We start from the raw sequence: 55,100 nt of genomic DNA on the forward strand, positions 1-55,100 counted from the left end.
GCCATGGTGGGTATGTCGCTGGCCATTGGCGGTGTCGCGCAAATGGTCACCGGCCAGCAGGCCAAGATCGATAGCAGCGAGTCCGTCGACAATCGCCCCAGCTACAACTTCACTGGCATCAAAAACACTGTCACCCAAGGCAATCCGGTGCCGCTGTGCTACGGCGAAATGACGGCCGGCTCTGCGCAGCTCTCCCTCGGCATCCGCGCCGAAGACCAGCAATAGAGGTTCTCATGACTGACCTGTCCATTCAGGGTTCCAAGGGCGGATCCAAACAGCACACGCCCGTCGAAAGCCCCGACAGCCTGATCAACATCAGCTATGCCAACATTCTGGACGGGATCAGCGAAGGCCCCATCGTCGGCCTGGTCAACGGCGCGCAATCCATCTACTTGGACAAGACGCCCCTGGCCAACAGCGACGGCAGCCTGAACTTCACCGGAGTGACCTGGGAGCAGCGCACTGGCGAGCACGATCAGGACCATATTTCCGGTTTCCCGGCGGTCGAATCGCAGGCCTCGGTTGGCGTAGAGCTCAAGGCCAGCCAGCCCTGGGTCCAGTCGTTCAGCAACTTGGAGCTTTCGGCTGTGCGCGTTCAGCTCGGCGTCGGCGCGCTGGTCGTCACAGAGCAAGACGGCGATCGCGTGGGCTACCGTGTTGCGTACGAGATCGACCTGTCGACCGACGACAGCGATTACAAGGTCGTGCACAGCGGTGCATTCGATGGCAAGACAACGACGGGCTATCAGCGCTCGGTCCGCATCGACCTACCCGAGGCGACCCGTGGCTGGCGTCTGCGCGTACGCCGCACCACGCCCGATTCGACCACCTCGAACACGCAGGCCAGCACCTCGGTCGGCACCTACACCGAGATCATCGATGCCAAGCTGCAGTACCCCTATACCGCGCTATGCGGGTTGAAGATCGATGCCAGCCAGTTCTCGGCGATTCCGGAGCGCGCCTACCGCATTCGCGGGCGCATCATCCAAGTGCCGAGCAACTATACCCCGGCCACCCGGGCTTATTCCGGAACCTGGGACGGCACCTTCAAGTTGGCCTGGACCGACTGCCCAGCATGGATCTGGCGTGACATCGTCCTCAACGATCGGTATGGCCTAGGTCGCTTCATTGATAGCAGCCAGATCGACAAGTGGGCGCTCTACCAAATCGCCCAATACTGCGACCAGATGGTTTCGGACGGGAAGGGTGGTCACGAGCCACGTTTCACCTGCAACGTGTACCTGCAATCGCGGGCCGACGCGCTGACCGTGCTGCAAGATTTGGCTTCGGTCTTCCGAGGGATGAGCTTCTACGCCAGCAGCCAAGTGGCCTGTGCTGCCGACATGCCTGGCGACCCGGTTTACACCTACACCAACGCGAACGTCCTCGACGGCAAGTTCAGCCGCGCCGGCTCGAGCGGTTCGACCCGTTTCAGCGTGGCCAAGGTGGCTTGGAGTGACCGCGAGAACTTCGGCAACCAGCGCGTTGAGTATGTGCAGGACCAGAAGTCCCTGGCGCGTTATGGCGTGCGCGAGACTGAGGTGACGGCTTTCGGCTGCGTGTCGCAAGGCCAGGCTCAGCGCGCGGGCCAGTACATCCTGCTGACCAACCGTCTCGAGACCGGCACCATCACGTTCAGCGTGGGCTTAGACGGCACGATCTGCCGCCCTGGCGACGTAATCCGTGTGGCTGACGAGCACTATGCAGGCGCGCCGCTGGCAGGCCGCATCAAGGCCGCCACGGCCAGTACCGTGACGCTGGACACTGACATCAAGGTCGCCGCCGGTGACACCCTGGTGGTGATCTTGCCCAAGGGCGTGGCGGAGACTCGCGTGGTGCAATCGGTCGCAGGCCGCGTGGTCACTGTGACCCAGGCGTTTTCGGCCGTGCCGGTCAAGGAGTCGGTCTACACCATCGAGACCTCCGAACTGGTTGCCGAGACCTACCGCGTGCTGACCGTGAATGAGAATTTCGGCGACGACAAGCTGCAGTACGACGTGGTGGCCATCGCTCGCAACAATAGCAAGTTCGCCGCGATCGACGACGGCGCGCAGATCATCATTCCGCCGACCAGTGTGCTGCCGGCCGCCGTGCAGGCGCCGCCCACCAACGTCAAGTTGAGCACGTTCGATACCCTGAACCAGGGGATCAACATCGCGACCATGCGAATCACCTGGGACGCCTCGCGTGGTGCCCAGAGCTACCGCGTATGGTGGAAGCGCAACAACGGCGACTGGATCTACGCGGGAGTGACCTACACGGCTGCGCTGGAAGTACGCGGGATCTACAGCGGCACCTACACCGCGCGCGTGTCGGCCGAGGGTGTGGCCGGCAACAGCTCCATCTGGGCTTTGTCTGAGCCGACGGCATTGTTCGGCAAGACCGGCGAGCCGCCGGCGATTACCAGCCTGACCACGGAAAGCCTGCTGTTCGGCATCGGCCTCAAGTGGACCTTCCCACCAGGCGCCGAAGACACCCAGCGCACCGAGCTGTGGTACAGCGCGGGCAGTGTGCTGGCCGATGCTACCAAGCTGGCGGACCTGGCCTATCCGCAGGACAAGCACACGCTGCAAGGCCTGCGCGCCGGGCAGCGGTTCTACTTCTGGGCGCGCCTGGTCGATCGGTCTGGCAACGTCGGCCCATGGTTCCCGAGCGGCACTACGCTGGTCACCGGCCAGGCAAGCGCCGACGCTGGCCCGATCCTCGAGCAGATCAAGGACCAGATCACCGAGAGCGAGTTGGGCAAAGAGCTGACGAGCAAAATCGAGAAGATCGCGCTCATCGACGGCAACGGTCCGGGGTCCGTGAACGAACGCCTGGGTACCGCCAAGACCGAGCTGGCCAAGCAGATCAGCGACGTCAACAACGCGCTCGGCGCCACCAAGAGCAACCTGCAGCAGCAGATCACTGCGGTGAGCGCCGACGTATCGGCCGCCAAGACCGACCTGCAGCAGCAGATCGCCAACGTCTCGGCCCTGTCCGGCTCGCTGCCGTACCGCAAGGACAAGACCTACACCACCAGCCAGAGCGCCCTCGGCGCCGACGGCAAGCTGTACCAGGCCACCAAGGCGGTACCGCTGAACACGCCGCCGCCGAACGCGGACTACTGGACCGATGTGGGCCAGGCGGTTGTCACGGCCAATGGCGTGGCTGCGCGGGTGTCGAAGGTTGAAACCGACGTCTCGACGCTGGACGGGAAGGCTACGGCGCAGGCTTCGCAGCTCAGCGGGCTGCAAACGAGCTTGACCACCACCAACGGCAACGTCACCGCCGCGCAGAACGCCGCCGATGCGGCCAACGCGCTGGCGGGCGGGAAGGGCAAGGTGATCATCCAGGCAGCCGCCCCGGCCACCGCCGACCGGCTGGCGCAAAACCTGTGGATCGACACCACGGGCAATGCCAACACGCCCAAGCGCTGGAATGGCTCGGCATGGGTGGCGGTGACCGACAAGGCCGCCACGGACGCAGCAGCTGCCGCACAGTCTGCGCTGGCCCTGGCACAGACCAAGGCCGATGCCTCGGTGGTCAGCAGTATTTCGACACGGGTTACCGACGCCGAGGGCAAGCTTTCGTCCCAAGCCACCAAGCTGGACGGCATGCAGACCAGCATCGACGGCAAGGCCAGCTCCCAGGCGTTGCAACAGGTCACCAGCCGCGTGACGGCCACCGAGCAGAAGGATGCCGCGCAGGACCAGCAGCTGACTTCGCAGAGCCAGGCACTGACCTCGCTCAAAGACAGCGTGGACAAGAAGGCCGACTCGTCGGCTGTGCAGTCCCTGAGCAACGAGGTCAAGCAGCAGGGGCAGACACTCACCTCGCAGGGTCAGTCCCTGGTCTCCATCAACTCCACCATTGGCCAGCTCGGCGGGGAAAACTGGATCTACAACCCGTCGTTCGAGAAGAGCGGTTCCGGCGGCCTGGCCGATGGCTGGGCGCGAGCGGGCGCCAGCGGCGTTACTGCCAACCCGAGCATCGTGCCGTCGGCGCTCGCCACTGGAGAGTTTGCCCAACGCATCGATGTGACAGGGGTGTCGGCTTCGGCCTGGGGTCGGATCGGGAACCTGGCTAATCGCCGGGTCAAAGTCAGCCCCGGTGCTGCTGTTACCCTGTCGGCCTATATGCGCGGCACGGCTGGCTTGAACGTGCGTTGCGAGATTCAGTTCCTCAACGCCGCCGGCAGCAGTATCAGTGGCGTGCCCGTGGCCGCCAATACCCTGGCGACTGCGGACTATGCCCGCCTGTCACACAGCGTGGTGGCGCCGCAGGGGACGGTCGAGTGCAATTTCTTCGTCACCTGTTATGGCACGGCGGCGATCAGCTCGGCGTTCCTTGAGGTGGACCGGTGCCAACTGGAATTCAGCCCATCTGTAAGTGGCTGGCGGGACAATGGCGCGGTCAATGCCGACGCGGCGACGGCCGTTGCCTCTGCGGTGCAAAGCCTCTCTGGAAGGGTTGACCAGACCGAGTCGTCGCTGACCTCGCAGTCGGGCGCCATCACCCAACTGACCAACTCGCTGAACACCACCAATCAGGAGGTGGGCAAGAAAGCCGACGCCTCGACGGTACAGTCGCTGGGCAACACCGTGTCGCAGCAGGGCACGGCGATCAGCGCCAACGGCCGCGCCCTGACGAATATCAGTGCAAGCCTGAGCAATCTGGGCGCCAGCGGCGTCAACCTGGTGCCGGCCGAATACTGCGCGTTCGCAAAGGATCTGCCTGCGAACATGTATTCGAACGGCGGCGTGGCGATGAGCACCGTGGCCGACGCTGCGGCGTTCAAGGGCTATGCGCTGAAGGCTGCCAACAGCAACGTCGATTCCCACACCTTTGGCCTGAACAACGGTTTTACCGCGGCCGGCTGCAACATGGGCTTCAAGTCGGGCAAGTACCTGGTGTCGTTCTACGCCAGGGCGGAAGTGGCCGGGCACGTCGTCGGTGTCTACGCGCGCGTTCTGCTCGCCGACGGCTCGTCGTTCAAGACGTCGAACGCGCCGACGTTCACGCTGACCACCGCGTGGGCCAGGTACGTCGGCGTTATCGACCTGACCGACCCAGCCTACACCGGCACGCAAATGCAGCTTGCGGTCCAAAGCAACCGCTCCGGCGTCGCCAACCGGGTCACCTATTACGACCGCTTCATGTTCGAAGCGGCGGTCAATGACCAGGTCGAGCCTTCCACCTTCAGCATGGGCAACAGCTTCGACCAGTCGGCGGTGCTTGCCGAGGCCACTACGGCGCTGTCCGGCCGAGTCGGTAAAAACGAGGAAGGCCTGACCTCGACCAGTTCGCAGCTGACGCAGTTGAAGAACTCGATTGGTGGCAGCGGCGTGAACCTGCTGCCTGCTGAATATTCGACGTTCCAGAAAACGTTACCTGCCATCGACGGCAGCAGCTACGTGGCGAGCCTGGACAGCGATGCGGCGACCTTCAGCGGCGCCGCTTTGAAGTTCACCTGGTCGAGCGATTCGGTGGCGCTGGCCGCGTTCCTTGCGGCAAGCCGAAACGTCGGCAATATGGGCATGAAGCCGCAGAAATTCATCATCTCGTACCGCGCGCGGGCGAGTGTCGCCGGGCACGTGGTGGCGCTATACCTGCGAAGCATCAACACAGACGGCAGCGCCTCGAACAGCCCAGCGGCCACGCAACAGGCGCTGACCACGGCATGGGCTCGCTACTCCTACGTCGCCGACCTGTCAGGAGGGGGATTCACCGGCGACAAGATGCTACTGGCGCTGCAAATGAACCGGTCCGGGGTGTCGGGTCGATCGGTCTGGTTTGACCAGATCATGGTCGAGCAGATGGTGGGCGATGGGGCGGCACCGAGCACGTTTGTGCCGGGCAACACCGCCGACCAGGCTAGTGCTGCTTCGTCGGCGATTGATTCGCTCAACTCGTCTGTGACTCAGCAGGGCAAAGACCTTACCTCCGTTACTGGCCGCACGACCTTGCTGGAAGGCTCGGTCAACAGCACCAGCAGCGGCCTGGCCACGAAGGCGAGCACCAGCGCGCTACAGACCCTCACGGGCCGCGTGACGGCGACGGAAGGCGGCTTGACCGCCGCCAACTCAAGCATCACCCGCATTGGCAGTCAGGTCGGCGCCATCGGCGGTACCGGGTCCAATCTGGTGCCGGCGGAATACTCGACGTTCACCGACACGCTGCCGGCGTTCCGTGCCCAGGGCGGGCTCAGCATCACCGCCCAGGCGGACAGTTCGGCCTACTCCAGCAGTTTGCTGAAGGTCGACTCAAGCACGGGGTCAGGCTGGATGTGGCTGGCCGGCAGCCCGTCGGACTTCAACCTTCGGCTGGTGGCCGGGCGGCAGTACATCGTTTCGTTCTGGGCCAGGGGCAGCGCTGCGCACGTCGTGGCAGTACGCCTGCGGTACCAGAACACCGCAGGCGGCGAGACGGAGATTGCAGCAGCCAACGTCAACGTTGCCACCGACATGGCGCGGCTGAGCCTGACGTTCACGGCGCCCGCCGCGCTGGCCGGACCTGCGTGCATTGTGCTGTTCACGCAATCGGCGGGAAACGCGGGCATCACCTGGTTCGATGGCTTCATGGTCGAGGAGAAGATCGGCGAAGCCACGGCGCCGTCGGCCTTCACGCCAGGCACTTCCACCCGGCAGGCTGCCGGCCAGGCGCTCGCCGTGTCGGCGCTGGACACGAAGGTCACGCAGCAAGGGGCCAAGATCGAGTCGGAGGCCAAGCGCACGGACGGGCTGTACACGTCTGTGGGGAATGCCAACTCAGCGATTCAAAGCGAGGCCTCGACCCGATCCAGCGCTGACACTGCGCTGGGCCGTCGCATCGACACGGTGCAGAGCAACGTCGGTAACGCGACTGCTTCGATCCAGAGCGAAGCGCAAACCCGCGCCGACGCGGACTCGGCGCTTGGCCGGCGCGTCGACGATACCCAGGCCAGCCTGGGCAATACGAACGCCTTTGTTCAGCAGGTTAGCACCGCCCAAGTCGGGCTCGACAACAAGGTCAACGCTTCCTACTCCGTCCGGCTCCAGGTCGTAAACGGGAACCAGTATGTGGCTGCGGGCTTTGGAGCTGGGATCGAGAACAATGGCGGAGTGCTGCAGTCGACCTTCGCTGTGATGGCAGATCGGTTCGCTGTTCTCAATCCAAGCGGCAATGGCTTCGTGAATCCGTTCGCGATCCAGAACGGCCAGGTGTTCATCAACGATGCGTTTATCTCAAAGCTGGCAGTGCAGAACGCGATGGTTGGTAGTTCGATCCAGTCTTCGAGCATGACCAGCTATGGCGTGCCGATCATGTCTGCGGACTTCGTGAGCGGCCAAATCACTGCACGCGATCCTAGCAGTTCGAGCACCTACAGCTTCATGAATAGGAACGGCCTTGTTGTCGTGATCGACGGAGCTATCCGAGTGCGCATGGGCAAATGGTGATATGGGGGCGCATGCCCCTTTGAGGAGTGAATATGCCAGCCGGTCTTCAAGTATTTGGTTCTGACGGCAGGCTGCTTGTCGATATGTCTTCTTCGATCAGCCAGCACCAAGGAGATATTGTTACCAATGCGGCGGGAGGTGCTATTGCACTTCCTGCTCTGCCGCCTGGTAAGCGGCGTTTTTACATCATCGTACCGCTTGTCGATACACAGTTATGGAAAGGTAAAAAGCCAGGAGTGACCATCTCGGGTGACACTCTTTCGTGGCAATATCAACACTCGACATGGTTCGGCCAGTTCAGTGCCAATTGCCGAATTTACTACGGGTACTATTAGGAGGTCAGATGCCTGCTGGATTTCAGGCTTTCAAAGAAGACGGCTCGTTACTTTTCGACATTGATCGAATTAGCTACGGTCTTTTGAAAAGCGGCTACTTGAATCTGGTTGATCGCTGGGGCAGGCATTACATTCGGTCAATCAACCTCAACCCTAACGATGAAAGCAGCTGGGTATATACCAATTTGCGCGACCCCATCTGCGGGATTACCGTCAGTGGCGCCGTATCACCCATCGTTTTCTTGGTTGGGGACGGCAAGCCATGCGGCGAGTCGGTCAGCGGCAACAATAGAACGCTTTACTTCCAAGGATGCTCACCGAACACGAAAGCCTTTGTATTTGATTTGATGCGTGATGTTGGGGAAAGGGCCGGCATGGAGTGCTATGACGCAACGGGTCGGCTCAGCTTCACAACTGGCATGCCTCCGCTGAACGTAATAGCAACTGTTGATCCGCCAGCTATCAATCCTCCTGTTTCGCCCAATACAACTGCGCGCTGGACTCCTTACTCTGGCGGCGCAAACGAAAGATCTGGCCTTGAATGGTCCAGCGGCGATTATGCCCAGCCGAAAGGTGCAGTCTTTATCCCAGTTGCATCTGGCGAGTTGGCAGCCTGCCTAACATTCTCAAGGATCTGCGTGTTAAGTGAAGGGACGGACTTCGGGACTGGGAGTTATAGGGTTAACGCTAATGAGGGCTGTGGTGGTTATTCTGGCGGGGTGAGATTCTTTTTCACGCCCGCAGTTGCAACCACCTCTGCTGTGTCTGGCGGCTCCACCACAGTTTGGTCTGATATTCCAACAGATCGACAGCCACAAGCACTTGTAATTCGCGCAACTGATTATCCATTCCCGTTTAGATAACCAAAGAGGAAACACCAATGCCATATGTAGCAATCAACCTGGCCAACGATTACGACACGGCCAACAAAATCCGCTATGCCACTCAGGAAGAAGCGGACGCCCGCGCCCGCGAGATCCTGAGCCAGTTCCCCGGCGCCCAGGTGTGCGTAGCGCAAGTGCTTAAGGACTACTCGGCCAAGGTGTCGATCACCGCCAAAGACCCGGCCGAGCCTAAGCCTGTGGACGAGACCGACACCGCCGCCTGACGGCCCGCAGCATCAACCAAGCCCGCCCCGCGCGGGCTTTTTCATGCCTGGAGAAAACCCATGACCGCACGTGGCATCCGCAACAACAACCCCGGCAACATCGACTACAACCCCCGCAACGCCTGGCAGGGCCAACTCGGCCTGGAGGAGGGCGTAGCCAAGCCGCGCTTCGCCCGCTTCGACTCGCCTGAGAACGGCATCCGCGCCCTGGCAAAGCTGCTGATCAACTACCGCGGCAAGGACGGTATGCCCGGCGTCGGCGGCAAGGGCATCGACACCGTGCTCGAAACCATCAACCGCTGGGCGCCGAGCAACGAGAACGACACGTCCGCCTACGCCAAGGCCGTGGCCCAGAAGATCGGCGTGCAGATCGCCGATGTGATCGACGTGCGCGACCCGCAGGTGCTGCGCGGCATGGTCACAGCGATCATCGCACATGAGAACGGCAGCAACCCGTACCCGGCGGCCATCATCAACGAGGGCGTGCGGCGGGCGCTGGCATGAGCGGGGCTCTGGCGGTATTTAGGGCGATACCGCTCTGGCTGGTTCTGGCCCTGGGCGCCGCCGGCGTCATCTGGTGGCAGCATGGGCAAATAAGCAAGGCCCGCGCCGATGCCGCGCAGCTGGCGCAGCAGGCCGGGCAGTGCAAGCTGGCGCGCGACAACCTGGAGGCGCTGGCCGGGGAGCAGGGCAAGGCTCTGGGTGACCTGCAGCTGGCCGCCCGGCAGCGCCAGTCAAGCGCCGAGAAGGCCGTCGACGAGGCTAAGGCCAGCGCCTATGCCGACTACCAGGCCGCCAATCGGTTGCAGCAGGAGCGCACCGGCGGCGATCAGTGCGCGGCCGCGACCTCAATCATCGACAAGGAACTCGGCTTATGAAATCTCAAGTCTCCCGAGAAAGTGCAGATGTGACGGAAAAGTGCAGGAGCAGCAGCAATGTGCAGGTCACGCAGGTGCTGCTGGTGATCCTACTGTTGTCCGGCTGCGCAGCCCACGTGGAGACGGAGGTGCGCACCGTGCGCGTCGAGGTGCCGGTACAAGTGCCATGCCGCGCGCCAGAAGTAGCCGTGCCGCCGTGGGCAGCCGCCAGCCTGCGCAAGACTGACAGTCTGGAGGTCAAGGTGCGCGCGCTGTTGGCCGAGCGTCGGCAGCGCATCGGATTTGAGAAGGAACTGGCCGCAGCCGCCGACGCATGCCGCTGAGGCTGACACCTGCGGTGTCAGCCTCAGCTGTGCCTGTCTGCTTACACCAAACTGATGGGCGCTTGTGGATCAAAGCCGAACTTATTATTTCGAACAAGCCAGAGTGCATTCTCTATATCCGTTGCGGAAAAAGAGAGTGGATTGGACACCTGCCCAGCTAGAACCAGGCCCAGCAGCGCAATTTTGATTTCTAAACGATTTGAGTCTCTGCCACACTTCAAAATCTCACGGCATATTGAGATTTTGAGCCCGTCTGGCAATGGCCCTGGCGTCTGTAACTCGGCTTTGAACCAATATTCTGCCTCTGACACCTGATGGTCTATTTCGCTCTGCGACATAAGTGCTCTCCTTTGGAAATTAACCACTATGCCCGCCATGAGTGCTGGCAGCAACCGTGGCAGAGTCTGATGTAGCCGCAATCAAGGAATGAACTGTGCGGCGATCAAGCGGCAAGCGTTGCGGCAGCTCTTGAGCGAAGCCGAATACCGGTCTGGCGTGCGAGACGTCCTATAATGCGCTGACCAAGCCAGATGGATGAGAGCATGAAGCGGACGATTAGAGGGCTGGCCAGCGCAGGGGAACCGCTGATTTTGGAGGCGACCGCAGCGCTGCGCCGGTATCACCAGGCGGAGGACGCCGGCGAGCCGCCCGAGCAGGTCGAGCGCTTGCGCGTGCTTGCCGAATCGGCCTACCAGGCGGTGACGGACTACCAGCTTTACGCCTACGGCCTCCAGCCGATCACGAAGCACTGACAGCTCGGGCAGCACCGCTGATCGGCGGTTGCCGGGGCGCGCCGCGATCCCTACCATACTGTTTTTTTATACAGTATGGAGCACCATCAATGACCGCCGCCCTCGAAATCGACGAAACGATCCAGATCAGCCTTGACGATCTGATGCAGCTGCGCGCGCCCTACGTCTACCTTGTCAAGATCGAGGGCGACAGCATGCAGGGGGCTGGCATGTACTCGGGCGACCTGCTGATCGTCGACCGGGGTACCGAAGCCAAGCACGGCGAAATTGTCATCGCGGCGGTGAACGGCGAGCCGGTGTGCAAGCGTATGTGTCATGAGCACGGCATGATCGTGCTGCGGTCGGAGAACCGGAAGTACCCATCGCGGTACATCATGGAGGGCGACACGTTCGATGTGTGGGGTGTGGTCCGGTACAGCGTCCGAGATCACGATCGTATAGCGGGGTAGGGTCTTGGCTCGGCAGGACGCCGGAGAAGGGAAACCAAGCTATCCCATACTGCTCTCAGCATCCCGCTTCGACTGGGCAGGAATGGGAATAACTTGGGAACATTCTTAGGCAGAATGGCGGTCCGGACCGTGTCATCGCGCGGTTCTGGACTGCTTAAATCTTGGTGATTTGGAGCACAAAAATTGTGCTTGAAAATAGAGCTAAATCACTTCCAAAACATAAGGGCAAGCCCCTGCTGTATGCGGTTTGTAGCCCCGTTGTTCAGCTGAGGTTTTGGAATCGGTTTAGCCCTCAAATCGGCATAATCTCTCGCTTTATACAACGGTCTTGAAAACCGTCGATGGGCAACTATCCTAGAGTTCGAATCTCTACGCTCGGGTTTTTTTGCGTTTTGGATAGTTCTCAAGTTGCCACCATGGCCAGCGTCTAGCGCGATGCCTCCCCCCCCATAAGCGCTGTAAAGACCATCGGACAAGCCTTGACATCCTGTTCAAAGAGTCTGTCCCTCACTCCTGATTCAGTGCAAAACGCAGCAGCACCTGAACACTCGAAAAATCACTTGTCCAACCACCTCAGCAAAGCCTTATTGAACGCCTCAGGCTCTTCCATCTGCGGCGCATGCCCCAACTTCGCAAACTCGATCAGCTCAGCGTTGGGTATGGCCTTACGCGCAGCCTTGCCCAGCGCCGGGTAGTCGCCAAGCTTGGCTTTCACCTCTGCCGGCGCAAGGTCGCTACCTATCGCTGTCGTATCGGTTTGTCCAATCATCAACAGCGTCGGCACCTGGATCTTGGGAAACTCGTATACCACCGGCTGCGTGAAGATCATGTCGTAGACGAGTGCCGAGTTCCAGGCCACCGCCTTTTTGCCAGGGCCGGCATTCAAACCGGCCAGCATGTCCACCCACTTGTCGTACTCAGGCTTCCAGCGGCTGTCGTAATAGGTCTTCTGTTCGTATGCCTTGATCGATTGAGCGGTGACTTTCAGTTCACGCTCGAACCACTGGTCCACCGTTCGATACGGGACGCCCAAGGCCTTCCAGTCTTCCAAACCGATCGGGTTGACCAGCACCAGCTTCGACGTGTCGGCGGGGTACATCAGGGCGTATCGAACGGCCAGCATGCCGCCGGTCGAATGGCCGACTACGCTCGCCTTCTCCACCCCTAAGTGCTGCAACAGGGCGTGCGTGTTAAGAGCCAATTGCTGAAACGTGTATTGGTACCGTTCGGGTTTGCTCGAAGAACAGAACCCGATTTGATCGGGCGCGATGACCCGGTAACCGGCGTCGCTAAGGTGCTTGATGGTGCCTTCCCAAGTCGCGGCGCAGAAGTTTTTGCCGTGCAGCAAAACGGCTGTGCCCAACGTCGACTTCGGATCTTTGGCCGGTACGTCCAGGTATCCCATCTGCAAATGCTTGCCCTGCGACGTCAACGCCAGATGTTTCAAAGGGTAGGGGTAAGCGAAGCCTTCCAGCTGCGGGCCATAGACATTGGCCGCGTTGGCCTGTTGCACACCTGCACACAACAGCCCGACGAGGGCTGCCGATCGTATTTTGCTTTTCATGTTCGCTTGTCCCTATTTTCGGCCCGTGCGCCCTCTTGATAACCATGGGGCGACGTGCTGTCGGCATGACGACAGTTGTCGACGACGCCTTCTACGAAACCAACGCGCGAGCAATAATTCCCTACCGCGACCGCTAATAGACGCCAGGCCCGCATCCGGCACGCCTGCCTGCCCCTTTGCCATCATCCTTCGCATCCCGCCACCGAACGCCGCGCCTGCTCGGCCACCGATTTCTGCAAGTCCTGATACCAGAGCCCTGCGTCGTAGGCGATGGTCACTATCGTCCTGTGCGCATGCTCGGGTTCGCGGACCAATCGCTGAGCCACTGCCAGACACGCTGCCGCCGTGTTGCCGACGAAGGCGCCGCTCTGCATGTAGAAGGTACGCTGCGCCGCCAGCATTTCTTCCTGCGTGACACTGCAATGCCGATCGACCAGTGCCCAGTCCAGAAACGGCGGGCAGACGCCGACCGCCATGCCTTCGAAGCGGTGGTCGGCGAACACGCCCATTTTCGAATCGCAGCCGGCCGGATCGACCAGCACGGTTTCGACGTCGAAGCCCTGATCCTTGAGGCCCAGGGTAATGCCTGAAAAACTCGCGCCGGTGCCTGCGCAACCCACGAACAGCAACTCCTTGCCGGCCCGCGCTTGGATCAGTTGGCAGGCCAGCTCCGTGGCGGTCTGATAGCGATGGGCATCGACTCCGACGGGGTTATTGAACTGGTCGGTATAGAAGTACGATTTGCCCAGCGCCGCCTGTTGCTCCAGGCGGTGCATCACCACATCCTTGGGCGTTGCACCTGCCAGCAGCATGTCTTTGCCGATCAGCGTGGCGCCGAAGCATTCGAGCAGATCGCGTTTGGTCTGGCTGAAGCTCAATCCCACCGCGAGCTCCACGGCGATGTCGTGGCGGTGGCAGGCGGCGATCAGACCGAAGCCGAAATTGCCGCCGGTTTTCTCGATGACCGTGGTCTCGCCCGGCACGATGTCGCCGTTGCGCACCGCACAGTCGATGATGTGTTTGGCGGCGCGGTATTTGTGGCTGCCGCCCGGATTGTGCATTTCCAGCTTGGTGAGGATGCGCTCGGCAGTGCGGATCAGTTTGCTCATTTGCTGTTGCCCACGGCCGTGTAGCGCGGCTGCGCGTTGCTGTGCAGCACATAGAGGGTCGCCAACAACAAGACCACGCACAGGCCCAGGCACAGGGCGTTGGTGCCCACCCAGCCAATCGAGCCGAGCAGCACGGCCGGCGTGAAGGCGCCCAACGTGGCGCACACGGCGATGGCCAGATCGTTTTTGCCTTGCATCTGCATGGCGCCGGGACTGTTTTGCAGGCTCTGCGCCAGCAACGCGCCGCCGCCGACGTAGGTCAGGTTCCAGCCCAGTCCCAGGACGATCAAAGAAACCGTCATGGCTGTGTAGCCGTGCAAGGTCATGTTGAGCAGGCTGCAGCCGATGAGCATGGCCAGGCCCGTGCACAGCGTGGTGCGCAGGCCCAGCTTTTCGATGATCGTGCCGGTGAAGAAGGAGGGCGCGAACATGGCGATGACATGCCACTGGATCGCCAGACGCACGTCGGAGAACGAGTCGTGCATGTGCTGCATGTGCATCGAGGCCTGGATCATCAGCAGGTTCATGATCCCGTAGCCCACGGCGGCCACCGCCATGGCGGTGAGCAGGGTCGGTGTCAGAGGGGCGGCGTCGTCGCCTTGTACCTTTGGCGTTTGCGCACTGGCTGGGCTGGGCGGTGAAGCGGGCAGGGACAAGGCGATCAGCAGCGACAGCCCGGCCAAGACGACGAACGCGGCGTAGCACAGCGAGAACAGCGCATAGCCCGCCACCTCACGCAGCAGCTCGGTCAGGGTCGGGCCGACCACAGCGGCGACCACGCCACCGGCCACCACCAGTGACAGCGCCTTGGGCTTGAGCGCTTGCAGCAGATTGTCGGTGGCCGCGAAGCGGTTGAAGTTGGCGAAGGCGATATACACCCCCAACGCGGCGTGGCTAAGCACCAGTAGCGCGAACTGCCGATGCTCGACCGCCAGAAAGCCGCTGACCCCAGACACCACCAATGGCAGCGCGCCCAGCATGAACGCCGGTTTGCGGCCGATGCGGCTCATCAACCGGGATGCAGGATAGGTGGCCAGCATCACGCACAGAAACTGCACGCCGTAGGGCAGGGTGGACCACTGCGCAGCCGGTGCCAGCGCCGAGCCGACGATGGCGGCCATGGTCACCGACATCACCGCCGTGGTGAGGTTGATCGACTGGGCGGTGAAGTACAGGTAAGTGCGGCGGGGCAGGCGAGGATTCATGCGTGCTGCTCCCGATAGATCGACAGGTCGGTCGAGGCTTCGGGAAATTCGCAGATCAGCCGTTCCTTGCTCTTGCCCAGGCGTTTGCGGCGTACGCTCAGCCGGCCGATGCGTTGCGGCGATTGCAGGTGGGTGCCGCCACAGGGGATTTCAATGCCTCGGTACGACCACAGCCGTGCGTCTTCCAGGCCTTGTACGGCGGTGTTGCCGATCACATCGTCATGGGCGATCAACTCATTGGCCAGGCGCTCGATCTCGCGCACTTCCTCGGCGCTGAAGGATTCTTCGACAAGGAAATCGAAACGGGCGCCGTCTTCCTTGATGTGGCAGCCGATGGTCCACTGCTCCAGTTCCTGACGAAGTTGCACGGCGGCGGCGTAGAGGAAATGGCTGGCACTGTGAGACAGCGTCAGGCGATCGCGACGCAGCGCATCGATGCTGACGCGCGCCGGCATGTGCACGGTGACCTGCTCCAGCAGATGTAAGTCGTCCGGATGGATCATGTGCAAGATGATGCCGCCCAACTTTCCGCCTTTGAAACCCTCCAGGCGAATGGGCGTGCCGTAGAGTTTTTTCGCCCAGATGAAGCGCAGCGTGCCGATGGGCAACTCGATGGTGCCGTGGTCGGCCTCCTGACCGCCGCCTTCGGGATAGGCCACGGTACTGTCGAGTTCCAGCGCGTCGGCATGCACACGGGTGATTTGCGTGGTGGTCGACGTTAAGTACTGGTCTTGGTAATACAACTTTTCAGTGCTGCGCAGTACTTCGTTATTGAGCAATGTATTCATGGTTCCACTACCATTTGCAGGGAAGTTTTGACCTGCACTCGGGCGCGCGCAGGGACGTCTTTGCTAATGATGCAATTGGGGCCGATGAACACGTCGTCGCCAATGCTCACTGGGCCTAGCACACTGGAAAACGCACCGATCTGGACTCGGTTGCCGATGCGCGGATGGCGGGCGCCAGAGGGGTTGTGGCCAATGCCACGGGCGCCCAGGGTGACACCGCCGAGGATGTAGCAATCGTCGCCGATGACGCTGGTTTCCCCAATCACCGTGCCTACGCCGTGGTCGATGATGAAGCGTTCGCCGATGCGGCTGCGAAAGTGGATTTCCGCACCCGAGAGCATCTTGCCGCGACGCGACAGCATGCCGGCCAGGCACTGCGCATCGCCTACCCGGGCGCCGAAGTGCAGATGCACTTGGTGCGCCAAGCGATAGTGCAGTACGGCCGCATAGGAGGTGTAACTTCTGGCGATGAAGATCGGATCGAAGCCTGAGGCGGGATCTTTAGCGGCGAAGGCCAGCAAGTCTTCGTGGCATTGTTCGGCAACTTCCTGGATTAAAGAAGTGTCGTTGAGGATGGAAAATTCCTGCGTCGAACAACACTCCAATAACGCGGCGGTCACTAAGTTTCTAATGGTGCAGAACGACGCCGGTTCATAATGAACGGGCAGCCGAACGGGTGCATGAGGTTGCATGTCCATGTGGGCCATCGATGCGCTTTCCAGTTATCTGGTCTTGGGTATTGGCGTTGACAGGGAATTGATTGAGAGACGCCGCTGAAGTGATAGTCGCACTATTCGAACTGCCGCGAACGAACAGTCGACAAGCTTTTCAGTTAACTGTTAGCATTTATTTCCTAACGGTTTGGCGGTGGCCCATGAGCAACAGCACGCTGTACGACGATTTGAAGCATCGGCTGGCGAAGGGCGAGTGGCTGGCTGGGCAGCGCATGCCGTCGATCCGCAAGTTGGCGGGGGGCGGGCACAGTTACCACGATGCCGTGTCGGCCTACGCGCGGCTGGTTAGCGAAGGCGAGTTGACCGCCTTTCCCGGTCGCGGCTACTTCGTCACCAGCAGGGCCGCGCAGATCGCCGTCAGCCATGACCCGCTGAGCATGGACAGCGACCCGCTGTTCCGGCTCCTGCAGGGTGGGCAGCACTACACCAAGCTCGGCTGCGGCTGGTTGCCGCCACAGTGGCGCGACACCGAATCGCTGGCCAAGGCAATTCGCCGCACTGCGCGGCTTGAGCAGAGTTCGTTGGCCGAATACGGCGACATCCTCGGCCACCTGCCCATGCGCAAGCAGTTGTGCGTGCACATGAAGCGCCAGACCCGTGTAGACGTCAGGCCCAGCCAGGTCATCACCACCCTCGGTGCGACCCAAGCACTGGACCTACTGGCGCGCCTGCTGATCAAACCGGGCGACCATGTGTTCGTCGACGAGCCCGGCAACGGCAACCTGATCCGTCTGATCCAGCTCGCCGGCGGGCATGTGGTGGGGATCCCACGCGGCCCGGACGGCCCGGACATCGCCGAGATGCAGGCCTATCTGAGTACGCACAAAGTGCGCGCATTCCTCTGCAACAGCACCCTGCATAATCCCACCGGCGGCAACATCAGCCCGCACAACGCCTTCAAAGTGCTGCGCCTGGCCATCGAGCACGAGTTCTATGTGGTGGAAGACGACGTCTACGGCGATTTCAGCCCTGGCGTACGGCAGACCTTCGCCGAGCTCGACAACCTGGAGCGGGTCATCTACATCGGCAGCTTTTCCAAATGCCTGTCGGCCTCGCTGCGGGTCGGTTACATCGCCTGCGCGCAGGAGCTGATCGAGCCGCTGACCCGCCTGAAACTGCTGACCTGCGTGGCCGTGCCGGCGTTCTGCGAGCGCTTCGTCAACACGATTCTGTCCGATGGCACCTATGCGCGGCACATGAAAGACGTGCAGCAACGCCTGATCAGCCAGCAGGTGCAGACCCAGCAACTGCTATTGGCACGGGGCTGGCGCTTCGATATCGAGCCGCAAGGCGGCATGTTCATCTGGGCCTATCACCCGGACCTACCGAACCTGCAACCGCTGATCACCACCCTTGAAGCGCAGAAGATCCTGCTGATGCCAGGCTCTGCGTTTGCCGTCACGCGCGACTACCAGCGCTATGCACGGATAAACTGCACGCATTTTTCCCAGGAGGTCGCACGACATTTCACTGTGAAGGCGTTTTGAAGACGCCTATTGGCCCGGCCACCAAAAGGGTCGGAGCCGCCGTAGTAATGTGCTGTAGGTGCTGAACCCTCAGCAGACCCGCTGGACTAATCTGAATATCTTCATTCTCTTTTCATCTCATTAAGTAGGAGCACCGGCACATGCAATTAGGAATCGTCGGTCTTGGCCGCATGGGCGGCAACATTGCACGACGCTTGATGCGTGCGGGCCACCAGATCGTGGCCCATGACCGTGACCTTCAAGCCGTACAAACGCTGGCCGGCGAGGGCGCCACGGGCGTTCACGACCTGGCCGAAATGGTCAAGGCCCTGCAAGCGCCACGGGCCGTCTGGGTCATGCTGCCGGCTGGCGCCCCCACCGAGCAGACCATCGCGCAATTGGCCGACTTGCTCGAACCCGGCGACTCGATCATCGACGGTGGCAACACCTTCTATAAAGACGACATGCGCCGCGCCGCCGAACTGGCGAGCCGGGGCATGCACTATCTGGATGTCGGCACCTCCGGCGGCGTGTGGGGTCTGGACCGTGGCTACTGCATGATGATCGGCGGCGAGAAAGACGTCTTCGAACGTCTCGAGCCTCTGTTCCGCGCCCTGGCCCCAGGCGTCGGCCAGATCCCCCGCACCCATGGCCTGGAAGGCGAGCACCAGCGTGCCGAACATGGCTACCTGCACGCCGGCCCGCCCGGTGCCGGCCACTACGTGAAGATGGTGCACAACGGCATCGAGTACGGCCTGATGCAGGCCTACGCCGAAGGCTTCGACCTGCTGCGCAGCAAAGGCAGCGACGAGTTGCCCGAAGCCCAGCGCTTCGACCTCAACCTGCCGGAGATCGCCGAAGTGTGGCGCCGTGGTAGCGTCATCACGTCCTGGCTGCTGGACCTGACCGCCGATGCCATGGTCGCCGATCCGCAGCTGTCGCAGTTCAGCGGCTCGGTGTCCGACAGTGGCGAAGGGCGTTGGACCATCGATGCCGCCGTCGAGCAGGCCACGCCGGTGCCGGTGTTGTCCAGCGCGCTGTTCGCCCGCTTCCGTTCGCGCCAGCAGCAGGGCACCTTCGGTGACAAAGTGCTCTCGGCCATGCGCCTGGGCTTTGGTGGCCACGTCGAGAATAAACGCCCATGACCGCACAGAAGACGCCTGCCGCACCGCCCTGCACGCTGTTCCTCTTCGGTGCAAGCGGCGACCTGGTCAAGCGCCTGCTGATGCCGGCGCTGTACAACCTCAGCCGCGACGGTTTGCTGGACCGCAACCTGCGTATCGTCGGTGTGGACCACAACGCGTCCACTGCCGAGGCGTTCGGCGAGCGCCTGCACGACTTCCTCGCCGAGCGTGACGCAGGCGGCGAAGGTGCGCCCAAGAGCGTCGACGAAAAACTCTGGGCAAGCCTGGCCAAACGGCTGGACTACCAGACCGGCGACTTTCTCGACATGGCCACGTACCAGGCCATCGGCGAGCGCATCGCCAAGACCGACCACGGCAACGCGATCTTCTACCTCGCCACCTCGCCGCGCTTCTTCCCGGAAGTGGCGCAGCGTTTGGGCGAGGCCGGCCTGCTGGACGAGTCTGCGGGCGGCTTTCGCCGCGTCGTGATCGAAAAGCCGTTCGGCACCGACCTTGCCAGCGCCCAAGCGCTGAACGCCTGCTTGCTCAAGGTGATGAGCGAGCGGCAGATCTACCGTATCGACCATTACCTCGGTAAGGAAACGGTACAGAACATTCTGGTCAGCCGTTTCTCCAACGGGCTGTTCGAATCGTTCTGGAACAACCACTACATCGACCACGTGCAGATCACCGCAGCGGAAACCGTAGGGGTCGAAACCCGCGGTGCGTTCTACGACGGCACCGGCGCCTTGCGCGACATGGTGCCCAACCACCTGTTCCAGCTGCTGGCGATGGTTGCCATGGAGCCGCCCGCTGCCTTCGGCGCCGACGCAGTACGTGGCGAAAAGGCCAAGGTCATCGGCGCCATCCGCCCGTGGTCGAGCAAGCTGGCGTTGAAGAACTCGGTGCGCGGCCAGTACGCGGCGGGCAAGCGCGGTGACAAAGATTTGCCTGGCTATCGCGAGGAAGACAACGTCGACTCCGCCAGCCAAACAGAAACCTATGTGGCGCTGAAGGTGATGATCGACAACTGGCGCTGGGCCGGTGTGCCGTTCTACCTGCGCACGGGCAAGCGCATGAGCGTGCGCGATACCGAAATCGCCATCTGCTTCAAGCCGGCGCCTTACGCGCAGTTCCGCGATTCGGCCCTGGCGCGGCCCAAACCCAACTATTTGAAGATCCAGATCCAGCCGAACGAAGGCATGTGGTTCGACCTGCAGGCCAAGCGCCCCGGCCCGGAACTGATCACGCAAAACGTCGAGCTGGGCTTCGCCTACAAAGACTTCTTCAACATGACCCCGGCCACGGGCTACGAAACGCTCATCTACGACTGCCTGACCGGTGACCAGACGCTGTTCCAGCGCGCGGACAACATCGAGAACGGCTGGCGCGCGGTGCAGCCATTCCTCGATGCCTGGGCCAGCGGCGGCGAGGTGCACGAGTACCCGGCCGGTGAAGACGGCCCCGAGGCAGGCAACGAGCTGCTGACCCGCGACAAGCGCGAATGGCATGGGCTCGGCTGACGGCCGAGCTTTACCCTGGGCACCGGCCAGCAGCGACTTCCAACCGTATTGTTAAGGACACTCGATGCCCGCACTGATCGAAGACTATGCCCTGCTCGGCAACTGCCGCAGTGCCGCCCTGGTCAACCGCAACGGCTCGCTCGACTGGCTGTGCCTGCCGCGTTTCGACGCGCCGGCCGTGTTCGCCAGCTTGTTGGGCAACGAAGAGAACGGTCGCTGGCGCATCGCGCCTACCGACACCGTCGAGCACAGCGAGCGTCGTTACCTGGAAGACACCCTGGTACTGGAGACGCTCTACGTCACCGCCACAGGGCGCGCACGGGTCCTCGACCTGATGCCGCTCAACGACACCCATTCGGTGGTGCGCATCGTCGAAGGCCTCAGCGGCGAGGTCAATTTCGAGATGGACCTGGTGTTGCGCTTCGACTACGGCCGCAGCGTGCCTTGGGTCGAAAAACTCGACCCCTTGACCTTGAGCGCCGTGGCCGGACCGGACCGGGTGATCCTCAGCAGTACGGTCGCGACCCACGCCATGGACCATCACACGGTCGCACGCTTCCGGGTCGGCGAAGGCACGCGGGAAGTGTTCAGCTTGCGCCACCAGCGCTCGCACCTGCCGGTGCAGCCAGGGTTCGATGCCGACGAGGCGCTCAAGGACACCATCGATCAGTGGCAGGCCTTCGCGGGCCGTTGCCCGGAAGTGGGTGCCTACAGCGCGCAGGTTCGTCGTTCGCTGATCACCCTCAAGGCCATGACCTACGCCCCTACAGGCGGCATCGTCGCGGCCGTGACCACCTCGTTGCCCGAACGCATCGGTGGCGAACGCAATTGGGACTATCGCTTCTGCTGGCTGCGCGACGCCACCATGACGCTGCTCGCCTTCATGAACCTGGGCTACGTCGACGAAGCCCAGGCCTGGCGCGAATGGCTGATGCGCTCGGTGGCCGGCAACCCCGAGCAGATGCAGATCATGTATGGCCTGGCGGGCGAGCGTGACTTGCAGGAATACACGCTGCCATGGCTGGCCGGTTACGAGCATTCGCAGCCAGTGCGCGTGGGCAACGCCGCCGCCGACCAGCGTCAGCTCGACATCTATGGCGAGGTGGCCGACGCCATGAGCCAGGCGATCAAGGCCGGCTTGCCGCGTCACCCGCGCAGCGCCGCCATCGCGCGCTTGATCCTGCCGTACGTGGAGAGCATCTGGCGCGAGCCGGACGAGGGCATCTGGGAAGTGCGCGGCGGGCGTCAGCACTTCGTGCATTCCAAGGTCATGGCCTGGGTGGCCTTCGACCGCGCCGCCAGTCTCGCCGAAACGCGGGAAGACAGCGGCCAGAGCCACCACTACCGGCAGATCGCCGAGCAGATCCACCGGGAAGTCTGCGAAAAGGGGCTTGACCCGAGCGGGCAGTATTTCGTCCAGGCCTATGGGTCCAAGGAGATGGACGCCAGCCTGTTGCAAATCGCCCTGACCGGGTTTCTACCGGCCGATGATCCGCGTTTCCTGCGCACCCTCGAGCAAATCGAGCGACGCTTGCTGCACGAAGGTCTGGTGCTGCGCTACGACAGCGACAACTGCACCGACGGGCTGACGGCGGGCGAGGGGACGTTCCTGGTCTGCACGTTCTGGCTGTGCGACGTTTATGTGCTGGTCGGGCGCCAAACCGAAGCCGAGGCGTTGTACCAGCGCTTGCTGGACTTGACCAACGACGTGGGCTTGCTGGCCGAGCAATACGACCCGCAAAGCCAGCGCATGTTGGGCAATTTCCCACAGGCGTTTAGCCATATAGGGGTGATCAACACCGCGCTGAACCTGTACCGGGCGCAATGCCCGGTGCGCGACCGCGCCAGCGGCGGCGAGTAGTCGCTCGCAGATGGGGAGGGATGGCTATAGTGAAGTCATTCCCTCCCTCGGAGCCTGTCGATGCGTTTGATCAGTCGCGAACCTTGGTGGCACGTGCCGCCCAAGCCCGGTCAGCAAGAACGGGACCTGCACTGGGGTTATCTGGAAATCTATGCCGATGGCAGCACGGTCTTCGTCGACCAGCGCCCGACCGCGCGTGAGCTGGCCGAGCGCAAGAGTTGCCGCCACTTTCCCGATGCCGATACGCCTGCGGGTTCAGTCTTCCAGCGCTGACAGACGCGCTTCCAACGCGGCGATGCGTGCCTCCAAGGCTTCTAGACGATCTTCGGAAACGCTGCTGGTTGCGCGCGGCTGATCGCTCGTGCCGTGCTGGCGAGCGGCAAGGATCGCTTCAATGTGCGCGGGGTCGCCCAGCGCATGGGTGTAGCGGTCTTCACGCTGGCCCGACTGGCGCGGTAGGTGCAGAGCGAGTTCACGGGTCACCAGGCGCTCGAGCTGATGCTGGACCTGGTCCAGGTCTTCGAACGCATGCAGGCGCTGGCTGCGGCTCAGCAACTCGCTCAACGTCTGCGGGCCGCGCAGGAACAACAAGCCGAGCAGCACACGCTGTGCCGGGACCAGTTCCAGCACCTTGTCCAGACGATGCTCCCAACGGTCGGCGCGGCTGCCCATCTGCAAGCGGGCCATGTCCTGCGCTTCGAGCGCGCGTAGGGCTTGCCCGACCTGGCCGGCCGAAAGGTTCATCACCGGTTCTCGGCTGGTCTTCTGGTTGCAGGCGACGACCAGCGCGTTGAGCGTCAAGGGGTAGCTTTCCGGGCTGGTGGCCTGCTTTTCGATCAAGGCGCCGAGGACACGCACCTCGACTTCGCTCAAACGTGCTTCGCCGGCGCTTTGCTGTTCTGACATGGCCTTGTCTCGATGCAATGAAAAGGCCATTAGCGTAGGGGGTGTTGGGGGCTGAGGCAATCGTTCCCCAAGGGCGGCCAACATGGAGCTGGCCGCAATGGGTCAGGCGCTGCGTCGCTCCATGGCTTCGCATGCGGCGGCGGTGAACAGCACGTCGGTCGAGGAGTTCAGCGCGGTTTCCGCCGAATCCTGCACCACGCCGATGATGAAGCCTACGGCAACCACTTGCATGGCGACTTCGCTGGGAATGCCGAACAGCCCGCAGGCCAGCGGAATCAACAGCAACGAACCACCGGCCACGCCCGATGCGCCACAGGCGCAGATCGACGCCACCACGCTGAGCAGCAGCGCCGTGGGCAGGTCCACCGCAATGCCCAGGGTGTGTACGGCGGCCAAGGTCAACACGGTGATGGTGATCGCTGCGCCGGCCATGTTGATGGTCGCGCCCAGCGGGATCGACACCGAGTAGGTGTCTTCATGCAAACCGAGCTTTTCCGACAGCGCCAGGTTGACCGGGATGTTGGCCGCCGAACTGCGGGTGAAAAAGGCGGTGATGCCACTTTCGCGCAGGCACATCAGCACCAGGGGGTAGGGGTTGCGACGGATCATGCAGAAGACGATCAGCGGGTTGATCACCAGTGCGATCGCGAGCATGCAGCCGATCAGTACCGCCAGCAGGTGCAGGTAGCCCAGCAAGGCTTGCAGACCGGCCTGGGCCAAGGTCGAGGCGACCAGGCCGAAGATCCCCAAGGGAGCGAAGCGGATGACGACGCGCACCAGGTCAGTCACCGCTGTGGCCAAGTCCTCGGTCAGGCCGCGGGTCGCCTTGCCGGCTTTGCGCAGCAGCGCGCCCAAGCCGAGCGCCCAGGTGAGGATGCCGATGAAGTTGGCTTCGGCCAACGCCTTGACCGGGTTCTCGACCGCGCTCAGCACCAACCCTTGTAGGACTTCGCCGATACCGCCAGGCGGGCTCATGTCGATTCGCGCGGTGTCGAGGACCAGGGTCGACGGAAACTGCATGCTCGCCGCCACGGCCAGCGCAGCCGCCGAAAAGGTGCCGAACAGGTAGAGCCAGAGGATCGGCCGGATATGCGTCTGTTGGCCCGGCTGGTGGTTGGCGATCGAGGCGATCACCAGCACGAACACTAGAATGGGCGCCACGGCCTTTAGCGCCGTCACGAACAGGCTGCCCAGCAGTGTCAGGCTGGTCGCGACGCTAGGCGCCAGGACGGCCAGGAGGATACCGGAGACCAGGCCGATGACGATCTGGGTGATCAGGCTGGTACGGGTGAGCAGACGAAGAACAGCGGACATATACAGCAGAGCCTCGGAAATTGAGCGGCGGACTCTACCATAGACGTTCGTCCCCTTCAGGCCCCCACGCCCTCGTTGAACAGCTCGCGCCGCGCGCCTTGGGTGATCGCCACAATGCCCGGATGCTTGACCTTGCGCTCGACGGAAATGGCATAGAACGCCTCGGTCACCGCGTCGGTGTGGCCGATCTGCTCCACGGCGCATTGCCGGCAGACCTCTTCTGCGATCACGCTGGGCGCGACGAACAGGCCACTGCCGGACTGGCCGAAGGCCTGCATCAAGGCGCTGTCGTCGAACTCGCCGACGATCCTGGGGTGCACCCGTTGCTCGGCGAACCAGCGCAGCAAGCGGCTGCGCAGCATGCTGTCCTGTCCGGGGATCAGCAACGGAGCGTTGTCCAGGCAGGCGGGAAAAGGCAAGGCAAGCTGGCGGGCGAGGGCTGGCGTCGCGAAGAAGCTCAGGCCCGACTCACCCAGTTTCTGGCTGTGGCCCTTGATATCGAGATGGTTGGGCATGGGGCGATCGGAAATCACCAAGTCCAGCCGTTGGACGGCAAGGTCGGCGAGCAAGCGTTCGAGCTTGTCTTCGCGGCAACTGATGCGCAGCGCCCGATCCCCTTCCATGGCTGGTGCCAGCAAGCGGTAGACGATGGACTTAGGCACCACGTCGGCCACGCCCACGCGGAACAGCACCTGTTGTCGGTCGGGCGCGGCCCGCAGCACGCCTTCCAGCTCGCTGGCGATCTGAAACATCTGCTCGGCGTACTCGAGCGTGCGACGGCCGCTTTCGGTCAGTTCGAGTTGGCGACCCACACGCTGGAACAGTTCGATGCCATGGGTCTGCTCGAACAGGCTGATTTGTCCGCTGACGGTCTGGGGCGTGAGGTTCAATTGTTCGCTGGCGCGAGCGATGCTGCCCGTCTTGGCGGTGACCCAGAAATAGTGCAATTGGCGATAGTTGAGCATCTGAAACATTTGGTTCGAGAAAAGCGAAGTATACCTGGTGAAAAAACGAATTTTCCTGATGTTTCGCCTTGTCTACTCTGTGCGCGATCCCGCGCCTAGCGCGCCTCAACGACCTTCGCAGAGATTCGGCCCATGGACTACCTATTGCAACTCGCTTCGAACCCTACCGCCTGGGTGGCACTGGCTACCCTGGTGGCGATGGAAGTCGTCCTGGGTATCGACAACCTGATCTTCATTTCGATTCTCACCAACAAGCTGCCCGAGCAGCACCGCTCCAAAGCCCGGCGCATCGGTATCAGCATGGCATTGGTCATGCGTTTGGCGCTGCTCAGCACCGTCGCCTGGATCGTGCAGTTGACCGAGCCGGTGTTCGAAGTGTTCGGCCATGCCTTCTCTTGGAAGGACATGATCCTGATCGCCGGTGGCCTGTTCCTGTTGTGGAAGGCGACCAAGGAGATCCACGAAAGCGTCGACCCGCATGGCTCCAAGGAAGAGGCCAAAGCAGGCGCCACTGTGACCCTGGGCTTTTCGGCGGCGATCGTGCAGATCCTGATCCTCGACATCGTCTTTTCCATCGACAGCATCATCACTGCCGTGGGCATGACCGAGCACCTGCCGATCATGATCATCGCCGTGATCAGCGCCGTGGTGGTGATGTTGGTGGCGGCCGATCCGCTGGCCAAGTTCATCAACGACAACCCGACCGTGGTCATGCTGGCGCTGGGCTTCCTGATCATGATCGGCATGACCCTGATCGCCGAAGGCTTCGGTGCGCACGTGCCTAAAGGGTATGTGTATGCGGCGATGGCGTTCTCGACCCTGATTGAGGTGCTGAACATCCTGTCGCGCCGTGCCCGGACCAAGCGAGACGCGGCTGGGGGCTGACGGGTAGACCGAACCACCGGGGCGAGAGGTCCCGGTTGTCAGTGTGGCGTAGCCTTGGGCAAGTTGCCGCGCGGTTTCGTGCGGGGCGGCAAGGAAGCATGGCGGCGCAGGATGCGCATCACCCCCCATAGCATCGCCAGGGCCACGCTGGCCCACATGGCTATCAACATGAGTATCGCCATCGTCAGACTCATGAGCGGCTCCTTCTCTAGGAACGCACGATTGGGTGGTGAATACGAACCCAAGTCTAGCCGCAAGTCGATAGGGCCCAATGCCTTCGGTCCGGCTTCGACGCCTCGCGCCGCACTGTACCGCGTGCAATGCGCGGCCTATGATCGTGGATCTTGCCAGGCGCCCTCCGCCTGGCCATGACAAGCGAGAACCCATGTCGCAGCATGCTTCCCCTTTGCGCAGTTCCGTTGGACGCCGTTGGCTGGTCGCGGGCGCGTTGCTGATCGGTCTGAGTGGCTGCGCCGGAACGCCGGCGCCCTTGCCCAAAGACCTGGCGCAGCGGGTCGAAATCGGCAGCGTGCCGTTTTTCCGTGGCAATGCCCACCATGGCGGAGCGTTGGCGCTGGCGGCCATGCTTTCGCAACAAGGGGTGAACATCACCCCAGGTCTGCTCGACGGCCCGCTGCGCTTGCCCCAAGAGGTAGACCGGTTGGATACTTCGATTCCGCGCGTTGCCCACGAGTACGGCATGCTCGTATACCCCCTGGACAAGCGCTTGGACGCTTTGCTGCGACAGGTGGCGGCAGGCGATCCGGTGCTGTTGCGCTACCAGGAAGGTTCGAGCTTCTGGGCCGAGCCGCGCTACGCGGTGATGGTCGGTTACGATCGCTATAAGCAACAGGTGCTGTTGCGCGCAGGCATGAGCCGGCGGCTGCCGATGGACTTCAAAGCGTTCGAACAGGCTTGGGCCGAGCAGGGTAGCTGGGCAGTGCTGATTCAGCCGCCCCGGCGCTTGCCTGCCCAAGTCGACCGCACGCGTTGGTTGCAGGCGGCCGAGGCCTTGGCACGCGATGGCCAGGAGGTGGCGGCGCGCCAGGCTGTCAGCCGTTTGCAGGAATAAGGCGTGTGAAGGTGGTGCGGGCGAGCGGCCCGCACCTACCTCAGAAGCCGAGCTTGTCGCGCAGGCTGTAATACCAGGCGCCCAAGGCGCTGAACGGCACGCGCAGCATCTGACCGCCGGGGAAGGGGTAGTGCGGCAGGCCGGCGAAGGCATCGAATCGCTCAGCCTGACCGCGTAGCGCTTCGGCCAACACCTTGCCGGCCAGGTGCGTGTAGGTGACGCCGTGGCCGGAGCAGCCTTGCGAGTAGTAGATGTTGTCGCCAATGCGGCCCACCTGCGGCAAGCGCGACAGCGTCAGCAGGAAGTTGCCGGTCCAGGCGTAATCGATCTTCACATCCTTGAGTTGCGGAAATGCCTTGAGCAGCTTGGGCCGGATGATCGCTTCGATGTTCTCTGGGTCGCGGGCACCGTACACCACACCGCCGCCGAAGATCAGGCGTTTGTCTTCGGTAAGGCGGTAGTAGTCGAGCAGGTAGTTGCAGTCTTCCACGCAGTAGTCTTGTGGCAGCAGGCTGCGGGCCAATTCGTCGCTCAGCGGCTCGGTGGCGATGACCTGTGTGCCGCATGGCATGGACTTGGCGGCAAGCTCCGGCACCAGGTTACCCAGGTAGGCGTTGCCAGCGACGATGATGAATTTGCTGCGGATCTTGCCTTGCGGGGTATGCACCACCGGGTTGGCGCCACGCTCGATGCGGATGGCCGGCGACTGTTCATAAATGACGCCGCCGAGCGATTCCACGGCCGCCGCTTCGCCCAGAGCCAGGTTGAGCGGATGGATATGGCCGCCGCTCATGTCGAGCAAGCCGCCGATGTAGTTCTCGCAGCCCACCACGTCGCGAATGCGCTTTTGGTCCAGCAACTCGAGCTGGGTGTGGCCGTAACGCTCCCAGAGGCGTTTCTGTGACTCCAGGTGGTCCATCTGCTTGGGCTTGAGGGCTGCGAACACACCGCCGTCCTTGAGCGCACAGTCGATGCCATAAGTGGCCACGCGTTCGCGAATGATACGGCCACCTTCGAAGGCCATCTGCCCCAGCAACTGCGCCTGTTGCTGGCCCACGCTGCGCTCGATCACGTCGATGTCGCGGCTGTAGCTGTTGACGATTTGCCCACCGTTGCGGCCGGAGGCGCCGAAGCCTACCTTGGCGGCCTCGACGATGCTGACCTTGAAGCCGTTCTCGAGCAGGAACAGAGCGCTGGACAGCCCTGTATAGCCGGCCCCGATGATGCAGATGTCGGTTTCCACCTCACCCTGTAGCGCCGGACGCTGCGGCACCGCATTGGCCGAGGCGGCATAGTAGGACTGCGGGTAGGGAGTGTTAGCCATGACGGGGTAAACCTCGTGTTTTATATTTTTAACGGTTGAGCGCATGCTATCAATAATAATAAACACCCGCTAGCTATAGCCAAAAAAACGCCTGCCCGCGCACGCCATTGGGTAAAGCCATAAACTGATTAGGATTCAGGAAGTTAGCGCAAAAAAAAGTTGACAGTGATTAGCGATCACGTAGAATGCGCCCCACGACAGGCACATAGCTCAGTTGGTTAGAGCACCACCTTGACATGGTGGGGGTCGTTGGTTCGAATCCAATTGTGCCTACCAAATCGACGAAAAAGGCGACCCTCAGGGGTCGCCTTTTTTGCATTCGGATTCTGGGCAACAGCCTTTAAGGGCATCCCCCAGGTCTCGAGGGCGGGACACGCAAATTTCTGATTAATTTGAAGAAAAGCGCTTTACAGGGAAGCAACTGCCCTCTAATATGCGCCCCACACGACAGGCACATAGCTCAGTTGGTTAGAGCACCACCTTGACATGGTGGGGGTCGTTGGTTCGAATCCAATTGTGCCTACCAAACAAAGTCCCGCTCTGCGGGCAGCAAGAAGGGCGATCCGCAAGGGTCGCCCTTTTTTCGTTCTAGCGATCCAAGCTGTTCGAGCCGCGGTATTGTGTCGCCCGATGTCGTAAGCCGCGTCCCCGGCGGCTTCCCGACCCTGCCCATGTATCCAGCGGCAAAGGTTCCCCATGCTAGAATCGGCCCCTTCGAAACGGGAGATAGACGCGTGCGCAAACTGGCAGTGGTAATGGCGGCGATGGCCTTGGTCGGCTGTGACAATGAAGTCGAAGGGGTGCACAAGCAAGTGGCCGAACACCTCAGCAATCCCAAGACGGCTAAATTCGCCAACGTGCGGATCGATACCCAAGGCACCATCTGTGGGCAATTCCGCGGTAAGGACGACCAAGGCCAGTACGAGGCCTATCGCAGTTACGTCGCCATCAAGCAAGAAGGCCAGTACCGGATCATCGTCGACGACTCGGGTAACAACCTGCAGATCCGCGAAGTGTGTGGCGGCGCGCAATTGCAGCGGCGTGCCGAAGCCGTGGCCGACCAGCCCGCACCTGACGGCTGGGATGTGGAGGTGGTGCAGGGTGCGAACATGGGCGCAGTCAGCGACATGACGGCGCGGCTGCTGGAAAAAAGCATTCCTTCATCCGTCGAATACCGCGAGGGTAAACCGGTGGTGCTGATGGGGCCGTTCCCGAGCAAGGCCGAGGCAGAGGCGCGCAAGGCAGACGTCATGGCGCGGCTGGGAACCGACTCGGTGGTCATCCAGCACGGTATCGAGCGCTGAAAGGTTGGCGATGGGCGTGCGAGGCTCGCGCGCAGGGTATCCCTCCGGCTATGCTTGAACACGCACAGCCACATGCAAGGGAGGCCTGATGTCTACAGTGGAAAAGGCCATCGTCATCGCGGCCATTGCCCACGCCGGGCAGGTCGACAAGGGCGGTGCTGCGTATATCCTGCACCCGCTGCGGGTCATGATGAAGGTGCATACACCCGAGGAGCGCATCGTCGCCGTGCTGCACGATGTACTCGAAGATACGGCGGTGAGCCTGGCCGATCTTGTCCGCGACGGTTTCAATCTCAAGACTCTGGCCGCGCTGCTCGCGCTCAGTCGGCGAGCTGGCGAGCCCTACGAAGACTTTGTCGTGCGCCTGGGCAATGACCCCCTGGCCCGGACGGTCAAGCTGGCCGATCTGGCCGACAACAGCGATATAACGCGCATTTCCGAGCCTACCCCAGCCGACTTGCAGCGGCTACATCGCTACCATCGGGCCAGTGCCTATCTGCAAGCACTGACGTAGCGCGAGCGCATTAGGATTCAGTCGTCCTTGGGTACCGTCCAGAATACCTGCACGCCACCGTCGTCGCGGTGGGCGAGCGTGACATTGTCGTTTTCCGCGATTTCCTCGAGCAGGGTTTCCCAGTCCTGTGAAGACTCGTCGGGCAGCCGGTAGATCAAAGCCGCCTTGCTGCGCTGTGCGGTCGGGCTGTTGATGATCTTTTGAATGCGAGTGCCCAGTTGGACGTAGCTGCTGGGCGTCTGCGGCGCGGTGCTGGCCATGAAAGGCTTCCTAGGTGGCTGGATGTGCGTACAGTATTTGAGCGCACAGGGTTGCGCAAGCCTGCAGATTGGCCGGTTGGCGGTTTTCGCGTTGGGTGTGTTGAAAAACAAGACAGATCGCTGCCGAAAGGGCAGGCATATCTTCGCCGCCCTTCAGCGCATGAAGTGCACTTTGCCGGTATCGTCGTTACCCATGTATATGCCATAAACCCCGGCCTGGCGCTCGAGGATGTAGCGCTCCAGAATCTGCCGGATAGCCGGGTAATAGATCTCGTCCCAAGGAATTTCACCGGGTTCGAAAAAACGGTAATCGAGCGTTTCCGGCCCGTATCGTCCGGTTTCCTCGGCGGCCATCGCGCGGAAGACGATGTACACCTCGCTGATTTTCGGCACGCTGAAGATCGAGTAGGGCGAGACGATTTCGGCACGTACCCCCGTTTCCTCCCACACCTCGCGCAAGGCGGCCTCTTCGGTGGTCTCGCCCGCTTCCATGAAACCGGCCGGCAAAGTCCAGGTGCCCGGTCGGGGTGGGATGGCACGCTGGCAAAGCAGGTACTTGCCATCGCGCTCGATGATGCAGCCGGCGATGATCTTGGGATTCACGTAATGGATATAGCCGCAAGCGCAGTACAGCCGCTCGTGCGTATCGCCGGGCGGCACGCCCCGAGCGAGCGCCTGGGTGCAATGAGGGCAGAAGCGCGGGGCATTGGGCATGGTCAGCGGCCTATGCGAGGATCCTTGACGGTCAGGGGTTCGACGATCGCGCGCAGCGAGGTCGTAGTGTCGTCCTGTTTCTGGCGCAGGTATTCCAGAGCGACCTTGGCGGCAGCGCGCACATGGTCGACTGATGCCTGGTGGGCGGCCTGTGGATCGCCGCTCTTGATCGCCTCGACGATTTTTTCCATCTCGTGGTTACTGGCGCCGCGGCGGTTCTTCTGCGAAACGGAGGTGGCGCGCAAGTAGCTGATGCGCGCCTGCAACTGACGCAGTTGCTGGGCGGCAACGCGGTTGCCGGAGCCCTCCAGAAGCACATCGTAGAAGCCTTGCACCGAGTCGAGCACCTGCTGCAACTCGCCCTGTTCCAGCGATTCGCGGTTCTCTTCCAAGGCGCGCTCCAGCGCACGGATGTCCTTGCTCTTGGCGTTGAGGGTGAACAGCTGCACGATCAGCCCTTCGAGTACGCAGCGCAGCTCGTAGATGTCGCGCGCGTCTTCCAGGGTGATGATGGCGACACGTGGCCCCTTGGCATCGGCGAACTCCACCAGCCCCTCGGACTCCAGGTGGCGCAGCGCCTCGCGCACCGACGTGCGGCTGACGCCAAGGCGGTCGCAGAGGTCGCGTTCGACCAGGCGGTCGCCGGGCAGCAAGTGGAAATTCATGATCGCGCCGCGCAGTTTGTCGAGCACGATTTCACGTAGGGTGACGGGATTGCGGTTGACCTTGAAGCTATCGTCGAGGGGCTGGCGTTTCATCAGGTGCGCTCTAATAGAGGCTGTGCGCCAACATCGTGAGAGCACCCAGGCACCGGGTGCTTCCCGCAGTGGTTCAAACAGCCCGTTGTTATCGGGTTGACTCCGCGTCGGCTTCGGCGAACGCTTCACGGGCCAGGCGGAAACTGTCTACCGCTGCCGGGACGCCACAGTAGATGCCGACCTGCAGCAGGATCTCGCGAATCTGTTCACGGCTCAGGCCGTTGCGCAGCGCGCCACGGATGTGCAGCTTGAGTTCGTGGGGGCGGTTGAGCGCGGAAATCATGGCCAAGTTTATCATGCTGCGCTCTTTGAGCGACAAACCATCCCGGCTCCACACATGACCCCAGCAGTATTCGGTCACCAGTTCCTGCAAGGGCTTGGTGAACTCGTCGGCGTTCTGGATCGAGCGGGTGACGTAGTCTTCGCCCAAGACCTGGGTACGGATTTCTAGGCCTTTCTCGTACTTTTCGTTGCTCATGCAGCGCTCCGAAATAAAAACGGGGGCCACGACCGAGGGTGAGTCGCGTAGCCCCCTAAAAAATGTGCGGTTGACCGAGCCACCGCACTCGAACGATCAGCCCAGTGCCGGCAGCGCACCGAGTTTGCCGCGGTGATAGACCATCGGTGTCAGCGGTTCGGCCGGCAAAATCAGGTTTTTCACCGCGCCAACGATGATGGCGTGATCGCCGCCGTCGTATTCGCGCCACAATTCGCACTCGATCACTGCTGTGGCCCTGGGCAGCAATGGGTTGCCCAGTTCGCTCAGGTGCCACTCGATGTCTTTGGCTTTGTCTTTGCCCTTGCTGGCGAAGGCGTAGGCCGCCGCAGTCTGTTCGGCCGACAGCAGATGGATCGCGAATTTCTTGCTGTCGCGCAGAATCGGGTAGGTGTCCGACGCGTAGTTGGGGCAGAACAGCACCAGTGCCGGATCGATCGACAGCGCGCTGAACGCGCTGGCGGTGATGCCGACGATACCGCCCTCGGCATCCAGGGTGGTGACCACCGTGACACCGGACGGGAAGGAGCCCATCACCTCTTTATAGATGCCAGGTTCGATCATCTTGGCGTTACCTCTCAGCGCATCACGAAGGGATCGGGCATCGGCGCGGTGGACAGGTTGATCCACACGGTCTTCAGCTCGGTATAGGCCAGCACCGAATCGATGCCGCTTTCACGGCCGTAGCCGCTGTTCTTGAAGCCGCCGATCGGCGCCATGGCCGATACTGCCCGATAAGTGTTGACCCAGATGATGCCCGAGCGCACGTCGCGGGCCAAGCGGTGGGCACGGCCCAGGTCGCGGGTCCAGATGCCGGCGGCCAGGCCGAACTGCGAGTCGTTGGCCATGGCCAGCGCCTCTTCCTCGGTTTTGAAGCGAATCACCGCAGCTACAGGGCCGAAGACTTCTTCCTGCATGATGGTCATCGAGTTGCTGTCGCACTCGAACAGGGTCGGCTCGTAGAACCAGCCATCACCCTCGACTTCGGCGCGTTTGCCGCCCAGGTGCAGCTTGGCGCCTTCGGCTTTGGCCGCCGCGACCAGGCCCTCGACCACGGCTAGCTGTTGCGCGGTGGCCATGGGGCCCATCTCGCTGGCGTCGTCTTGCGGATTGCCGATGCGGATACGCTTGGCGCGCTCGATCAGGCGGCTGACGAATTCGTCGAAGATCTCGTCCTGCACCAGCAGGCGCGAGCCGGCCACGCAGCTCTGTCCGGAAGCGGCATAGATGCCGGCCACCGCGCCATTGATGGCGCTGTCCAGATCGGCGTCGGCGAAGATGATGTTCGGCGACTTGCCGCCCAGCTCCAGCGACAGCTTGGCGAAGTTCTCGGCGCTGCTGCGCACCACGTGGCGGGCGGTCGCCGCGCCACCGGTGAAGGCGATCTTGCGCACCAGCGGATGGCGGGTGAGGGCAGCGCCGGCAGTCGGGCCGTAGCCGGTGACCACGTTGACTACGCCGGCCGGGAAGCCCGCTTCGAGGGCCAGGCGGGCCAGCTCGAGAATGGTCGCCGAGGCATGTTCCGAAGGCTTGAGCACGATGGTGTTGCCGGCGGCCAGGGCGGGGGCCAGCTTGATCGCGGTCAGGTACAGCGGGCTGTTCCACGGAATGATGCCGGCCACGACGCCGATCGGCTCGTGCACCGTGTAGGCGAACAGGTCGGGCTTGTCCAGCGGCAGGGTGCCGCCTTCGAGCTTGTCGGCCAGGCCTGCGGTGTAGTGGAAGAACTCGGGCAGGTAACCGACCTGGCCGCGGGTTTCGCGGATCAGCTTGCCGTTGTCTCGGCTTTCCAGCTGGGCCAGGTGCTCTTTGTTCTCGGTAATCAGGTCGCCCAGGCGGCGCAGCAGCTTGCCGCGGGACGTAGCGGTCAGACCACGCCAGGCGCTGCTGTCGAACGCGCGCTGGGCGGCCTGCACGGCCAGTTCCACATCGCTCTCATCGGCGTCGGGCAGTTGCGACCAGGCTTGCGCGGTGGCCGGGTTAAGGCTGTCGAAGGTCTTGCCGTTCTGCGCATCGACCCATTGGCCGTCGATGCACATCTGGAAACGTACGAGGGTCATGCCACTATCCCCTTGGCGGATTCGTTGAGGGTGCGCGCGTGCGTGAGGAAGTCCAGCAGCATCTTGTTGACTTCACGTGGCGCTTCGACCGGCATCATGTGCCGTTGTTCGGCCAGCACCACGCTCTGCGCATTGGGAATGCGCGCGGCCAATTGGCGCGCCATGGTCGGCGTGGAGCCCGCGTCCAGCTCGCCGGTGGCGATCAGCGTAGGCGCCTGGATGCTGCCCAGATCGTCGGCGCGGTACATGTCCTGGGTCGCGAACAGCGAATAGGTGGTGTGGTAGCCCGATGGGTCGTTCTGCGCCAGGGTCTGGCGGATGGCGGCGACCTGTGCCGGGTTGGCGGCCTTGTATTCGCGGCTGAACCAGCGATCGAGCGCTGCATCGACGTTGGCGTCCGGGCCCAGCTCGGCGGCTTGGGCCGCGCGCGCGATCACGCCGGCACGCTGTTCGGTGGAGCGGTTGAAGACGCTGTTGAGCACCACCAAGGCCGACAGGCGCTGCGGATAGTGCAGGGCGAAGGCGCGCGCCACCAGGCCGCCCATGGAGAAACCGATGACGGTGGCCTGGGGGATCTGCAGGTGGTCGAGCAGCTCGGCCAACTGGTCGGCATAGCCTCGCAGCGGCGTATCGGCAGCGGGTACGCGGCTTTGCCCGTGGCCAAGCATGTCGTAGCAGATGACGCGGTGGTCGTTGGCCAGGCCTACGACCTGTCCGCCCCACATTTCCTTGTTCAGGCCCACGCCGTGGATCAGCACCACGGGATGCCCCTGGCCTTGGCTCAGGTAGCTGGTCCCGGCCGGCGTACGTTCAGCGACAGGCTGAATCATGGATGACGCTCCTTGAAAGCCGGGGCGCTGAAAAGTCGCTCCGGCTTGTCTGGTTATTGTTATTGAGCGTTGGCTTTCTCGGCAGCCAGTTCTTCCAGATCGATGTAGCGGTTACCGATGCGTGGGTGCAGACGGCCACCGTCGGCAGCGCCGAGCACGATCACGATCTCGTCGGCGCGCGGCGCGTCTTCGATCTGCATTTCCAGGGTGATGTAGTGCGAGCGCAAGCCTTCGTCGTCCTTCTGCATCATCGGGATCTGGATCGAGGTGCCCGGGCCGCCGCGCTTGTTGGTGAAGCTCAGGTAGCTCTTGGCTTGCACCGCTTCGCGGTAGTGGTTGCCGAAGCGCAGGGTGTGGATCACGGCCGAAGCGTGTTCGATCTCGCCATCGGCACCGACCACGGCGGCTTTGCCGTAGGCTTCGATCTTGTCCGCGCCACCGATGGCGGCGGTCAGGCGCTCGACCATCAAGGCGCCCAGCTCAGAGCAGTTGGCGCGGATTTCCGGCTTCAGGTCTTCGACGAAACCACGGCCTGCCCATGGATTCTTGATCACGACGGCCAGGCCGACCATGGTCACGGGCTTGTCGGCGGCCTTGAAGCCTTCGATGCGGGTCTCTTCGGAGTAGGTGACGATCTTGCGGATTTCGAAACTCATGAGCGGCTCCTGGGGAGGTTATCGGGTCTTGTTGTCTGATGGTATACCATAATATTTGTTGTGCAAGTGCTCACGCCAAATTTCCAGGGTGCTGTAGACCAAAGGAGCGCTGGTGCGGTATTCACCACGCGTTCTGTACTGCTTACTGGGCTGGCAGTTAAAAAAAAGCCCGCGCCGGGACCGTCGGTCTCCAGGGCGGGCGCGTCCTGCACTCAGTCAGGCAATGGGAATTCAGGCGAAGGCGGGCACCACTTCCTTGATGAACAGCTCGAGGGATTTCTTCTTCTCGGCGTGCGGCAGGCTGTTGTCACACCAGAAGCTGAATTCGTCGACGCCCAGTTCCTGGTAGTACTTGATGCGCGCGATGATCTCTTCGGGCGTGCCGATCATGGTGTTCTTGCGGATGTTGTCCAAGGCGAAGGCCGGCACTTCGGCGAACTTGGATTCCGGGCTCGGCTCGAGGAAACCATTGACCGGTGTGGTCTTGTTGCCGAACCAGGCATCGAAGGTGCGGTAGAAGCGCGAGATCGCCTCGGCTCCGACTTTCCAGCCCTCGGGTTCTTCGGGGCTGTGCACGTGGGTGTGGCGCAGCACCATCAGTTGTGGGCGTGGCACGTCCGGGTTGTTGTCGAGCGCGGCCTGGAACTTGTTCTTCAGGTCCAGCACTTCCTCGTCGCCCTTCATGAGTGGGGTGACCATGACGTTGCAGCCGTTGGCCACCGCGAAGTTATGCGAGTCCGGGTCGCGCGCGGCGATCCACATCGGCGGCATGGCGGCCTGCACGGGCTTGGGCACGCTGGTGGAGGTCGGGAACTTGTACACCTCGCCTTCGAAGGCGTAGTCGCCTTCCCACAGCTTGCGCACCACCGGAACCATTTCGCGCAGTGCCTTGCCGCCGTCGGTGGCCGGCATGCCATTGGCCATACGGTCGAACTCGAACTGGTAGGCGCCGCGGGCCAGGCCTACTTCCATGCGGCCGTTGCTGATCACGTCGAGCAGGGCGCATTCGCCGGCCACACGGATCGGGTTCCAGAAGGGCGCGATGATGGTGCCGGCGCCCAGGTGGATGGTTTCGGTGCGCGCGGCCAGGTAGGCCAGTAGCGGCATGGGGCTGGGCGAGATGGTGTATTCCATAGCGTGGTGTTCGCCGATCCATACCGTGCTGAAACCGCCTTTTTCGGCCATCAGGGTCAGTTCGGTGAGGTCTTCGAACAGCTGGCGGTGGCTGACCTGGTCATCCCAACGTTCCATGTGCACGAACAGCGAAAATTTCATGGGGCATTCCTCGACGCGTGAAAGGTGTCGTCTGCCGGGCAGACGCCGTGTAGCTCGACGGGCGCGTCGGCGCCCGTGCGGTAATCAGGAAGTCAGACTAGGGACGGCAGGCTGGCCATCTTGCCGCGGCAATACACCATCGGCTGGGCGGCCTGCTCTGGCACGATCAGGTTCAGCACCTTGCCGACCATGATGGCGTGGTCGCCACCTTCGTACTCACGCCACAGTTCGCACTCGATGACGGCGGTGGCGCCGGCCAGGATGGGGTTGCCCAGCGCGCTCAAGGTCCACTCGATGCCGGCGGCCTTGTCCTTGCCTTTGCGTGCGAAGGCATAGGCTTCGGCCTGTTGCCCGCCGGAGAGCAGGTGGATGGCGAAGCGCTTCTGCTGGATCAGCACCGGGTAGGATTCGGAAGTGTAGTTGGGGCAGAACAGCACCAGCGGCGGCTCCATCGACAGCGAGGAAAACGCGCTGGCGGTCAGGCCGACGATCGCGCCGTCGTCATCGAGGGTGGTGATGACGGTGACGCCGGAAGGGAAGGAACCCATGACGTTTTTATACACGGTTGCGTCGATCATGACGGAGTCCTCGAAGGGAGAGCGGTAGGCCGCTTTTTATCGTTGATGTGTCTGATGGTATACCGTAATACCTAATTTGCAAGCACAAATTTCTGGCTGCAAAAAAACACGATAGGCGGCTGTAGGCCACGTTTCATGGGGCCTCTAGCGAATTTCCACGGAATAGGTCGGACAGCTGAAACGTATCAGTTAGCGAATTTTCCTACGGAGCAGAGTTGTCAAAAAGTTGGAATACCATAATATGGTCTTCAGCTGAGAGGCCGCCCCGATGCGGTTTCCTACAACGATAAAAACGACCTCCGAGCTCAAATCCTATGTCCCAGCCGTCTTCGCAAAAGCAGTTTGTCGAAAACCACACGGTCGATTACGTTCCACCCGCCGAACGCCATGGGAAGGCGCGCGACCTGTTCACGCTCTGGTTCAGCACCAACATCGCGCCGCTGCCCATCGTCACCGGCGCCATGGTCGTGCAGGTGTTCCACCTGAACCTGCTCTGGGGGCTGATCGCCATCGCCCTGGGCCACTTGCTCGGCGGGGTGGTGATCGCCCTGGCCTCGGCCCAGGGGCCGCAGCTGGGCATTCCGCAGATGGTGCAAAGCCGCGGTCAGTTCGGACGCTACGGCGCGTTGCTGATCGTGTTCTTCACCGCCCTCATCTACGTTGGCTTCTTCATTTCCAACATCGTGCTGGCCGGCAAGTCGATCCACGGCATTGCTCCGAGCGTGCCGATGCCGACCGCCATCGTCATTGGCGCCCTGAGCGCTACGGCCATCGGTGTCATCGGCTACCGCTTCATCCATAGCCTTAACCGCATCGGCACTTGGGTGATGGGTTCGGCACTGTTGGCCGGCTTCATCATGATGTTCGTCCAGGACCTGCCCGCCGACTTCTTCAGTCGCGGTGCCTTCAACCTGTCGGGCTTCATCGCCACCGTGTCGCTGGGCACCATCTGGCAGATCAGCTTCTCGCCCTATACCTCCGACTATTCGCGCTACCTGCCGCGTGAAGTGGGCATCGCCAAGCCGTTCTGGGCCACTTACTTCGGCGCCACCCTCGGCACCATCCTGTGCTTCAGCTTCGGCGCGGTCGCCGTGCTGTGCGTGCCGGAAGGCACCGACGCCATGGACGCGGTGAAGCAGGCCACCGGCTGGCTGGGCCCGATCCTGATGGTGCTGTTCTTGCTCAACATCATCAGCCACAACGCCCTCAACCTGTACGGCGCAGTACTGTCGATCGTGACCGCGATCCAGACCTTCTTCGCCAACTGGACGCCGAGCATCAAGCTGCGCGTGATCCTGGCTTCGGTGATCCTGCTGGCCTGCGGCACTGTGGCGCTGAATGCGTCGGCCGACTTCATCGGCCAGTTCATCGGCTTGATCCTGGCGCTGTTGCTGGTGCTGGTGCCTTGGGCGTCGATCAACCTGATCGACTTCTATCTGATCAAGAAGGGCCAGTACGACATCGCTTCGATCTTCAACGCCGACGGTGGCATCTATGGCCGCTTCAACCCTCACGCGATCATCGCCTACGCCTGCGGCATCCTCGTACAGCTGCCGTTCGCCAACACGTCGCTGTACGTCGGGCCGTACTCGAACATCGTCGAGGGTGCCGACCTGTCGTGGGTGTTCGGCCTGCTGGTGACGGCGCCGCTGTACTACTGCCTGGCGACCCGGCGCAAGCACGGTCAGGGCGCCAAGGCTGCGCGGGCGGTGCCAGTCAACCACTGAGTGGAGTGATGCCGTTGTACGACGAAGGGCCGCCGATGCGGCCCTTTGTCGTTATCGAGGCACTATCAGGAAGATGCTCACCGCATAAGTGGCGCCCGCTTGCATCGCCGGGCTCAGCGCCGCGATCGTCAGGCGAGCGGTGCATGCCCATAGCGCCGTCGCCTTTAGAGCTTGAACTGCGCCACCAGGCCATTGAGGTCCACCGCCAGGCGCGACAGGTCCTGCGCCGCCGCGCTGGTCTGATTGGCGCCGGCCGAGGTCTGCATGGCCAGGTCGCGAATGTTGACCAGGTTGCGATCCACCTCGCGCGCCACCTGCGCCTGTTCCTCCGAGGCGCTGGCGATCACCAGGTTGCGCTGGTTGATCGAAGCGATGGCTTCGGCGATCACCTCCAGTGCCTGACCGGCGCCCTGGGCCACACTCAGGGTGCCGTTGGCGCGCCCCTGGCTGGTCTGCATGGCGCTGACCGCACGGCCAGTGCCGGTCTGGATGCCGGCGATCATTTCTTCGATCTCTTCGGTCGACTGCTGAGTGCGGTGGGCCAGGGCCCGGACCTCGTCGGCCACCACCGCGAAACCGCGCCCGGCTTCCCCGGCACGCGCCGCTTCGATGGCGGCGTTGAGCGCCAGGAGATTGGTTTGCCCGGCGATCGCGCCGATCACGTCCAGTACCCGGCTGATGTCGTTGGCATGGCTGGCCAACTGTTCGATCTCCTGGGCAGTGCTGGCTACGTCGCTGACCAGATGCTCGATGGAAACCAGCGCCTGGTTGACCTGCTGGCGGCCGTCGCGGGTGTTCTGGTCGGCACCCTTGGAGGCGTCGGCGGTGCTCACGGCGTTGCTCGCCACTTCCTCGACCGCAGCGGTCATCTGATTCACCGCAGTGGCGGCCTGGTCGATCTCGGCGCTCTGCTGGTGCAGCCCGCGGCTGGTGTCTTCGGTGACCGTGTGCAGCTCTTCGGAGGCAGACGCCAGTTGGTCGGAAGAGGCGGCGATCTTGCGCAAGGTGTCGCGCAGGTTCTGCTGCATGTCGGCCAAGGCGCGCAGCAGCAAGGCCGGCTCGTCTCGGCCTTTGATGGCAATGCTGTGTGTCAGGTCGCCGGTCGCCACACGTTCGGCCACCGTCACGGCCTCGGCCAGGGGCACGACGATGCTGCGGGTGAGGAGGGTGGCGATGGCGGCCAGCGCGAGCAGGATCACCCCCAACGCCACGACGATCACCGTGAACGCTTGGTCGGCGACATCGCTGGACGCTTGCGACGCGTTCCGCGCGCCATCGTTGTTGAACCGCATCAGTGCGCCGAGCGCGGTCATCATCGCATCGGCATCGGCCGCCAATGGGCCGGTGACCTGCGCTTTGGCCTGGGCTGTCTGGCCATTGGCGATCTGCTGCAGCACCTGCGCCTTGCCTTCGCGGTAGCGTTGCCAGGCGCTGTCGAACGCGGCGAACAGCACGCTGTCCTGTTCTTCCACGATGGTTTGGCGGTAATCCTCGATGCGTACCAGCAATTGCTTGTCGAGCGTCTGCATCGTGGCCAGGTTGCGCTGACGCAGATCGGCGGCATCGTCGAGCAGCGTGCGTAGGGTCAGGGCGCGGGCTCGGCCGATGCCGGTACCAACGTCGCTCAGGGCAGAAATAGCCGGTAGCCAAGTGATGCGAATGTCATCGGTGGCGGTGTCCATCTGCCGGGTCTCGTACAGGGCGAGCAGGCCCATCGTCAGTACCAGGGCGCCTAGGAGGGCGAACATGCTGGCGGCCCGTCTACCGATCTTCATATTGCGAAACTGCATGGGTTGCTCCTGAACGTTGGCGGCACGTCGCCAAAGCGTGGTGTGAGCGGCTACCCAAGGCCAGGCTCCGGAGACATGCGCAGTAGGGCAAGGTGATCCTTACCTTCCGGGTATTTCGAGAAAATGATTACATAACGCCACTATGGTAAATAGCGCTAGATCGCGGGTTCCAGGGCTTTTGGCGGGTTTTGCAGAGTGGTTGGCAATAAACTTTCGCCGAGGCAACAGGCAGGGTTGCGCCAGGGCTTGGAGCGGAGGGAAAGCGGGTCGTACCCATCCGTCCCGGGCTTAGGTAGGATGGGCGCCTTCATTTCAGCATTCTCGAGGACACCGTGGATTTTCTTGCCGAGTACGCAAGCTTTCTCGCTAAGACCGCGACCGTGGTCATTGCATTGCTGGTCGTGTTGTCAGCCTTCGTCGGCCTGCGCGGCAAAGGCCGGCGCAGTGCCAGTGGGCAGTTGCAGGTCACACGCCTGAACGACTTCTACAAAGAACTGCGCGAGCGGCTCGAATCCGGGCTGCTGGACAAAGCCCAGCTCAAGGCGCTGCGCAAACAGCAGGCGAAAGCCGAAAAACGTTCGCGCAAGGACAAGGCCGCCGACAAGCAGCGCGTGTTCGTGCTGGATTTCGACGGCGACATCAAGGCCTCCGCCACGCAAAGCCTGCGCAACGAAATCACCGCCTTGCTCACCTTGGCCACGCCCCAGGACGAAGTGGTGCTGCGTCTGGAAAGCGGGGGCGGGCTGGTGCACAGCTACGGCTTGGCCGCCTCGCAATTGGCGCGCATTCGCCAGGCCGGCATTCCCTTGACCGTGTGCATCGACAAAGTGGCCGCCAGCGGTGGCTACATGATGGCCTGCATCGGCGAGAAGATCGTCAGCGCACCGTTCGCCGTGATCGGCTCGATCGGCGTGGTGGCGCAGGTGCCCAACGTCAATCGCCTGCTGAAGAAGCATGACATCGACGTCGAAGTGCTCACCGCCGGCGAATACAAGCGCACCCTGACGGTACTGGGCGAAAACACCGAGAAGGGCCGGGAGAAATTCCAGGAAGACCTCGACATCACCCATGAGCTGTTCAAGAACTTCGTGACTCAATACCGCCCGCAGTTGCACATCGACGAAGTGGCTACGGGCGAGGTGTGGCTGGGTGTGGCGGCGTTGAACCGGCAGTTGGTCGACGAACTGGGCACCAGCGACGAATACCTGAGCACCCGGGCCCGTCAGGCGCAGTTGTTCCAGCTGCACTTCGCCGAGCGCAAGAGCCTGTCCGAGCGCATCGGTATGACGGCGAGCGGGGCGGTGGAAAGCGGTTTCGTCAGCCTCTGGAGCAAGCTGGGCCGGTGGCGTTAACACCTTGAGTGGCTTGGAAATTTTTTCACGGGTGGGGTTGCAAGGTCTGGGGAATGCGGACATAATGGCCCCCATCGAAACGCAAACAGCTTGAAAAAGTCGTTTAGTTTCAAGGAGATAGCGAAGTTGTATGCTAACTCCGAACTTTGAGGCCGAGTAGCAAAGTGGTTATGCTCCGGATTGCAAATCCGTCTACGCCGGTTCGATTCCGACCTCGGCCTCCATATTCGAAAGCCCCGCAGACTCTGGTCTGCGGGGCTTTTCTTTGTGTGCGATAAAATCCATCGTTTCCGCATCAAAAGCATCGCTCCTTCAATAGCCTCTCACAGGGGGTGGTCGAAGGCTCAGCGCTCGTAATAAAACTTCACAGGCATCGCATAATCTCGCCCCCGCTCCGAACACCATTCCGGAAAGCTGCCCGTGGGCGCTTGCAAAAAGGCTTTCCAATCCGCGACAAGGTGCTCGAAATACCGCACTTCATCGCGCAGGTGGTCCAACGCTTCAGGATCGGCTGCCTCCGCTATCAGGCCTTTGGCCCGCTCCAGCGCCAAGATGGCTTCTTCAGGGCTACCCAGGAAAACAGATTCGTCCAGATGATGGGTGGCGTGGTCTACCCATCCCAATGCGAAGTCGATCAGAATCTTGCGTACGGGCAGATCCTCAGGACAGGCAGACAGTGCTCGGGTGAGCAGTTCAGCATCGCGATCGAGCATCCCGAGCCACCGAACAGGTAGGCTTGCCTCGGCATCGTCTTCCATCCAGTCCTGTAAGGTAGGCCGCAAAAACCGAGCGACCAGTGGCTGGGTCAGAAACTGGTGTGCCCCTGAAGTGCGCATATTGGCCTCCAGGATTTCGATGGCTGCGCCGCGTGCGATGGCGTTATCGAACGAGCGTGAGGCTGCCAGGAACCGCTCCAGCTCGGCAAATGCCTGGCGGCGCAGCCCTTGCTCCCGATACCGGCAATAGCTCGCCAGTGCCTTCAGCTCAGGATGTGCCTGCAGGCTGTCCGCGACGGCCAGCAGTCCTTGAAAATTAGTCTTGTTCCAGTAATGCATGCTGGTACGCCCCGCGACCGCTCGTTGAATGTCTACGCTACCCAGCACTTGAGCCTGTGTGGTGGGCGCGGCATAGCGTGGCCGATGTAGTGGGCAATGTCATCAGGCGATCCATCGGACTTGCCTGTTCAGGGCATGGGGCTGTTCAAACTCGCTGTAATCCGGCTTGGCGCAACACTTTGTTTATCCTCCGGCAGGCTGGCTGCCGCTCGAACACGAAAGCCGAACCCATCCATTCATACCGACTCAACCCCCACCCTAGACACCCCGCGTCGAACTTGCCGCACCGCCCCCCAGTCACATCGTTAACCTTATCGCGGAGGCACTTATGAGCAGCGAATTGAAGCTGGAGCCTCAGCGGCTGACACCAGCGCGTGATGAGGGGGGCTGGTTGCCCTTGGAGGAGTACGGTGCTTTGGGTGACGGGCGATCCGTCGCGTTAGTGGGCAGCGACGGCTCCATCGACTGGTGGTGCGTACCGCACATGGATTCGCCGCCTTTGTTCGACAAGTTACTAGCGCCGGGCACGGGTGGCTTTTTCGCGCTCAGGCCAACCGGCCCTTATTCGATCGAGCGACGCTACCTCACCGACAGCAACGTGCTGGAAACGCTGTTCATCACCGAGCAGGGCCAAGTGCGCATGGTCGAGTCGCTCAACAGCGGCCCGGCCGGGCGTTTGCCTTGGGCAGAACTGGCCAGGCGTTTGGAAGGGATCAGCGGAGAAGTCACCTTCGACCTGAGCATCGACTTCGGCACCCAGGCCGACACGGTCAGCAGCTACCTCACGCCCACCGGCAACGGCCACGTGTTTCACGCCGGCGACATCCTCGGCATGTTCCTGCACGACGAACACCTGCATATCGAACGCGAAGACGACCTTGGCGTGCGCGCAACCGTGACGATCAAGGCCGGTGAGCGCAGCACCGTGGCCTTGGTCGCCGGCCGAGACGAGCCCCTGATCGTGCCCCCCATGAAACTGATCGACGCCCGTATCGACGGCTCGGACCGCGAATGGCGCCAGTGGACCGAGGGCCTGGACTACGACGGTCCGTACCCGTCGCTGGTGGTGCGCAGTGCGTTGGCGTTGAAGCTGCTGCTGTCGTCGCCCAGCGGCTCGATCATGGCCGCTGCCACGACTTCGCTGCCGGAGCGCATCGGCGGCGACAAGAACTACGACTACCGTTTCGCCTGGATCCGCGATGCCGGTTACACCATTGAGGCGTTTCTCGGCATCGGTGCGCAGCTTGAGGCCAAAGCAGGCTTCACCTGGCTGCTCAACCGCCTGCAGGAACATGGCGCCAAGGTGTTCTACACCCTCGACGGCGCGGTGGGGCAGGGCACCCGGCCCATCGACCTCCCTGGCTACAAGCATTCGCCGCCCCAGGTGGGCAACGATGCCACCGACCAACTGCAGCACGGTGTGTATGGCGACATCTTCGAAACGGCGCGCTGCTTCATCGATTGCGGCGGCGTGCTGGATTCGGGCAACGCCATGATGTTGTCGAGGCTGGCTGATCAATGTGCGGACCTGTGGCGACAGGCCGATTCCGGCATTTGGGAGTTGCCGGAAACGCAGCACTACACGCAATCGAAGATCAGTTGCTGGCAGGCCCTGAGCCGTGCCATCGAGCTGGCCGACCGTGGCCATTTGCCGACCACTTGCCGGGACCGTTGGGACCGTGAGCGGCAACGCATCGAACAGTGGATCGAAACCCACTGCTGGAACGAGCAGAAGCAGGCCTACAGCTTCTATGCCGGCAGCGACCGCCTGGATGCGTCGATCGCCTTGGCCGTACGTTTTGGCTATCCCCATCAGGACCGTCTGGCTTCTACCCTGGCAGCAGTGCACCGCGAGCTGGGCTGTGGTGCGTTCCACTACCGCTACAGTGGTGCCGATCAGGAGGAGGGCTGTTTCCTAGCGTGTACCTTCTGGCTGGTCGAGGCCTGGGCGCTGCATGAGCAGTGCACGCAGGCCGAGGAGACGTTCCGTGCCGCCGTCAGGGGCTTGGGGGCGGGCGTGGGGATCTACTCGGAGATGGTCGATCCGCACAGCGGCGCCTTCCTGGGCAACTTGCCGCAAGGGCTGACACATCTGGCTTTGCTGCGCGCAGCTCGCTCATTGGGTGGCGCCAAGCCGGATCGGTGACAACATCGGCAAGCCAATGGCCGCGCAAGGAGTGGCAACCCTTGCGCGGACGGATGGTGGATGCTGGCATCATGTCGGCGAAGGCCTGTGATCCCAATCCCTATATCCTGTCCGGGCGCACAAGCGTATGGCAGCCAGCAACAGGCTGGCGGTATGTCGCGGGTGAACTTTTATTTATCTATCCCATTGCCCAGCGGCTCTCAACCTTTCCCGCGCCTTGTCGATAGCGTGATTACTCCTAAGAGTTTTCCGAGAAACGCTATGTTGCTAAAAAATGCTCGTCTTTCCACCAAGTTGCTGACGGCCTTCGGTGCCTGCGCCGTCATTACCTTGGGCGTGGGTCTGTTGGGCAGTCGAGGCGTAAGCCAGATGTCGCAAAGCCTGGGGTTAGTCTTTTCCAATAACCTGGTCTCTGTGGCCAAAACCGCTGAGGCGCGTTCGGAAGCGATTGCCCAGCAGCGCGATCTCTATGCGCTGATCACTGCCAACGCCGAAGGGGCTCCCCAGGCGACCAAGGACGGCATCCTCAAGAGCATGGCGGCCAACCAGGCCGCGAGCGAGCGGGCGTTCGCGCTCTATCGACAAACACCGTTGGCCGATGACGAAAGGGCCGCTGGCGATCAGCTCGAACGTGACTGGCCGCTCTACCAGCAGCAGATCCAAAACATCGTAGCCGCGACGAATGCCGGCGATCTGGCGACTGCGCGCAAGCTCATCAGCGGTGACTTGGCCACGCTCTATACCAAAGTCATCGACGAGTTCTCGATCATGGTCGAGTCCAACAACCGGCAGATCAAGGAAGGCGGGGAAGACGCGGCCGAGCAGGAACGGCAGGTGTCGTTCACGCTTTACATCGGTATTGCCCTGGCCTTCATCGCTGCCTTCGCTTTAGGCCTGCTTATAAGCCGCATGGTAGCGCGCCCCGTAGGCGCGGCTGTGAAATCGGCACAGCGCATCGCCGAGGGCGACCTGACCCAAACCATCGCCAGCGACTCGGGCGATGAGGTAGGCCAGTTGGTCAACGCTCTGGGCGACATGCAAAACAGCCTCAAGCGCACCCTGAATCAGATCTCCGATGCATCCAACCAGCTGGCTTCGGCTGCCGAAGAGTTGAACAGCGTCACCGAAGACGGCAGTCGCGGGCTGGTCAAACAGAACGACGAAATTCGCCAGGCCGCTACGGCGGTCAATCAGATGACCTCTTCAGTGGATGAGGTTGCCCGCAACGCCGTTTCCACCTCGGAAGCCTCGCGTACGGCCACCGATCAGGCCAACCGTGGGGTGACCCAGGCACGTGGCGCTGTGACGGCGGTCAACGATGCCACGGTGGAGATTCAGGGCTCTTCGAGCACCGTTGGCGAGTTGGCCGATCAGGTCAAGGAAATCGCCAAGGTACTGGATGTGATCCGCGGCATCGCCGAACAGACCAACCTGTTGGCGCTCAACGCCGCCATCGAGGCCGCACGGGCCGGTGAGCAAGGCCGTGGTTTCGCCGTGGTGGCCGACGAAGTTCGGGCATTGGCTGCGCGCACCCAGGCCTCGACCGTGGAGATCGAGCAGATGATCGGCGCGGTCCAGTCCCGTGCGGACTTGGCCGTGGTGGCCATGGACAGAAGCCACTCGCTGGTGGTCAACACCCAGCAATTGGCGATGGCGACAGGCGAAGCGCTCGAGCAGATCGCTGCCGGCATCGCCAGCATCAACGACCGCAACCTGGTGATCGCCAGCGCCTGTGAAGAACAAGCGCAAGTGGCGCGGGAAGTGGACAAGAACCTGGTCAACATCCAGGACCTGTCGACGCAGACCGCCGCCGGGGCGCACCAGACCACCGCGTCGGCGCAGGAGCTGTCACGCCTGGCGATCTCGTTCAACGACTTGGTGGGGCGCTTCAAGTTGTAATCTCGCGCCATCCTAGGCGCTTTGCTCACCGGGGCAGGCCGATCAGCCTACTCAGCAGCGAAAAAAACCCGCATACGAAAGTGTGCGGGTTTTTTTATTTCCAAGACAGGCGACGGCAAGGAAAGGTGGCGCGGCTCATGCCGTACGACGCAGTACGGTGCAGATCCAGCGGTGGTTCACTCGGCAAGGGGCGCGCAGGAAGATGATGTCGGCGACACGCTTGAGCCCTTGTTTACGCAGTTTGGCGGCCAGTTGTACCAGAGTAGCGGCTTCGATGGTCATGGCTGTTACCTCGTCGTTTCTTACTGGGTTCCTAGTTCTTGACTTGGCGGACAGCGAGGGAATTCCAGAATTTTCAGGCTGCCCGACCAACGGTGTAGGCGCTTGAAAAAACAGGGAAAAAAGAAAACCCGCCAGGGGAGGGCGGGTTAAATACTTAGAACGTACGAAGCAGTTTCAGCATGCCTAGGCAGTTGTCAGAAATTCGTGAAGGCTGTGTCGACAACGTGTCAGATAAGTGAATTCTTCAGAAAAAAGCCCGCTCTGCGTGAGCGGGCCAAGTGCTTGAAGGGAGCGTTGCCATGTTGTGCCGATCAGGATTATGCCGGCATTAAAGCGTTTGGAATTGATTTGCGCGCCGACTCGCTCTATACAAGCTCATTTTTTCTGGAGGTAGCCGCATGCGCGATGATGACGATATCCACGAGCCTGAACACGATCACTTGCTGGACCGGGAATTTTTCGACGACGAGTCTGAGCCTGAAGCGCAAACGCACGACATCGATGCCGAGGATGGGGATGACCTGGATGACGAAGACTTCAGTCACCCTGCCTGGCACGACTGCCCTGATGATTGAGCTGAGGGGATAGCGATCGAACAGGCGCCATGTTTCGAAAGCGGATCCGGAGATTTCGGAACGCTTTGGTGATGGGGCAAATGGCAGGCACAAAAAAACGCCCGAAGGCGTTTTTTCAAATCATGGTGCGAGTGGCGGGACTCGAACCCGCAAGGCTCACGCCGGCAGATTTTAAGTCTGCTGTGTATACCAATTCCACCACACTCGCACAGTTGAAGGGGTCAATGCGACCAGCGACTTTCCACAACGGAAGCGCCTTGCAATCAAGCGCGCTTTATAACCCAATGTTATAGCGCAGTCAACCCAAGCTGCTTCATGGGCGTATGCCCGAGGCGATCTGGCGAAGGTCTTCGGCAGCCATTCGCAGCTTGTCCACCTGGGCAACCATGGCGGCCATCTCCTCGGTTTGCCCAGTACGCTGTAGGTAGCGAGCATGGCCGTCGAGCGCAATGCGCAGCGATTCCAATTCCAGGGCGGTGGTAACCAGATCGTTCTTGATCAAACCCATGCGCGAGTTGGTCAGTTCCAGGTGCTCCGTTCGCAGTGGCGGGCAAGCGGCTGCTTTGCGCAAGACATGCCCATGCAGGCGCTGTCTTGCGAAGCGCAAGCATGCAGAATGCTGTCAGTGATCTTCAGGCTTGCCAGCCGTTCTGGCGGCTTCGATGCGGTTCTGGATCTCTTCACGGTGCACCTGAATGTCTTTCGGTGCGTCGATGCCGATTCTCACCTGTGAGCCGTTGACACCCAGCACGGTGACTCTGATGTTGTCGTTGATGACGATCACTTCGCCAGCCTTTCGCGTGAGTATCAGCATGTACTTCTCCTTGGTGATGTCTATAGCCACTGCGCCTCGGGCCCAATGGTGAGGGCTTGGCCCTCGTCCGTCTTAGTGAAGACGCTTTCTATCGGCGGTAATTCCAATCCAAGCCGTGTGCGATGAGCGCTATACAGGGTCTGGCCGCAGCCCAAAGTTTTTGTCAAGCGTCCAGGGCTACTTGAGGGCAAGGATAAGGCGATTGGCCTCTTCTGTGAAATCGCCTCGCACCATAGCCTGCATAGAGCGGCTCAATCAGCCACAGGCACAGTGTTCAACTGCTGAAGAAAATGCAGCAGGGCGACCTCTTCCTGCTCCATACCCTTACGTTTGCGAACTTTCGGCAAGGCTTCCAGATGGCCCAGTACGAAGTGTTCCAGCACTGCGGGGTGGATGTACGACTTGCGACACACGGCGGGAGTGTTGCCCAGACGGGAAGCGACCTGGCGCACGATATCGGCCAGGTGCCGTTTGGCATGGGTTTCCGGTTGCCAAGCCAGGGGTTTCAACAGGCTGAGCGCCAAGCTGCTGCCAGCCCATGTGCGGTAATCCTTGGCAGTGAAGTCGGCGCCTGTGGTGTTTTGCAGGTACTGGTTGACGTCGCTGGAGCCGATCCGATGCCGCTCGCCATCGGCATCGACGTACTGGAACAGCTCTTGGCCAGGCAGGTCCTGGCAACGCTTCACCAGACCGGCCAGACGCCGGTCGCGCACGGTGATGCTGTGCTCCACGCCACGCTTGCCGCGAAATTCGAAGCGGATCGTACTGCCTTTGACTTTCACATGACGGTTGCGCAAGGTCGTCAGCCCGTAAGATTGGTTGTCTTTCAGGTAGCGTTGGTTGCCAATCCGGATCAGCGTATGGTCGATCAGGCTGACCACCAGCGCCAGCAGCTTGGTGCGGTCCAGCCCGGGGCGCGACAGGTCGCGCTCTACGGTGCGGCGAAGCGCCGGTAGCGCTTCGGCGAATGCCAGCATGCGCCCGAACTTGTGCGCATCGCGCAATTCACGCCATTCGGGGTGGTAGCGGTATTGCTTGCGGCCACGCGCGTCCAGGCCCGTGGCCTGCAAATGGCCTTGCGGGTCCACGCAGATCCACACTTGCGTGTAGGCCGGCGGAATGGCCAGCGCGGCGATCCGCTTCAGGGTCGGTTCGTCATCGATGCGCTTGCCGTCGGCGTCGTGGTAGATGAAGCGATCACGCCAACGCTTGCGCGTCAGGCCCGCATGGGTGTCTTCGACATAGTGCAGTGACGCGGGCAGAGGGCAGTCGAGCATGGCGGCGTCCAATGGTGGGTTATCCGGTGGACAACGCCAGTGGCCCGGATGCTCAGCCGAGAATCGCCACCGATTTGATTTGCGCCCACAGCCGTTGGCCGGGGGCCACTTGCAGGTGGTCCGCCGAATAACGGGTGATACGTGCCAGCAACGCGTAGCGCCCGGCATCCAGGCCCACCAGCAGGTGGGCGGGGTTGTCGGTTGCCTGGCACTGGCGCACCTGCACAGGTAGGCGATTGAGGATGCTCGACGGCTGATCGGCAGCCAGCGCCAAGCTCACATCGCGCGCCTGCACCTTGATGCGCACTGCCGTGCCTGGGGCCTGTTGGGTGTGTGCGATGCGCAGCGTGATGTCGTGCAGGCCGGGCAGACGCAGTTCGAGCAAACCATAGCGTTCGTCGAAGCCGAACACCTCGGCCTGCAGCACCACCCCCGCATCTTCGGCCTGGCTCAGCGGAAGGTCGAGCCTATTGAGCAGCGTGGACAGAGGGCCGCTGGCCTGAGCACGGCCCTGCTCGAGCAGCACCAGGTGGTCGGCCAGCCGTACCACTTCGTCCTGACTGTGGCTGACGTACACCACCGGGATGTCCAACTCGGCGTGCAGACGCTCCAGGTAGGGCAGAATTTCACGCTTGCGGGCGCCATCGAGTGCGGCCAGCGGTTCGTCCATCAACAGCAATCGCGGGCTGGTCAGCAGCGCTCGCGCGATGCCCACACGTTGTGCCTCGCCACCAGACAGCGTGGCGGGGGCGCGGGCCAGTAAATGACCGATGCCTAGCAGTTCGCAAGCCTGCTCCAGACCTACCCCACGTTGCCCCGGAGCGACACGACGCCAACCGAATTCGAGGTTGCCGCGCACCGTCAGGTGGGCGAACAGGCTGGCTTCCTGAAAGACATAGCCGATGGAGCGCTTATGCGGCGGGACGAACAGCTGTCGCGCGCTGTCTTGCCAGACGTCGCCATTGACTTCGACCAGGCCCTCGCTGGCGGACTCTAGACCCGCCAGGCAACGCAGGCAAGACGTCTTGCCGGAGCCCGAATGGCCGAACAGCGCGCTGACGCCGCGGCCAGGCAGTTGTATATCGACGTCCAGGGTGAAGTCGCCGCGCACAAGGCGCTGGCGTACGCGGATGCCACTGTTCATTTCAACCCCATTCCGCTTTGTCGCGGCGCGGACCGTAGAGCATCAGCAGCACCAGAAAAGAGAACACCAGCATGGCGCCGGCCAGCCAGTGGGCTTGGGCGTATTCCATGGCCTCGACGTGATCGAAGATCTGCACCGACACCACGCGCGTCTTGTCCGGAATGTTGCCGCCGATCATCAGCACCACGCCGAATTCGCCGACGGTGTGGGCAAAACCCAGAATGCTGGCCGTAATGAAGCCCGGCTTGGCGAGCGGTAGCACCACATGCACGAACGTGTCCCACGGGCTGGCGCGCAAGGTCGCTGCAACTTCCAACGGCCTGTGGCCAATCGCGGTGAAGGCGTTTTGCAGCGGCTGCACCACGAACGGCAGCGAATACACCACCGAGCCGATTACCAGCCCCGTGAAGCTGAATACCACAGTGCCCAGGCCCAAGGCGGCCGTGGCTTGGCCGATCCAACCATACGGGCCGAGCGCCAGCAGCAGATAGAAGCCGATGACCGTGGGCGGCAGCACCAGCGGTAAGGCTACCAGTGCGCCGACCGGGCCACGCAGCCACGAGCGGGTGCGCGTCAGCCACCAGGCCAGCGGCGTACCCAGCACCAGCAGGATCAGAGTCGTGAGGCTGGCAAGCTTCAAGGTCAGCCAGATCGCGCCCAGGTCACTGGCATCGAGCATCAGATTTCATAGCCATAGGACTTGATCAACGCCGCGGCTTTGGGGGTCTTGAGGTAATCGACCAAGGCCTTGGCCGCCGGGTTGTCCTGGCCTTTGCTGAGGATCACCGCATCCTGGCGAATCGGTTCGTGCAGGTTGGCCGGGACGATCCAGACCGAGCCTTCGCTGACCTTGCCGTCCTTGTAGATCTGCGACAGCGCCACGAAGCCTAATTCGGCGTTGCCGGTGGAAACGAACTGGTAAGCCTGGGTGATGTTCTGCCCTTCGACCAGCTTGGCGCGCGTGGCATCGGTGAGTTTGAGCTGCTCCAGCACTTGCGTGGCCGCAAGCCCGTAGGGCGCGGCTTTGGGGTTGGCGATGGACAAGTGCTTGAAATCGTTCTTGCGCAGCACCTCGCCTTTGCCGTCGACGTAACCGGGTTTGGGCGACCACAGCGCCAAGGTGCCGATGGCGTAGGTGAAGCGCGACCCGGGCACGATGGCCTTTTCCTGCTCCAGTTTTGCCGGTGTGCTGTCGTCGGCCGCCAGGAAGACATCGAACGGCGCGCCGTTGTTGATCTGGGCGTAGAACTGGCCGGTCGAGCCATAGGAAGCGACTAGGGTATGGCCGGTGTCTTTTTCGAAATTCTTGGCCAGTGCCTGAATGGGCGCGGTGAAGTTGGCGGCGACCGCCACTTGGACTTGATCGGCCCAGGCGCTGTTGAGCGTGAACAAGGCAGTGAGGGCAACGAGGGTGGGGTGCAAGCGCATCGAGCAGGCTCCAGCGGGCAGGTTGGCGTTATGGTGCCGACTATATAGCGGCCGGCCCGCCCGCGGGAAGTGGCGAGTCGGGTTAAGGCGTCTGCCGTGCCCAGCGTCGCAGTTGGTCCAACGCAGCCCGGGCGATGTCGCGGGTCAAGGTCTCGGCCGGGACGGAACGCCCAAGGCGCAGCCCCTGGCCAGCCCACTGGTTGCTGAAATCGCCGCTACCCTGGGCTTCGCTAATTACGCGCAAGGGCATCAGGGCGCCGCCGGCTAGTGGAAATACGGGTGTCAGCTCGCTCATCGGGCCCAGCTCGCGCATCAACCGGTTATTGATGCCACGCGCCGGGCGTCCGGTGAACAGGTTGGTCAGCGCCGTGTCGGCTGCGGGTGCAGTAAGCAAAGCGTGCCGATGGGCTGCGGAAACCTTCGCCTCGGGGCAGAACAGGTAGGCAGTGCCCATTTGCACGGCACTGGCGCCCAACGCAAGCGCGGCAACGAGTCCGCGGTGGTCGCCGATGCCACCTGCAGCGATCACCGGCAGGCCGACGGCGTCAGCGACCTGCGGTACCAGGGCCAGGGTGCCGATCTGCGTGGTGATGTCTTCGCTCAGGAACATGCCACGATGGCCTCCGGCCTCATAACCCATGGCGATGACCGCGTCGCAGCCATGTTCCTCGAGCCACACGGCCTCGGCGACTGTGGTCGCGCTACCGAGTACCTTGGCGCCGGTGGCTTTGACCCGTTGCAGCAAAGATTCTGGCGGCAGGCCGAAATGGAAGCTGACGACCTCGGGCCGCAAGGTTTCCACCCACTGGCAGCTCTGTTCGTCGAAAGGCTGGCGGTTCGACACCGGTGTCGGTGCCTGCACGTCCGCGCCCAGTTCGGCGTAATAACCCGCCAGCGCTTCTTTCCAACGCGCGGCGCGTTCAGGATCGGGAGAGGGTGGCCGATGGCAGAAGAAATTCAGGTTCAGCGGCCCATCGCAGGCTTGGCGGAACGCTGTCACTTCGGCCTGCACCTGGGCGGCATCGAGCATGGCGCAAGGCAGCGCGCCCAGCCCGCCGGCACC

At 62.2% G+C, this 55,100-nt stretch carries 55 protein-coding genes, 4 tRNA genes and 1 pseudogene (2 of these 60 cut by a window edge); 28 read left to right on the plus strand and 32 right to left on the minus strand.

Annotation, left to right across the window (positions count from 1 at the left end; all coding sequences use genetic code 11):
• The 8 genes in view from B4M43_RS12420 to B4M43_RS12455 are tightly spaced (at most 60 nt apart) and all read left to right on the plus strand, a layout consistent with a single transcriptional unit that may run on beyond the window.
• Positions 1-225 carry the 3' portion of a tail assembly protein gene (locus B4M43_RS12420; RefSeq protein ID WP_296267481.1) on the plus strand. The gene continues 411 nt to the left of window position 1, outside the view, so the window shows 225 of its 636 coding nt (coding positions 412-636); its start codon lies off the left edge, out of view; the stop codon is at positions 223-225.
• 8 nt (positions 226-233) lie between these two features.
• Positions 234-7,418: a TipJ family phage tail tip protein gene (gene gpJ / locus B4M43_RS12425; RefSeq protein ID WP_296267483.1), complete on the plus strand. Its 7,185-nt coding sequence runs from the start codon at positions 234-236 to the stop codon at positions 7,416-7,418.
• Between the two features lie 32 nt (positions 7,419-7,450).
• The gene (locus tag B4M43_RS12430; protein WP_296267485.1) at positions 7,451-7,753 is read left to right on the plus strand and encodes a hypothetical protein; all 303 of its coding nucleotides are present in this window, start codon (positions 7,451-7,453) and stop codon (positions 7,751-7,753) included.
• A gap of 8 nt (positions 7,754-7,761) precedes the next feature.
• Positions 7,762-8,616, plus strand: coding sequence for a hypothetical protein (locus B4M43_RS12435; protein ID WP_296267487.1), 855 nt, complete (start codon positions 7,762-7,764; stop codon positions 8,614-8,616).
• A gap of 17 nt (positions 8,617-8,633) precedes the next feature.
• Positions 8,634-8,861, plus strand: a complete 228-nt coding sequence (locus B4M43_RS12440) for a hypothetical protein (RefSeq protein ID WP_296267489.1) — start codon at positions 8,634-8,636, stop codon at positions 8,859-8,861.
• A gap of 60 nt (positions 8,862-8,921) precedes the next feature.
• Positions 8,922-9,365, plus strand: a complete 444-nt coding sequence (locus B4M43_RS12445) for a structural protein P5 (RefSeq protein WP_296267491.1) — start codon at positions 8,922-8,924, stop codon at positions 9,363-9,365.
• A complete protein-coding gene (locus B4M43_RS12450) occupies positions 9,362-9,739 on the plus strand; it encodes a hypothetical protein (protein WP_296267493.1) in 378 nt (125 codons plus the stop codon). The genes B4M43_RS12445 and B4M43_RS12450 overlap by 4 nt, the downstream gene beginning before the upstream one ends.
• The gene (locus tag B4M43_RS12455; RefSeq protein WP_296267495.1) at positions 9,736-10,062 is read left to right on the plus strand and encodes a hypothetical protein; all 327 of its coding nucleotides are present in this window, start codon (positions 9,736-9,738) and stop codon (positions 10,060-10,062) included. The genes B4M43_RS12450 and B4M43_RS12455 overlap by 4 nt, the downstream gene beginning before the upstream one ends.
• A 41-nt stretch (positions 10,063-10,103) precedes the next feature.
• Here the strand turns inward: B4M43_RS12455 and B4M43_RS12460 are convergent, their stop codons facing one another.
• Positions 10,104-10,400, minus strand: a complete 297-nt coding sequence (locus tag B4M43_RS12460; protein WP_296267497.1) for a hypothetical protein — start codon at positions 10,398-10,400, stop codon at positions 10,104-10,106.
• 204 nt (positions 10,401-10,604) lie between these two features.
• Between B4M43_RS12460 and B4M43_RS12465 the strand changes: the two genes are divergently transcribed.
• Together B4M43_RS12465 and B4M43_RS12470 are read left to right on the plus strand one after the other, a co-directional pair.
• Positions 10,605-10,814 carry a hypothetical protein gene (locus B4M43_RS12465; RefSeq protein WP_414707839.1) on the plus strand — a complete coding sequence of 70 codons (210 nt, stop codon included), beginning with the start codon at positions 10,605-10,607 and terminating at the stop codon, positions 10,812-10,814.
• Positions 10,811-11,263: a LexA family protein gene (locus B4M43_RS12470; RefSeq protein WP_414707850.1), complete on the plus strand. Its 453-nt coding sequence runs from the start codon at positions 10,811-10,813 to the stop codon at positions 11,261-11,263. The genes B4M43_RS12465 and B4M43_RS12470 overlap by 4 nt, the downstream gene beginning before the upstream one ends.
• A gap of 556 nt (positions 11,264-11,819) precedes the next feature.
• On the opposite strand, the gene B4M43_RS12475 is transcribed toward B4M43_RS12470, so the two are convergent.
• The 5 genes from B4M43_RS12475 to B4M43_RS12495 all read right to left on the minus strand — a co-directional run bounded on the left by B4M43_RS12475 (position 11,820) and on the right by B4M43_RS12495 (position 16,636).
• The gene (locus B4M43_RS12475) at positions 11,820-12,827 is read right to left on the minus strand and encodes an alpha/beta fold hydrolase (protein WP_296267500.1); all 1,008 of its coding nucleotides are present in this window, start codon (positions 12,825-12,827) and stop codon (positions 11,820-11,822) included.
• Positions 12,828-13,009: 182 nt separating this feature from the next.
• On the minus strand, positions 13,010-13,936 hold the full coding sequence (locus tag B4M43_RS12480; protein ID WP_296267502.1) for a pyridoxal-phosphate dependent enzyme: 927 nt from the start codon (positions 13,934-13,936) through the stop codon (positions 13,010-13,012).
• Positions 13,933-15,141, minus strand: coding sequence for an MFS transporter (locus B4M43_RS12485; protein ID WP_296267504.1), 1,209 nt, complete (start codon positions 15,139-15,141; stop codon positions 13,933-13,935). Before B4M43_RS12485 ends, B4M43_RS12480 begins: the two co-directional genes overlap by 4 nt.
• Complete coding sequence (locus B4M43_RS12490) at positions 15,138-15,929, minus strand: alanyl-tRNA editing protein (protein WP_296267506.1); 792 nt, start codon at positions 15,927-15,929, stop codon at positions 15,138-15,140. Before B4M43_RS12490 ends, B4M43_RS12485 begins: the two co-directional genes overlap by 4 nt.
• The gene (locus B4M43_RS12495; protein ID WP_296267508.1) at positions 15,926-16,636 is read right to left on the minus strand and encodes a serine O-acetyltransferase; all 711 of its coding nucleotides are present in this window, start codon (positions 16,634-16,636) and stop codon (positions 15,926-15,928) included. The genes B4M43_RS12490 and B4M43_RS12495 overlap by 4 nt, the downstream gene beginning before the upstream one ends.
• Positions 16,637-16,803: 167 nt before the next feature.
• Between B4M43_RS12495 and B4M43_RS12500 the strand changes: the two genes are divergently transcribed.
• The 5 genes from B4M43_RS12500 to B4M43_RS12520 all read left to right on the plus strand — a co-directional run bounded on the left by B4M43_RS12500 (position 16,804) and on the right by B4M43_RS12520 (position 22,910).
• Positions 16,804-18,150: a PLP-dependent aminotransferase family protein gene (locus B4M43_RS12500; RefSeq protein WP_296267510.1), complete on the plus strand. Its 1,347-nt coding sequence runs from the start codon at positions 16,804-16,806 to the stop codon at positions 18,148-18,150.
• Between the two features lie 140 nt (positions 18,151-18,290).
• Positions 18,291-19,274 carry a phosphogluconate dehydrogenase (NAD(+)-dependent, decarboxylating) gene (gene gnd, locus B4M43_RS12505; RefSeq protein ID WP_296267512.1) on the plus strand — a complete coding sequence of 328 codons (984 nt, stop codon included), beginning with the start codon at positions 18,291-18,293 and terminating at the stop codon, positions 19,272-19,274.
• Entirely contained in the window at positions 19,271-20,776 is a 1,506-nt protein-coding gene (gene zwf, locus B4M43_RS12510) for a glucose-6-phosphate dehydrogenase (protein ID WP_296267515.1), read from the plus strand. Before gnd ends, zwf begins: the two co-directional genes overlap by 4 nt.
• A 64-nt stretch (positions 20,777-20,840) precedes the next feature.
• On the plus strand, positions 20,841-22,637 hold the full coding sequence (locus B4M43_RS12515; RefSeq protein ID WP_296267517.1) for a glycoside hydrolase family 15 protein: 1,797 nt from the start codon (positions 20,841-20,843) through the stop codon (positions 22,635-22,637).
• A 60-nt stretch (positions 22,638-22,697) separates the two neighbouring features.
• Positions 22,698-22,910: a hypothetical protein gene (locus B4M43_RS12520; RefSeq protein WP_296267519.1), complete on the plus strand. Its 213-nt coding sequence runs from the start codon at positions 22,698-22,700 to the stop codon at positions 22,908-22,910.
• Here B4M43_RS12520 and B4M43_RS12525 read toward each other — a convergent pair.
• From B4M43_RS12525 to nhaR, 3 genes are all read right to left on the minus strand, one after another.
• Positions 22,893-23,543, minus strand: coding sequence for a YceH family protein (locus B4M43_RS12525; protein WP_296267521.1), 651 nt, complete (start codon positions 23,541-23,543; stop codon positions 22,893-22,895). The two genes, B4M43_RS12520 and B4M43_RS12525, sit on opposite strands and share 18 nt — an antisense overlap.
• Before the next feature lie 102 nt (positions 23,544-23,645).
• Positions 23,646-24,857: a serine/threonine transporter SstT gene (gene sstT, locus B4M43_RS12530; protein WP_296267523.1), complete on the minus strand. Its 1,212-nt coding sequence runs from the start codon at positions 24,855-24,857 to the stop codon at positions 23,646-23,648.
• A gap of 56 nt (positions 24,858-24,913) precedes the next feature.
• On the minus strand, positions 24,914-25,822 hold the full coding sequence (gene nhaR / locus B4M43_RS12535) for a transcriptional activator NhaR (protein ID WP_296268390.1): 909 nt from the start codon (positions 25,820-25,822) through the stop codon (positions 24,914-24,916).
• 132 nt (positions 25,823-25,954) lie between these two features.
• On the opposite strand from nhaR, the gene B4M43_RS12540 reads away from it, so the two are divergent.
• Positions 25,955-26,707 carry a TerC family protein gene (locus tag B4M43_RS12540; RefSeq protein ID WP_296267525.1) on the plus strand — a complete coding sequence of 251 codons (753 nt, stop codon included), beginning with the start codon at positions 25,955-25,957 and terminating at the stop codon, positions 26,705-26,707.
• A 38-nt stretch (positions 26,708-26,745) separates the two neighbouring features.
• Here the strand turns inward: B4M43_RS12540 and B4M43_RS12545 are convergent, their stop codons facing one another.
• Positions 26,746-26,901 (minus strand): hypothetical protein, encoded by a 156-nt coding sequence (locus tag B4M43_RS12545; RefSeq protein ID WP_296267527.1) that lies wholly within the window; start codon positions 26,899-26,901, stop codon positions 26,746-26,748.
• A 191-nt stretch (positions 26,902-27,092) separates the two neighbouring features.
• On the opposite strand from B4M43_RS12545, the gene B4M43_RS12550 reads away from it, so the two are divergent.
• Complete coding sequence (locus B4M43_RS12550) at positions 27,093-27,779, plus strand: peptidase C39 family protein (RefSeq protein ID WP_296267529.1); 687 nt, start codon at positions 27,093-27,095, stop codon at positions 27,777-27,779.
• A gap of 40 nt (positions 27,780-27,819) precedes the next feature.
• Here the strand turns inward: B4M43_RS12550 and B4M43_RS12555 are convergent, their stop codons facing one another.
• Positions 27,820-29,103 carry an NAD(P)/FAD-dependent oxidoreductase gene (locus tag B4M43_RS12555; RefSeq protein ID WP_296267531.1) on the minus strand — a complete coding sequence of 428 codons (1,284 nt, stop codon included), beginning with the start codon at positions 29,101-29,103 and terminating at the stop codon, positions 27,820-27,822.
• Positions 29,104-29,302: 199 nt separating this feature from the next.
• Here B4M43_RS12555 and B4M43_RS12560 point away from each other — a divergent pair.
• From B4M43_RS12560 to B4M43_RS12575, 4 genes are all read left to right on the plus strand, one after another.
• Positions 29,303-29,379, plus strand: a tRNA-Val gene (locus B4M43_RS12560).
• Between the two features lie 173 nt (positions 29,380-29,552).
• Positions 29,553-29,629: transfer RNA gene (locus B4M43_RS12565), tRNA-Val, on the plus strand.
• Between the two features lie 208 nt (positions 29,630-29,837).
• Positions 29,838-30,407 (plus strand): SPOR domain-containing protein, encoded by a 570-nt coding sequence (locus B4M43_RS12570; protein WP_296267532.1) that lies wholly within the window; start codon positions 29,838-29,840, stop codon positions 30,405-30,407.
• Between the two features lie 88 nt (positions 30,408-30,495).
• On the plus strand, positions 30,496-30,921 hold the full coding sequence (locus tag B4M43_RS12575) for a GTP pyrophosphokinase (protein WP_296267534.1): 426 nt from the start codon (positions 30,496-30,498) through the stop codon (positions 30,919-30,921).
• Between the two features lie 17 nt (positions 30,922-30,938).
• On the opposite strand, the gene B4M43_RS12580 is transcribed toward B4M43_RS12575, so the two are convergent.
• The 10 genes from B4M43_RS12580 to B4M43_RS12625 all read right to left on the minus strand — a co-directional run bounded on the left by B4M43_RS12580 (position 30,939) and on the right by B4M43_RS12625 (position 38,548).
• Positions 30,939-31,181: a DUF1654 domain-containing protein gene (locus B4M43_RS12580; protein ID WP_296267535.1), complete on the minus strand. Its 243-nt coding sequence runs from the start codon at positions 31,179-31,181 to the stop codon at positions 30,939-30,941.
• Positions 31,182-31,334: 153 nt separating this feature from the next.
• Positions 31,335-31,895: an NUDIX hydrolase gene (locus B4M43_RS12585; protein ID WP_296267537.1), complete on the minus strand. Its 561-nt coding sequence runs from the start codon at positions 31,893-31,895 to the stop codon at positions 31,335-31,337.
• A gap of 2 nt (positions 31,896-31,897) precedes the next feature.
• Positions 31,898-32,653 (minus strand): GntR family transcriptional regulator, encoded by a 756-nt coding sequence (locus tag B4M43_RS12590; RefSeq protein ID WP_296267539.1) that lies wholly within the window; start codon positions 32,651-32,653, stop codon positions 31,898-31,900.
• An 88-nt stretch (positions 32,654-32,741) separates the two neighbouring features.
• Positions 32,742-33,131: a carboxymuconolactone decarboxylase family protein gene (locus B4M43_RS12595; protein WP_296267541.1), complete on the minus strand. Its 390-nt coding sequence runs from the start codon at positions 33,129-33,131 to the stop codon at positions 32,742-32,744.
• Between the two features lie 96 nt (positions 33,132-33,227).
• Positions 33,228-33,713 carry a flavin reductase family protein gene (locus B4M43_RS12600; RefSeq protein WP_296267543.1) on the minus strand — a complete coding sequence of 162 codons (486 nt, stop codon included), beginning with the start codon at positions 33,711-33,713 and terminating at the stop codon, positions 33,228-33,230.
• Positions 33,714-33,727: 14 nt separating this feature from the next.
• Positions 33,728-35,209, minus strand: coding sequence for an aldehyde dehydrogenase (locus B4M43_RS12605; protein WP_296267545.1), 1,482 nt, complete (start codon positions 35,207-35,209; stop codon positions 33,728-33,730).
• The gene (locus B4M43_RS12610) at positions 35,206-36,039 is read right to left on the minus strand and encodes an alpha/beta fold hydrolase (protein WP_296267547.1); all 834 of its coding nucleotides are present in this window, start codon (positions 36,037-36,039) and stop codon (positions 35,206-35,208) included. The genes B4M43_RS12605 and B4M43_RS12610 overlap by 4 nt, the downstream gene beginning before the upstream one ends.
• A 59-nt stretch (positions 36,040-36,098) precedes the next feature.
• Complete coding sequence (locus tag B4M43_RS12615; protein ID WP_296267549.1) at positions 36,099-36,695, minus strand: amino acid synthesis family protein; 597 nt, start codon at positions 36,693-36,695, stop codon at positions 36,099-36,101.
• A gap of 231 nt (positions 36,696-36,926) precedes the next feature.
• Positions 36,927-37,970, minus strand: coding sequence for an LLM class flavin-dependent oxidoreductase (locus tag B4M43_RS12620; RefSeq protein WP_296267551.1), 1,044 nt, complete (start codon positions 37,968-37,970; stop codon positions 36,927-36,929).
• Positions 37,971-38,062: 92 nt separating this feature from the next.
• Positions 38,063-38,548 (minus strand): flavin reductase family protein, encoded by a 486-nt coding sequence (locus B4M43_RS12625; RefSeq protein ID WP_296267553.1) that lies wholly within the window; start codon positions 38,546-38,548, stop codon positions 38,063-38,065.
• A 314-nt stretch (positions 38,549-38,862) separates the two neighbouring features.
• Between B4M43_RS12625 and B4M43_RS12630 the strand changes: the two genes are divergently transcribed.
• On the plus strand, positions 38,863-40,275 hold the full coding sequence (locus tag B4M43_RS12630) for a purine-cytosine permease family protein (RefSeq protein WP_296267555.1): 1,413 nt from the start codon (positions 38,863-38,865) through the stop codon (positions 40,273-40,275).
• Between the two features lie 164 nt (positions 40,276-40,439).
• On the opposite strand, the gene B4M43_RS12635 is transcribed toward B4M43_RS12630, so the two are convergent.
• The gene (locus tag B4M43_RS12635; RefSeq protein ID WP_296267557.1) at positions 40,440-42,065 is read right to left on the minus strand and encodes a methyl-accepting chemotaxis protein; all 1,626 of its coding nucleotides are present in this window, start codon (positions 42,063-42,065) and stop codon (positions 40,440-40,442) included.
• A 332-nt stretch (positions 42,066-42,397) separates the two neighbouring features.
• Here B4M43_RS12635 and sohB point away from each other — a divergent pair, with 332 nt between their 5' ends.
• Positions 42,398-43,417 carry a protease SohB gene (sohB, locus tag B4M43_RS12640; RefSeq protein ID WP_296267559.1) on the plus strand — a complete coding sequence of 340 codons (1,020 nt, stop codon included), beginning with the start codon at positions 42,398-42,400 and terminating at the stop codon, positions 43,415-43,417.
• Positions 43,418-43,567: 150 nt separating this feature from the next.
• Positions 43,568-43,641 (plus strand) — tRNA-Cys (locus B4M43_RS12645).
• Between the two features lie 120 nt (positions 43,642-43,761).
• On the opposite strand, the gene B4M43_RS12650 is transcribed toward B4M43_RS12645, so the two are convergent.
• Entirely contained in the window at positions 43,762-44,472 is a 711-nt protein-coding gene (locus tag B4M43_RS12650) for a hypothetical protein (RefSeq protein ID WP_296267560.1), read from the minus strand.
• Between the two features lie 391 nt (positions 44,473-44,863).
• Here B4M43_RS12650 and B4M43_RS12655 point away from each other — a divergent pair, with 391 nt between their 5' ends.
• The 3 genes and pseudogenes from B4M43_RS12655 to B4M43_RS21150 all read left to right on the plus strand — a co-directional run bounded on the left by B4M43_RS12655 (position 44,864) and on the right by B4M43_RS21150 (position 48,517).
• Positions 44,864-46,618, plus strand: a complete 1,755-nt coding sequence (locus B4M43_RS12655) for a glycoside hydrolase family 15 protein (protein ID WP_296268391.1) — start codon at positions 44,864-44,866, stop codon at positions 46,616-46,618.
• A 261-nt stretch (positions 46,619-46,879) separates the two neighbouring features.
• Positions 46,880-47,659, plus strand: a pseudogene (locus B4M43_RS21145) (MCP four helix bundle domain-containing protein); the annotation flags it as partial.
• The gene (locus B4M43_RS21150; RefSeq protein ID WP_414707851.1) at positions 47,654-48,517 is read left to right on the plus strand and encodes a methyl-accepting chemotaxis protein; all 864 of its coding nucleotides are present in this window, start codon (positions 47,654-47,656) and stop codon (positions 48,515-48,517) included. The pseudogene B4M43_RS21145 and the gene B4M43_RS21150, both read left to right, overlap by 6 nt.
• Positions 48,518-48,652: 135 nt before the next feature.
• On the opposite strand, the gene B4M43_RS12665 is transcribed toward B4M43_RS21150, so the two are convergent.
• On the minus strand, positions 48,653-48,799 hold the full coding sequence (locus tag B4M43_RS12665) for a hypothetical protein (RefSeq protein ID WP_296267565.1): 147 nt from the start codon (positions 48,797-48,799) through the stop codon (positions 48,653-48,655).
• A 398-nt stretch (positions 48,800-49,197) separates the two neighbouring features.
• Between B4M43_RS12665 and B4M43_RS12670 the strand changes: the two genes are divergently transcribed.
• Positions 49,198-49,374: a hypothetical protein gene (locus B4M43_RS12670; protein ID WP_296267567.1), complete on the plus strand. Its 177-nt coding sequence runs from the start codon at positions 49,198-49,200 to the stop codon at positions 49,372-49,374.
• 123 nt (positions 49,375-49,497) lie between these two features.
• On the opposite strand, the gene B4M43_RS12675 is transcribed toward B4M43_RS12670, so the two are convergent.
• From B4M43_RS12675 to B4M43_RS12710, 8 genes are all read right to left on the minus strand, one after another.
• A tRNA-Leu gene (locus tag B4M43_RS12675) sits at positions 49,498-49,582 on the minus strand.
• Between the two features lie 105 nt (positions 49,583-49,687).
• Positions 49,688-49,882: a hypothetical protein gene (locus tag B4M43_RS12680; protein ID WP_296267569.1), complete on the minus strand. Its 195-nt coding sequence runs from the start codon at positions 49,880-49,882 to the stop codon at positions 49,688-49,690.
• Between the two features lie 114 nt (positions 49,883-49,996).
• Entirely contained in the window at positions 49,997-50,188 is a 192-nt protein-coding gene (gene csrA / locus B4M43_RS12685; protein ID WP_296267571.1) for a carbon storage regulator CsrA, read from the minus strand.
• Positions 50,189-50,439: 251 nt separating this feature from the next.
• On the minus strand, positions 50,440-51,465 hold the full coding sequence (locus B4M43_RS12690) for a DNA topoisomerase IB (protein WP_296267573.1): 1,026 nt from the start codon (positions 51,463-51,465) through the stop codon (positions 50,440-50,442).
• Positions 51,466-51,517: 52 nt separating this feature from the next.
• Positions 51,518-52,609 carry a molybdenum ABC transporter ATP-binding protein gene (modC, locus tag B4M43_RS12695; RefSeq protein ID WP_296267574.1) on the minus strand — a complete coding sequence of 364 codons (1,092 nt, stop codon included), beginning with the start codon at positions 52,607-52,609 and terminating at the stop codon, positions 51,518-51,520.
• A gap of 1 nt (position 52,610) precedes the next feature.
• Positions 52,611-53,288: a molybdate ABC transporter permease subunit gene (modB, locus tag B4M43_RS12700; RefSeq protein ID WP_296267576.1), complete on the minus strand. Its 678-nt coding sequence runs from the start codon at positions 53,286-53,288 to the stop codon at positions 52,611-52,613.
• Complete coding sequence (gene modA / locus B4M43_RS12705) at positions 53,288-54,037, minus strand: molybdate ABC transporter substrate-binding protein (RefSeq protein WP_296267578.1); 750 nt, start codon at positions 54,035-54,037, stop codon at positions 53,288-53,290. The genes modB and modA overlap by 1 nt, the downstream gene beginning before the upstream one ends.
• Before the next feature lie 82 nt (positions 54,038-54,119).
• Positions 54,120-55,100 carry the 3' portion of an NAD(P)H-dependent flavin oxidoreductase gene (locus B4M43_RS12710; RefSeq protein ID WP_296267580.1) on the minus strand. The gene runs 111 nt beyond the window's last position, so 981 of the gene's 1,092 nt are visible here — the last part of the coding sequence; its start codon lies off the right edge, out of view — the gene reads right to left on this strand; it ends in the stop codon at positions 54,120-54,122.

Origin of the sequence: Pseudomonas sp. UBA6562 (assembly GCF_002434265.1) — a bacterium.
Classification (GTDB): Bacteria; Pseudomonadota; Gammaproteobacteria; order Pseudomonadales; family Pseudomonadaceae; genus Aquipseudomonas.

Excerpts from the sequence above, each read along its gene's own strand:
- gpJ (WP_296267483.1), top strand. The coding sequence starts at position 234 with ATGACTGACCTGTCCATTCAGGGTTCCAAGGGCGGATCCAAACAGCAC.
- B4M43_RS12430 (WP_296267485.1), top strand. The coding sequence starts at position 7,451 with ATGCCAGCCGGTCTTCAAGTATTTGGTTCTGACGGCAGGCTGCTTGTC.
- B4M43_RS12435 (WP_296267487.1), top strand. The coding sequence starts at position 7,762 with ATGCCTGCTGGATTTCAGGCTTTCAAAGAAGACGGCTCGTTACTTTTC.
- B4M43_RS12440 (WP_296267489.1), top strand. The coding sequence starts at position 8,634 with ATGCCATATGTAGCAATCAACCTGGCCAACGATTACGACACGGCCAAC.
- B4M43_RS12445 (WP_296267491.1), top strand. The coding sequence starts at position 8,922 with ATGACCGCACGTGGCATCCGCAACAACAACCCCGGCAACATCGACTAC.
- B4M43_RS12450 (WP_296267493.1), top strand. The coding sequence starts at position 9,362 with ATGAGCGGGGCTCTGGCGGTATTTAGGGCGATACCGCTCTGGCTGGTT.
- B4M43_RS12455 (WP_296267495.1), top strand. The coding sequence starts at position 9,736 with ATGAAATCTCAAGTCTCCCGAGAAAGTGCAGATGTGACGGAAAAGTGC.
- B4M43_RS12460 (WP_296267497.1), bottom strand. The coding sequence starts at position 10,400 with ATGTCGCAGAGCGAAATAGACCATCAGGTGTCAGAGGCAGAATATTGG.
- B4M43_RS12465 (WP_414707839.1), top strand. The coding sequence starts at position 10,605 with ATGAAGCGGACGATTAGAGGGCTGGCCAGCGCAGGGGAACCGCTGATT.
- B4M43_RS12475 (WP_296267500.1), bottom strand. The coding sequence starts at position 12,827 with ATGAAAAGCAAAATACGATCGGCAGCCCTCGTCGGGCTGTTGTGTGCA.
- B4M43_RS12480 (WP_296267502.1), bottom strand. The coding sequence starts at position 13,936 with ATGAGCAAACTGATCCGCACTGCCGAGCGCATCCTCACCAAGCTGGAA.
- B4M43_RS12485 (WP_296267504.1), bottom strand. The coding sequence starts at position 15,141 with ATGAATCCTCGCCTGCCCCGCCGCACTTACCTGTACTTCACCGCCCAG.
- B4M43_RS12490 (WP_296267506.1), bottom strand. The coding sequence starts at position 15,929 with ATGAATACATTGCTCAATAACGAAGTACTGCGCAGCACTGAAAAGTTG.
- B4M43_RS12495 (WP_296267508.1), bottom strand. The coding sequence starts at position 16,636 with ATGGCCCACATGGACATGCAACCTCATGCACCCGTTCGGCTGCCCGTT.
- B4M43_RS12500 (WP_296267510.1), top strand. The coding sequence starts at position 16,804 with ATGAGCAACAGCACGCTGTACGACGATTTGAAGCATCGGCTGGCGAAG.
- gnd (WP_296267512.1), top strand. The coding sequence starts at position 18,291 with ATGCAATTAGGAATCGTCGGTCTTGGCCGCATGGGCGGCAACATTGCA.
- zwf (WP_296267515.1), top strand. The coding sequence starts at position 19,271 with ATGACCGCACAGAAGACGCCTGCCGCACCGCCCTGCACGCTGTTCCTC.
- B4M43_RS12515 (WP_296267517.1), top strand. The coding sequence starts at position 20,841 with ATGCCCGCACTGATCGAAGACTATGCCCTGCTCGGCAACTGCCGCAGT.
- B4M43_RS12520 (WP_296267519.1), top strand. The coding sequence starts at position 22,698 with ATGCGTTTGATCAGTCGCGAACCTTGGTGGCACGTGCCGCCCAAGCCC.
- B4M43_RS12525 (WP_296267521.1), bottom strand. The coding sequence starts at position 23,543 with ATGTCAGAACAGCAAAGCGCCGGCGAAGCACGTTTGAGCGAAGTCGAG.
- sstT (WP_296267523.1), bottom strand. The coding sequence starts at position 24,857 with ATGTCCGCTGTTCTTCGTCTGCTCACCCGTACCAGCCTGATCACCCAG.
- nhaR (WP_296268390.1), bottom strand. The coding sequence starts at position 25,822 with ATGCTCAACTATCGCCAATTGCACTATTTCTGGGTCACCGCCAAGACG.
- B4M43_RS12540 (WP_296267525.1), top strand. The coding sequence starts at position 25,955 with ATGGACTACCTATTGCAACTCGCTTCGAACCCTACCGCCTGGGTGGCA.
- B4M43_RS12545 (WP_296267527.1), bottom strand. The coding sequence starts at position 26,901 with ATGAGTCTGACGATGGCGATACTCATGTTGATAGCCATGTGGGCCAGC.
- B4M43_RS12550 (WP_296267529.1), top strand. The coding sequence starts at position 27,093 with ATGTCGCAGCATGCTTCCCCTTTGCGCAGTTCCGTTGGACGCCGTTGG.
- B4M43_RS12555 (WP_296267531.1), bottom strand. The coding sequence starts at position 29,103 with ATGGCTAACACTCCCTACCCGCAGTCCTACTATGCCGCCTCGGCCAAT.
- B4M43_RS12575 (WP_296267534.1), top strand. The coding sequence starts at position 30,496 with ATGTCTACAGTGGAAAAGGCCATCGTCATCGCGGCCATTGCCCACGCC.
- B4M43_RS12580 (WP_296267535.1), bottom strand. The coding sequence starts at position 31,181 with ATGGCCAGCACCGCGCCGCAGACGCCCAGCAGCTACGTCCAACTGGGC.
- B4M43_RS12585 (WP_296267537.1), bottom strand. The coding sequence starts at position 31,895 with ATGCCCAATGCCCCGCGCTTCTGCCCTCATTGCACCCAGGCGCTCGCT.
- B4M43_RS12590 (WP_296267539.1), bottom strand. The coding sequence starts at position 32,653 with ATGAAACGCCAGCCCCTCGACGATAGCTTCAAGGTCAACCGCAATCCC.
- B4M43_RS12595 (WP_296267541.1), bottom strand. The coding sequence starts at position 33,131 with ATGAGCAACGAAAAGTACGAGAAAGGCCTAGAAATCCGTACCCAGGTC.
- B4M43_RS12600 (WP_296267543.1), bottom strand. The coding sequence starts at position 33,713 with ATGATCGAACCTGGCATCTATAAAGAGGTGATGGGCTCCTTCCCGTCC.
- B4M43_RS12605 (WP_296267545.1), bottom strand. The coding sequence starts at position 35,209 with ATGACCCTCGTACGTTTCCAGATGTGCATCGACGGCCAATGGGTCGAT.
- B4M43_RS12610 (WP_296267547.1), bottom strand. The coding sequence starts at position 36,039 with ATGATTCAGCCTGTCGCTGAACGTACGCCGGCCGGGACCAGCTACCTG.
- B4M43_RS12615 (WP_296267549.1), bottom strand. The coding sequence starts at position 36,695 with ATGAGTTTCGAAATCCGCAAGATCGTCACCTACTCCGAAGAGACCCGC.
- B4M43_RS12620 (WP_296267551.1), bottom strand. The coding sequence starts at position 37,970 with ATGAAATTTTCGCTGTTCGTGCACATGGAACGTTGGGATGACCAGGTC.
- B4M43_RS12625 (WP_296267553.1), bottom strand. The coding sequence starts at position 38,548 with ATGATCGACGCAACCGTGTATAAAAACGTCATGGGTTCCTTCCCTTCC.
- B4M43_RS12630 (WP_296267555.1), top strand. The coding sequence starts at position 38,863 with ATGTCCCAGCCGTCTTCGCAAAAGCAGTTTGTCGAAAACCACACGGTC.
- B4M43_RS12635 (WP_296267557.1), bottom strand. The coding sequence starts at position 42,065 with ATGCAGTTTCGCAATATGAAGATCGGTAGACGGGCCGCCAGCATGTTC.
- B4M43_RS12650 (WP_296267560.1), bottom strand. The coding sequence starts at position 44,472 with ATGCATTACTGGAACAAGACTAATTTTCAAGGACTGCTGGCCGTCGCG.
- B4M43_RS21150 (WP_414707851.1), top strand. The coding sequence starts at position 47,654 with ATGCAAAACAGCCTCAAGCGCACCCTGAATCAGATCTCCGATGCATCC.
- B4M43_RS12665 (WP_296267565.1), bottom strand. The coding sequence starts at position 48,799 with ATGACCATCGAAGCCGCTACTCTGGTACAACTGGCCGCCAAACTGCGT.
- B4M43_RS12670 (WP_296267567.1), top strand. The coding sequence starts at position 49,198 with ATGCGCGATGATGACGATATCCACGAGCCTGAACACGATCACTTGCTG.
- B4M43_RS12680 (WP_296267569.1), bottom strand. The coding sequence starts at position 49,882 with ATGGGTTTGATCAAGAACGATCTGGTTACCACCGCCCTGGAATTGGAA.
- csrA (WP_296267571.1), bottom strand. The coding sequence starts at position 50,188 with ATGCTGATACTCACGCGAAAGGCTGGCGAAGTGATCGTCATCAACGAC.
- B4M43_RS12690 (WP_296267573.1), bottom strand. The coding sequence starts at position 51,465 with ATGCTCGACTGCCCTCTGCCCGCGTCACTGCACTATGTCGAAGACACC.
- modC (WP_296267574.1), bottom strand. The coding sequence starts at position 52,609 with ATGAACAGTGGCATCCGCGTACGCCAGCGCCTTGTGCGCGGCGACTTC.
- modB (WP_296267576.1), bottom strand. The coding sequence starts at position 53,288 with ATGCTCGATGCCAGTGACCTGGGCGCGATCTGGCTGACCTTGAAGCTT.
- modA (WP_296267578.1), bottom strand. The coding sequence starts at position 54,037 with ATGCGCTTGCACCCCACCCTCGTTGCCCTCACTGCCTTGTTCACGCTC.